The 57,671-nt window shown below is 32.2% G+C and carries 48 protein-coding genes, 1 other RNA gene and 2 pseudogenes (2 of these 51 running past the window's edge); 38 read left to right on the forward strand and 13 right to left on the reverse strand.

Annotation, left to right across the window (positions count from 1 at the left end):
- From EQG63_RS11025 to EQG63_RS11050, 6 genes are all read left to right on the forward strand, one after another.
- Nucleotides 1-3,913: the 3' portion of a translocation/assembly module TamB domain-containing protein gene (locus tag EQG63_RS11025; RefSeq protein ID WP_164974503.1), read on the forward strand. The gene continues 563 nt to the left of window position 1, outside the view; the window shows 3,913 of its 4,476 coding nt (coding positions 564-4,476); the start codon falls outside the window, past its left edge; its stop codon occupies nt 3,911-3,913.
- A 116-nt stretch (nt 3,914-4,029) separates the two neighbouring features.
- Complete coding sequence (gene pfkA, locus EQG63_RS11030; protein ID WP_129436434.1) at nt 4,030-5,016, forward strand: 6-phosphofructokinase; 987 nt, start codon at nt 4,030-4,032, stop codon at nt 5,014-5,016.
- Nucleotides 5,017-5,089: 73 nt separating this feature from the next.
- Entirely contained in the window at nt 5,090-6,097 is a 1,008-nt protein-coding gene (gene gap / locus EQG63_RS11035; protein WP_129436435.1) for a type I glyceraldehyde-3-phosphate dehydrogenase, read from the forward strand.
- 194 nt (nt 6,098-6,291) lie between these two features.
- Nucleotides 6,292-7,140 carry an N-acetylglucosamine kinase gene (locus EQG63_RS11040; RefSeq protein WP_129436436.1) on the forward strand — a complete coding sequence of 283 codons (849 nt, stop codon included), beginning with the start codon at nt 6,292-6,294 and terminating at the stop codon, nt 7,138-7,140.
- Nucleotides 7,140-7,508, forward strand: coding sequence for a methylglyoxal synthase (locus EQG63_RS11045; protein WP_129436437.1), 369 nt, complete (start codon nt 7,140-7,142; stop codon nt 7,506-7,508). The genes EQG63_RS11040 and EQG63_RS11045 overlap by 1 nt, the downstream gene beginning before the upstream one ends.
- A gap of 96 nt (nt 7,509-7,604) precedes the next feature.
- Nucleotides 7,605-8,183, forward strand: a complete 579-nt coding sequence (locus tag EQG63_RS11050; protein ID WP_129436438.1) for a hypothetical protein — start codon at nt 7,605-7,607, stop codon at nt 8,181-8,183.
- A 51-nt stretch (nt 8,184-8,234) separates the two neighbouring features.
- Here EQG63_RS11050 and EQG63_RS11055 read toward each other — a convergent pair whose 3' ends face one another.
- Nucleotides 8,235-8,885: a carboxypeptidase-like regulatory domain-containing protein gene (locus EQG63_RS11055; RefSeq protein ID WP_129436439.1), complete on the reverse strand. Its 651-nt coding sequence runs from the start codon at nt 8,883-8,885 to the stop codon at nt 8,235-8,237.
- Nucleotides 8,886-8,955: 70 nt separating this feature from the next.
- Nucleotides 8,956-9,993, reverse strand: coding sequence for a glutaminyl-peptide cyclotransferase (locus EQG63_RS11060; protein ID WP_129436440.1), 1,038 nt, complete (start codon nt 9,991-9,993; stop codon nt 8,956-8,958).
- Nucleotides 9,994-10,080: 87 nt separating this feature from the next.
- Between EQG63_RS11060 and ffs the strand changes: the two genes are divergently transcribed.
- The 5 genes from ffs to fsa all read left to right on the forward strand — a co-directional run bounded on the left by ffs (nt 10,081) and on the right by fsa (nt 13,362).
- Nucleotides 10,081-10,179, forward strand: an RNA gene (ffs, locus tag EQG63_RS11065) — signal recognition particle sRNA small type.
- A 105-nt stretch (nt 10,180-10,284) separates the two neighbouring features.
- Complete coding sequence (locus tag EQG63_RS11070; RefSeq protein WP_129436441.1) at nt 10,285-11,280, forward strand: enolase C-terminal domain-like protein; 996 nt, start codon at nt 10,285-10,287, stop codon at nt 11,278-11,280.
- A 71-nt stretch (nt 11,281-11,351) separates the two neighbouring features.
- Nucleotides 11,352-12,155 carry an SDR family oxidoreductase gene (locus EQG63_RS11075; protein ID WP_129436442.1) on the forward strand — a complete coding sequence of 268 codons (804 nt, stop codon included), beginning with the start codon at nt 11,352-11,354 and terminating at the stop codon, nt 12,153-12,155.
- Nucleotides 12,155-12,688, forward strand: coding sequence for a GNAT family N-acetyltransferase (locus tag EQG63_RS11080; RefSeq protein ID WP_129436443.1), 534 nt, complete (start codon nt 12,155-12,157; stop codon nt 12,686-12,688). The genes EQG63_RS11075 and EQG63_RS11080 overlap by 1 nt, the downstream gene beginning before the upstream one ends.
- A 17-nt stretch (nt 12,689-12,705) precedes the next feature.
- A complete protein-coding gene (fsa, locus tag EQG63_RS11085) occupies nt 12,706-13,362 on the forward strand; it encodes a fructose-6-phosphate aldolase (protein WP_129436444.1) in 657 nt (218 codons plus the stop codon).
- Between the two features lie 82 nt (nt 13,363-13,444).
- Here fsa and EQG63_RS11090 read toward each other — a convergent pair whose 3' ends face one another.
- Both EQG63_RS11090 and gcvT read right to left on the reverse strand, forming a co-directional pair.
- Nucleotides 13,445-14,155 carry a YebC/PmpR family DNA-binding transcriptional regulator gene (locus tag EQG63_RS11090; protein ID WP_129436445.1) on the reverse strand — a complete coding sequence of 237 codons (711 nt, stop codon included), beginning with the start codon at nt 14,153-14,155 and terminating at the stop codon, nt 13,445-13,447.
- 74 nt (nt 14,156-14,229) lie between these two features.
- Nucleotides 14,230-15,312, reverse strand: a complete 1,083-nt coding sequence (gene gcvT / locus EQG63_RS11095; RefSeq protein ID WP_129436446.1) for a glycine cleavage system aminomethyltransferase GcvT — start codon at nt 15,310-15,312, stop codon at nt 14,230-14,232.
- Between the two features lie 157 nt (nt 15,313-15,469).
- On the opposite strand from gcvT, the gene hutH reads away from it, so the two are divergent.
- Together hutH and EQG63_RS11105 are read left to right on the forward strand one after the other, a co-directional pair.
- Entirely contained in the window at nt 15,470-16,972 is a 1,503-nt protein-coding gene (gene hutH / locus EQG63_RS11100; protein ID WP_129436447.1) for a histidine ammonia-lyase, read from the forward strand.
- Nucleotides 16,972-17,451 carry a GyrI-like domain-containing protein gene (locus EQG63_RS11105; protein WP_129436448.1) on the forward strand — a complete coding sequence of 160 codons (480 nt, stop codon included), beginning with the start codon at nt 16,972-16,974 and terminating at the stop codon, nt 17,449-17,451. The genes hutH and EQG63_RS11105 overlap by 1 nt, the downstream gene beginning before the upstream one ends.
- 74 nt (nt 17,452-17,525) lie before the next feature.
- On the opposite strand, the gene EQG63_RS11110 is transcribed toward EQG63_RS11105, so the two are convergent.
- Nucleotides 17,526-19,196, reverse strand: a complete 1,671-nt coding sequence (locus EQG63_RS11110) for an RluA family pseudouridine synthase (protein ID WP_129436449.1) — start codon at nt 19,194-19,196, stop codon at nt 17,526-17,528.
- A 99-nt stretch (nt 19,197-19,295) separates the two neighbouring features.
- Nucleotides 19,296-21,464, reverse strand: coding sequence for a S9 family peptidase (locus EQG63_RS11115; protein ID WP_129436450.1), 2,169 nt, complete (start codon nt 21,462-21,464; stop codon nt 19,296-19,298).
- 168 nt (nt 21,465-21,632) lie between these two features.
- Here EQG63_RS11115 and EQG63_RS11120 point away from each other — a divergent pair, with 168 nt between their 5' ends.
- The 16 genes and pseudogenes from EQG63_RS11120 to EQG63_RS11200 all read left to right on the forward strand — a co-directional run bounded on the left by EQG63_RS11120 (nt 21,633) and on the right by EQG63_RS11200 (nt 42,004).
- Nucleotides 21,633-22,085: an Lrp/AsnC family transcriptional regulator gene (locus tag EQG63_RS11120; protein ID WP_129436451.1), complete on the forward strand. Its 453-nt coding sequence runs from the start codon at nt 21,633-21,635 to the stop codon at nt 22,083-22,085.
- An 82-nt stretch (nt 22,086-22,167) separates the two neighbouring features.
- Nucleotides 22,168-23,571, forward strand: a complete 1,404-nt coding sequence (gene lpdA, locus EQG63_RS11125; protein WP_129436452.1) for a dihydrolipoyl dehydrogenase — start codon at nt 22,168-22,170, stop codon at nt 23,569-23,571.
- A gap of 85 nt (nt 23,572-23,656) precedes the next feature.
- Nucleotides 23,657-24,949: an anthranilate synthase component I family protein gene (locus EQG63_RS11130; protein ID WP_129436453.1), complete on the forward strand. Its 1,293-nt coding sequence runs from the start codon at nt 23,657-23,659 to the stop codon at nt 24,947-24,949.
- A 17-nt stretch (nt 24,950-24,966) separates the two neighbouring features.
- The gene (tilS, locus tag EQG63_RS11135; RefSeq protein WP_129436454.1) at nt 24,967-26,274 is read left to right on the forward strand and encodes a tRNA lysidine(34) synthetase TilS; all 1,308 of its coding nucleotides are present in this window, start codon (nt 24,967-24,969) and stop codon (nt 26,272-26,274) included.
- Nucleotides 26,271-28,289 (forward strand): protein-disulfide reductase DsbD family protein, encoded by a 2,019-nt coding sequence (locus tag EQG63_RS11140; RefSeq protein ID WP_129436455.1) that lies wholly within the window; start codon nt 26,271-26,273, stop codon nt 28,287-28,289. Before tilS ends, EQG63_RS11140 begins: the two co-directional genes overlap by 4 nt.
- 84 nt (nt 28,290-28,373) lie before the next feature.
- A pseudogene (locus tag EQG63_RS11145) lies at nt 28,374-29,033 on the forward strand (magnesium chelatase domain-containing protein); the annotation flags it as partial.
- Nucleotides 29,034-29,323: 290 nt separating this feature from the next.
- A complete protein-coding gene (locus EQG63_RS11150; protein ID WP_129436456.1) occupies nt 29,324-29,809 on the forward strand; it encodes a T9SS type A sorting domain-containing protein in 486 nt (161 codons plus the stop codon).
- A gap of 11 nt (nt 29,810-29,820) precedes the next feature.
- Entirely contained in the window at nt 29,821-36,735 is a 6,915-nt protein-coding gene (locus EQG63_RS11155) for an RHS repeat-associated core domain-containing protein (protein ID WP_129436457.1), read from the forward strand.
- 6 nt (nt 36,736-36,741) lie between these two features.
- On the forward strand, nt 36,742-37,404 hold the full coding sequence (locus EQG63_RS11160; protein WP_129436458.1) for a hypothetical protein: 663 nt from the start codon (nt 36,742-36,744) through the stop codon (nt 37,402-37,404).
- A 21-nt stretch (nt 37,405-37,425) separates the two neighbouring features.
- Nucleotides 37,426-37,968 carry a hypothetical protein gene (locus EQG63_RS11165; protein WP_129436459.1) on the forward strand — a complete coding sequence of 181 codons (543 nt, stop codon included), beginning with the start codon at nt 37,426-37,428 and terminating at the stop codon, nt 37,966-37,968.
- A 314-nt stretch (nt 37,969-38,282) separates the two neighbouring features.
- Nucleotides 38,283-38,561, forward strand: a complete 279-nt coding sequence (locus EQG63_RS11170; protein ID WP_129436460.1) for a hypothetical protein — start codon at nt 38,283-38,285, stop codon at nt 38,559-38,561.
- Between the two features lie 48 nt (nt 38,562-38,609).
- Nucleotides 38,610-39,029, forward strand: a complete 420-nt coding sequence (locus tag EQG63_RS11175; protein ID WP_129436461.1) for a glycine-rich domain-containing protein — start codon at nt 38,610-38,612, stop codon at nt 39,027-39,029.
- Nucleotides 39,030-39,148: 119 nt separating this feature from the next.
- Nucleotides 39,149-39,910 (forward strand): DUF2971 domain-containing protein, encoded by a 762-nt coding sequence (locus EQG63_RS11180; RefSeq protein ID WP_129436462.1) that lies wholly within the window; start codon nt 39,149-39,151, stop codon nt 39,908-39,910.
- 3 nt (nt 39,911-39,913) lie between these two features.
- The gene (locus EQG63_RS11185; RefSeq protein ID WP_129436463.1) at nt 39,914-40,111 is read left to right on the forward strand and encodes a hypothetical protein; all 198 of its coding nucleotides are present in this window, start codon (nt 39,914-39,916) and stop codon (nt 40,109-40,111) included.
- Nucleotides 40,112-40,633: 522 nt separating this feature from the next.
- Entirely contained in the window at nt 40,634-41,686 is a 1,053-nt protein-coding gene (locus EQG63_RS11195) for a hypothetical protein (protein WP_129436464.1), read from the forward strand.
- An 84-nt stretch (nt 41,687-41,770) separates the two neighbouring features.
- A complete protein-coding gene (locus EQG63_RS11200; protein WP_129436465.1) occupies nt 41,771-42,004 on the forward strand; it encodes a hypothetical protein in 234 nt (77 codons plus the stop codon).
- Nucleotides 42,005-42,140: 136 nt separating this feature from the next.
- On the opposite strand, the gene EQG63_RS11205 is transcribed toward EQG63_RS11200, so the two are convergent.
- Entirely contained in the window at nt 42,141-42,866 is a 726-nt protein-coding gene (locus EQG63_RS11205; protein ID WP_129436466.1) for a hypothetical protein, read from the reverse strand.
- A 70-nt stretch (nt 42,867-42,936) separates the two neighbouring features.
- A complete protein-coding gene (locus EQG63_RS11210) occupies nt 42,937-43,968 on the reverse strand; it encodes a hypothetical protein (RefSeq protein ID WP_129436467.1) in 1,032 nt (343 codons plus the stop codon).
- Nucleotides 43,969-44,278: 310 nt separating this feature from the next.
- Between EQG63_RS11210 and EQG63_RS11215 the strand changes: the two genes are divergently transcribed.
- From EQG63_RS11215 to EQG63_RS11225, 3 genes are read left to right on the forward strand one after another with little or no spacing between them, the layout of a single operon-like run.
- Nucleotides 44,279-45,721, forward strand: a complete 1,443-nt coding sequence (locus tag EQG63_RS11215; RefSeq protein ID WP_129436468.1) for an SIR2 family protein — start codon at nt 44,279-44,281, stop codon at nt 45,719-45,721.
- Between the two features lie 3 nt (nt 45,722-45,724).
- The gene (locus EQG63_RS11220; protein ID WP_129436469.1) at nt 45,725-46,216 is read left to right on the forward strand and encodes a TIR domain-containing protein; all 492 of its coding nucleotides are present in this window, start codon (nt 45,725-45,727) and stop codon (nt 46,214-46,216) included.
- 11 nt (nt 46,217-46,227) lie between these two features.
- Nucleotides 46,228-46,815, forward strand: coding sequence for a TIR domain-containing protein (locus tag EQG63_RS11225; RefSeq protein WP_129436470.1), 588 nt, complete (start codon nt 46,228-46,230; stop codon nt 46,813-46,815).
- A gap of 71 nt (nt 46,816-46,886) precedes the next feature.
- On the opposite strand, the gene EQG63_RS11230 is transcribed toward EQG63_RS11225, so the two are convergent.
- Both EQG63_RS11230 and EQG63_RS11235 read right to left on the reverse strand, forming a co-directional pair.
- Complete coding sequence (locus EQG63_RS11230; RefSeq protein WP_129436471.1) at nt 46,887-47,714, reverse strand: helix-turn-helix domain-containing protein; 828 nt, start codon at nt 47,712-47,714, stop codon at nt 46,887-46,889.
- Nucleotides 47,715-48,525: 811 nt separating this feature from the next.
- Nucleotides 48,526-48,774 carry a helix-turn-helix domain-containing protein gene (locus EQG63_RS11235; protein WP_129436472.1) on the reverse strand — a complete coding sequence of 83 codons (249 nt, stop codon included), beginning with the start codon at nt 48,772-48,774 and terminating at the stop codon, nt 48,526-48,528.
- Nucleotides 48,775-48,891: 117 nt separating this feature from the next.
- On the opposite strand from EQG63_RS11235, the gene EQG63_RS11240 reads away from it, so the two are divergent.
- The 4 genes from EQG63_RS11240 to EQG63_RS11250 all read left to right on the forward strand — a co-directional run bounded on the left by EQG63_RS11240 (nt 48,892) and on the right by EQG63_RS11250 (nt 52,498).
- Nucleotides 48,892-49,929 carry a hypothetical protein gene (locus EQG63_RS11240; protein ID WP_129436473.1) on the forward strand — a complete coding sequence of 346 codons (1,038 nt, stop codon included), beginning with the start codon at nt 48,892-48,894 and terminating at the stop codon, nt 49,927-49,929.
- A 297-nt stretch (nt 49,930-50,226) separates the two neighbouring features.
- Nucleotides 50,227-50,373 carry a hypothetical protein gene (locus EQG63_RS12255; protein ID WP_164974505.1) on the forward strand — a complete coding sequence of 49 codons (147 nt, stop codon included), beginning with the start codon at nt 50,227-50,229 and terminating at the stop codon, nt 50,371-50,373.
- A 1,295-nt stretch (nt 50,374-51,668) separates the two neighbouring features.
- Nucleotides 51,669-52,280, forward strand: coding sequence for a recombinase family protein (locus EQG63_RS11245; protein ID WP_129436474.1), 612 nt, complete (start codon nt 51,669-51,671; stop codon nt 52,278-52,280).
- Nucleotides 52,277-52,498 (forward strand): hypothetical protein, encoded by a 222-nt coding sequence (locus EQG63_RS11250; protein ID WP_129436475.1) that lies wholly within the window; start codon nt 52,277-52,279, stop codon nt 52,496-52,498. The genes EQG63_RS11245 and EQG63_RS11250 overlap by 4 nt, the downstream gene beginning before the upstream one ends.
- A 20-nt stretch (nt 52,499-52,518) precedes the next feature.
- Here EQG63_RS11250 and EQG63_RS11255 read toward each other — a convergent pair whose 3' ends face one another.
- Complete coding sequence (locus tag EQG63_RS11255) at nt 52,519-53,346, reverse strand: hypothetical protein (protein WP_129436476.1); 828 nt, start codon at nt 53,344-53,346, stop codon at nt 52,519-52,521.
- Nucleotides 53,347-53,531: 185 nt separating this feature from the next.
- Between EQG63_RS11255 and EQG63_RS11260 the strand changes: the two genes are divergently transcribed.
- On the forward strand, nt 53,532-54,242 hold the full coding sequence (locus EQG63_RS11260; protein WP_129436477.1) for a hypothetical protein: 711 nt from the start codon (nt 53,532-53,534) through the stop codon (nt 54,240-54,242).
- Between the two features lie 34 nt (nt 54,243-54,276).
- Here the strand turns inward: EQG63_RS11260 and EQG63_RS11265 are convergent, their stop codons facing one another.
- A complete protein-coding gene (locus EQG63_RS11265; protein WP_129436478.1) occupies nt 54,277-54,726 on the reverse strand; it encodes a hypothetical protein in 450 nt (149 codons plus the stop codon).
- Between the two features lie 231 nt (nt 54,727-54,957).
- Nucleotides 54,958-56,757 (reverse strand): recombinase family protein, encoded by a 1,800-nt coding sequence (locus EQG63_RS11270; RefSeq protein ID WP_129436479.1) that lies wholly within the window; start codon nt 56,755-56,757, stop codon nt 54,958-54,960.
- A 37-nt stretch (nt 56,758-56,794) separates the two neighbouring features.
- On the opposite strand from EQG63_RS11270, the pseudogene EQG63_RS11275 reads away from it, so the two are divergent.
- Nucleotides 56,795-57,671: pseudogene (locus EQG63_RS11275) on the forward strand (YifB family Mg chelatase-like AAA ATPase); its annotated part runs 17 nt beyond the window's last position; the annotation flags it as partial.

The following is a 57,671-nucleotide window of genomic DNA, read 5'->3' on the forward strand; positions in this document are numbered from 1 at the left end:
TGAAATGTCTTTTGTAGACAATCGCGGTTTAGTAGTTGACAATCTGACTTCCGATTTTACTTACACTAAGAAGAACATACACCTTGCGAATTTAGACTTAATCACTCCTAATTCTAAACTTATAGGAGATGTCGAATTGCGTTATAAGCGTGAATATTTTTCCGATTTTAATAATAAAGTGCTTTTTGATGTTCGTATCGACCAAGCTTCTGTTTCGTCTACCGATTTGAAATTATTTTATGGCGAATTTGGAGAAGGACAGCAATTTGATGTAAAAGGAAAACTGATAGGTACCTTAAATAATTTTAAAACAAAAAAATTGATTCTGATCGATGAGAATAATTCAGAAATTAGAGGTGATTTTAATTTTAAAAATTTATTTAAAAAGGAAAAAAACACCTTTTATATGAAAGGTAAATTTTCTAAAATTTCCTCAACGTACAATGATTTAAACAAAATTTTGCCACGTGTATTAGGAGATAATTTGCCCACTACTTTTAAAAAATTTGGTCGTTTTACACTTTCTGGTGAAACAGAAGTCACGATGAAAACGGTCAAAGCCAATGTAGTACTCAATACCGCACTTGGGAATGTGCAATCCAATTTGAGTATGACCAATATTGATTATATCGACAATGCTACTTATAAAGGGAATGTGAAGTTGAATAATTTCAATTTGGGAAAATTCTTGACGCGAGAAGATGTAGGAATTGTAAACCTGGATTTAGATGTCGACGGAAAAGGTTTCAAAGAAAAATATCTTGATACCAAAATAAAAGGGAAAGTGAGAAGTGTGTACTACAATAGATACAATTATCAGAATATTGTAGTGGATGGTTCTATGAAAAAAGCGGTTTTTAATGGAAGTATTTCGGCTAACGATCCTAATTTAATCATGGAATTTGACGGAAATCTCGATCTTGGGAAACGTGAAAATAAATATGATTTTCATGCTAATGTCGAATATGCCAACCTTAAAAAACTAAACATCTACACCGCTGATGATATTTCGGTTTTTCGTGGTGATGTTATTATGAATCTTCAGGGGAATTCTATTGATAATTTGTACGGAGATGTATATATCAATCAAACTTCTTACGAGAACAGTAAGGATACTTATTTCTTCGATGATTTTATGGTGAAATCTACTTTTGATCAAGACAGAGTAAGAACGATTACCATCAATTCACCAGATATAATTGAAGGAAAAGTAGAAGGGAAATTCCAATTCAAACAATTACCGGATTTAATAGAAAACTCTCTCGGAAGTTTATACGCCAACTATTCTCCAAATAAGGTGAGTAAAGGACAATTCGTTAAATTCGATTTTAATGTGTACAGTAAACTAGTTGAAGTATTTTATCCCGAAATTTCTTTAGGGGAGAATACCTTTATGAAAGGCGAAATTGACTCTAATGATGGATTATTCCGATTCAATTTTAAATCACCGAATATAAAAGCTTACGGCAACGAAATAGACAACATTAATATCGATATCGATAATAAAAATCCGCTGTACAATGCTTATATCGAAATGGATAGTATTAAAACCAAATACTACAAAGTTTCCGATATGAGTTTAATTAATGTAACGGCAAACGATACTCTATTTTTCAGAACTGAATTTAAAGGAGGCAAAAAAGGGAAAGATTTTTACAATCTGAATTTATACCACACCATCAACGAAGAAAATAATAGTGTGGTGGGAATCAAAAAATCGGAAGTAAACTTTAAAGATTATTTGTGGTTTATTAATGAGAAGGAAGCCAAAGACAACAAGATTGTATTTAATAAAAAACTAACCGATTTTTCAGTCGAGAAGATATCCGTAACTCATGAAAACCAAGTCATGGAGCTCATGGGAGTTTTACGCGATTCTACCTATAAAGATTTACAACTTTCATTTAAAGATGTTCAACTCGACAAAATTACCCCTTCCGTAGATAGCTTAAAGTTTAAAGGGAAAGTAAATGGAATAGTCGATTTCAAACAGCGAAATGCTATTTACGAACCTTCTTCTTCGATCAGTATCGACAGCTTAAATGTAAATAATTTTGCACTTGGTAAGTTAAATATTGATGTGAAAGGCGATGATAGTTTTAAAAACTTCAAAGTCAATTCGGTACTAAAAAATGAAGGCTTAGAATCGTTTGCGGCCGACGGAAATATTTTCATTGAAGGGAAGAAAACCTTGCTGGATTTAGATTTACGCTTAGAAGATTTTAATATGGCCATTTTTGCTCCGTTTGGAGGTGAAGTATTGACCAATATTCGAGGTTTAGCCTCAGGTACAGCTAGTTTTGAAGGGGAACTTGAAAATCCTGATATTAACGGACGTGTCTATCTGAATAAAGCGGGAATTAAAATTCCATATTTAAATACGGATTATAACTTTGCGAATAATTCCATTGTCGATGTCACCGAAAATCAGTTTTCATTCAGAAATATCAAACTTATTGATTCCAAATTTAAGACAGAAGGAATCTTAAGCGGTGGAATCAGGCACAACAAATTTGCCGATTGGTTAATGGATTTAAATATCAATTCATCCCGAATTTTAGCACTAGATACTAAAGATTCTGATGATGCACTCTATTATGGTACGGCATTTATTAATGGTAATGCTTCTATTAAAGGTCCAATTAACGGCTTGGTGATTAATGTGAATGCTACTTCCGAAAAAGGAACGTCAATCAAAATTCCAATTAGTGATACCGAAGCCACTACTGAAAAGGATTATATTAAATTTATTAATTCAAAATCAGATACTTCAAAAGGAGTGTTAGGTAAAGAAAAAGGATACAATGGTATAGAACTTAATTTTGAGTTGGATATTACACCTGTTGCCGAGATTGAAGTAATTATTAATAAGAGTAATGGTCACGGTCTTAAAGGACGTGGAGTAGGTTCGCTTTTAATGGAAATCAATACTTTAGGAAAATTCAATATGTGGGGAGATTTCCAGGTGTATGAAGGGATATATAACTTTAAGTATGGTGGAATTATTGATAAAAAATTCGCGGTAAAAAAAGGAGGCTATATTTCTTGGGATGGAGATCCTTTGAATGCCACACTAAACATGGAAGCAATTTATAAAACCGAAGCCAATCCAGCGCCGCTATTAGACAATCCTAATTTCAATAAAAAAATTCCAACGGAAGTTGTCGTAAAATTGACTGATCGATTGAGTAATCCTACACCCGATATTACGATTGAGTTCCCAAATGCGAGTTCTATATTAAGGTCTGATATCGATTATAAACTGAGCGATAGCGATACCCGACAAAAACAGGCTTTTGCATTATTATCCTCGGGTACGTTTTTGAGTGATAAAGGGGTTTCCGATTTGGATTTGACCATGAATTTATTTGAAACCGCAGGAAGTTTATTTGAAGATATATTCTCGAGTGGCGATGGTAAATTTAAGTTGTCGCCGGTGTACACACAAGGAAACAGACGTAATTCCGATTTCCAAACAGAAAGTAGAGTAGGGGTTACACTTTCCACCGATTTGAGTGATAGAATTTCTGTTAATGGTAAGTTTGATGTACCTGTGGGTGGATTAAACGAATCGGTTATTGTTGGAAATATTGAAGTGCAACTTCGATTAAATGAAGATGGAACGTTAAAAGCTCGCTTTTTTAATCGTGAGAATGATATTAATTATCTTGGAGAAAGTGGAATTGGCTATACACAAGGGCTGGGAGTTTCCTATGAAGTCGATTTTAATACTTTCAAAGAATTGGTGAATAAAATTTTAAACTCTAAAAAAGCCAAAAAAGAAAAAGAATCGAAAGACGAAACACCCGATTCCGATTTTTCACCCGAATTCATCCAATTTACCGATCAGCGTCAAAAGAAATCTTCAGAAAAACCTAAAAATCCTGAGGAAAAAGCACCCGATTTGAACTAAATCCTAAAAACTTATTAACGAAAACGTTTGAATTTTAAAATCTCTCTTAGATTTTAACAAATGTTTCATTTTTAACAAAGTTTCTTTAGTAATTTTACATTATCAATTAAAAGTTAATGTCAAAAGCAATAAAAAAAATTGGAGTTTTAACCTCCGGTGGTGATTCTCCAGGGATGAATGCGGCCATTCGGTCGGTGGTTCGTACTTGTGCTTACCATAATATAGAATGTGTAGGAATTTACCGTGGGTACCAAGGAATGATTGAAGGTGATTTCAAAGAAATGGGACCTCGTTCGGTAAAGAATATCGTACATCTTGGTGGCACTATTTTAAAGTCGGCACGCTCTAAAGATTTTATGACCGCCGAAGGACGAAAAATAGCACACGAACACCTGAAAAATGCTGGAATTGATGCTTTAGTAGTGATTGGTGGTGACGGAACCTTTACTGGAGCTGAAATCTTTAATAATGAATTCAATTACCCAGTTATGGGGATTCCAGGAACCATCGATAATGATATTTTTGGAACTAGTCACACCTTGGGTTATGATACGGCCCTAAATACGGTAGTGGAATGTATCGATAAAATCCGTGATACGGCCAATTCACACAACCGACTTTTCTTTGTGGAAGTGATGGGACGTGATGCTGGTCATATTGCACTTAACGCAGGTATTGGAGCAGGAGCAGAAGAAATTCTGATTCCAGAAGAAGATCTAGGATTAGACCGCCTGTTAGAATCCCTCGAAAAAAGTAAAGCTTCTGGAAAATTATCAAGTATTGTCGTGGTTTCGGAAGGTGATAAAATTGGAAAAAATGTTTTCGAACTCAAAGAATACGTAGAAGAAAACCTTCCTGAATATGACGTGCGTGTTTCGGTTTTAGGACACATGCAACGTGGCGGTTCGCCATCTTGTTTCGACCGAGTTTTGGCCTCACGATTGGGCGTAAAAGCAGTCGAATCTTTATTAGAAGGAAAATCAAATTATATGGTGGGTTTGTTACAAGACAAAGTAGCTTTAACGCCACTAGAACAAGCTATCAAAGGAAGCTCTAAAATTGATGAAGAACTCCTAAGAGTTTCCGATATCATGACTACATAAGTCATAAAATAAATCAGAATATTAGAATACAAATAACAAAGAGCTTGCCGGGCAAGCTCACAATGACATGAATATGAAAGTAAGAATTGGAATTAATGGATTTGGTCGTATTGGTCGAATTGTTTTTAGAGAAACCCTAAACAGAGATAATGCAGAAGTAGTTGCGATTAACGATTTATTAGATGTTGAGCATTTGGCGTATTTGCTAAAATATGATTCAGTGCATGGTCGTTTCGCAGGAAAAGTGGAAGTAAAAGAAGGAAAATTATACGTAAACGATAAATACATCCGAGTAACGGCTGAAAGAGATCCTAAATTAATCAAATGGGATGATGCAGCTGTAGATGTTGATGTGGTGGCCGAATGTACTGGTATTTTTACTACGTTAGAAACGGCGCAAGCGCACATTGATGGTGGAGCAAAAAAAGTAGTAATCTCTGCGCCTTCTGCCGATGCACCAATGTTTGTAATGGGTGTAAATCACGATAAAGCAACGGCAAATGACAAAATTGTTTCTAATGCGTCATGTACAACAAACTGTTTGGCACCTTTAGCAAAAGTAATTCATGATAATTTCGGAATTGTAGAAGGATTAATGACAACCATTCACTCCACCACTGCAACACAGTTAACGGTTGATGGTCCATCCAAAAAAGATTTCCGTGGAGGTCGTTCAGCCTTAATTAATATCATTCCATCTCAAACTGGTGCTGCTAAAGCTGTTGGAAAAGTAATTCCGGAATTAAACGGAAAATTAACCGGAATGTCAATGCGTGTGCCTACTGCCGACGTTTCTGTAGTCGATTTAACTGTAAAACTGGCTAAAGAAACTACTTATGACGAAATCATGAACGTACTTAAAAATGCTTCCGAAACGACTATGAAGGGAATCGTTGGATTTACAGAAGATGATGTGGTTTCTCAAGATTTTATAGGCGATTCTCGTACTTCAATTGTAGATGCCAAAGCCGGAATAGGATTGAACTCGACGTTCTTTAAACTGGTTTCTTGGTACGATAACGAGTACGGATATTCCAGCAAATTAATCGATTTGGCGGTCCACGTTTCCAGCTTAAAATAAATGGTAAAACATATTAAATCCCGTTCAATTTCGGGATTTTTTTATTTATATTTGGAGCTATTCCTGCTGTCCGCTGTATCTGTCATTGCGAGTAACGAAGCGATCTTTTGGGATTGCGGCGTCAATTCTTCCTCGCAATGACAGGATGCCGCTACCATCAGGGCTATTAAACAAATAATTGAATACACCCGAAAATGAAATTACTCGTAGATAGCGGTTCTACCAAAGCCGATTGGATTGCCATAAACACTCAAGGAGAAACCATTTTTACATCTTCAACCTTAGGATTAAACCCAGAAATTTTAACCGAAGAGGAAATCATTTCTAGATTAAATCAATCCAAAGAAATTTCTGAAAATAGAGAAAAAGCAACGCATTTGTATTTTTACGGCGCAGGTTGTGGTACCGATAGAATGAAAAATCATTTGGCAATATTATTTAAAAAATATTTCACAAATGCACATGTAGAAGTCCACGAAGATACCTATGCCGCCGTTTATGCCACTTGTGCTTTAGGCGAAAAAGCAATCGTTAGTATTTTAGGTACCGGTTCTAATTGTAGTTACTTTGATGGTGAAAAATTAATTCAAAAAGTACAATCTTTGGGCTATATCGCCATGGATGATTGTTCTGGAAATCGTTTTGGAAGACACATGCTTCGCGCTTTTTATTTTAATAAAATGCCAAAAGCATTAGCTGAAGAATTTGCAACAGAATTTAATATGGATGCCGATGTAGTCAAGCAAAATCTATACAAAGAAGCCAATCCAAATGCATATCTCGCTTCATTTGCTAGTTTTTTAATCAAACATAAAGAAACCGAATTTTGTAAAACATTCATCGAAAAAGAAATCGAAACTTTTGTAGAAAACTATATCCAACAATTTGATGATTATAAAGAAGTACCGAGTCATTTTATTGGTTCTATCGCTTTTCATTTAAAGGATGATTTGGAGCGAATTTTAACGCAACATCAAATTAAATTAGGCAAAGTGTTTCAAAAACCTATTGAAGGTTTAATCGAATTTCATAAAAATCAATAATGGAAATAGCAATCATAGCCCACGATGGTAAAAAAGCTGATATGGTTCAGTTCTTAAATAAGAACATGGATATTTTACACCAAGAAAACATCAAAATCATTGCCACAGGAACAACGGGAGGAAAGGCCGAAGCAGCGGGTATTAAAGTAAAAAAATTACTCAGCGGACCTTTGGGTGGTGATGCCCAAATTGCCGCCCGAGTAGCTGAAGGTAAGTGTAAAATGGTCTTGTTTTTTAAAGATCCTATGAGCAGTCATCCACACGAACCGGATATCAATATGCTCATCAGAATTTGCGACGTTCATAACGTGCCAGTAGCGACAAACGAAGCTACGGCACAGCTTTTACTCAATGCCATCGCCATCTAAAGAATATTAAAATGTTAAATCTCTCTTCTGGCTTGATTTTTGTTTTTACAGCATAAATATTTTTGTATATTGCCTTAACCAAAATAACCTTAAATCATGAAAAAAATTGTATTACTATTAATAGTGTTATCTGTAAGTTTGACATACGGACAGAAGAAAAAGAAAAAAGTAACGGAAGCAAAAGCTCCAGCTGGTGCTTTAGCAAAAACGGGTGATGCCTCTGTTGTTTTTGATAAAAAAAAGGATTTATTTTTGGTTGTAGCTAAAGATAGTATGTTGTTGACTAAAAGTCGTTCTGATTTTAATCCGACGAACATGAAAATTGCACCTGTAAAAGTAAAAGCAAACACTTTTTATTGCGTAACATGGAATGAAACTCAAAAATCGGATACCAAGCTTAAAAAAGAAGTAGCAACAGTAACGGAAAGTCAAATTTGGAACCCGATGACTAAAACATTAATGATTGGGAATACTCAAAAAGCGGTAGATGTTACTGAAATTGAATTTCTTGACCGATTGAAAACTGCTTCGCAAACCGTTTATAAAAAACGTAGTGAAGGGTATTTGTTTTCGTTATTGCCAAATGGAGATTTTTCATTAAGCAACAAATCGGCTACTACAAAATATGCCTATAACGAAAAATCAGCTCGTTATGAGCCTGTAAAAAAGAAATAATTATCATTTAACAAAATAAAAAAAGGCGAGCTTAATAGCTCGCTTTTTTTATTAATCCCTTTTCATTGTTGTCCCCATAACTGGTGCAATTGATGTTAATTTTCCTTCCTTCAATTTTACATTGATTATTCTAGAATTTTTTACGATTCTTTCAGTCTCTTCCATTCCGATAAAAGAGAAAAGTAACAACTCTCCTTTTTTAGCTTTTATTTTAAAAAGACCTTGCTTATCAGTATACACGCCAGTTAATGTTCCTTTGGCTAGAATAAACACTCCTTCAATTGGATTAGAAGCTTCATCGCTAACTATTCCAGTGATTGTAATCTCTTTTTCTTGATTTTCAGGTTGGTAAGCTATTTTTCCAACCACAATATTTTTGTTAGTTGTTTGTTCTGTTTTTGGATTTTCTTGGGCTGATATTTTGGTGTCCCAAAGCGAAATGATTCCAAAGAATACAGTTGCTAACCAAACTGATTTTTTCTTTTTCGGATAAAATAATTCTCTATCAAGTTGTGAAGGTAAAAATCTGCCACAAATAGAATTACTTTTATTATAGGTCTCAATAATTTGTAAATCTGTGGCTCGAGTAAAATCGAAAACCTGCTTTTCACAAGAAAAACAAAATCTCCCTTTTTCTACTAATTTCATGCCATTCCAATCTCCATGGCAAGGTTCCGGTATCGATAAATGTAGTTTTTTCATAAGTTCTTAAAATAAAAAAAGGTCTATACATACATAGAGACCATTTTTTATAAAAAGGTTGGGAGTGAGACTATTTTATTTTTAGCTCAAACATTTTATCCCAGTTTTTTCCGGTCACAAAGATAGTTTTAGTAGCGGGGTTGTATGCAATTCCGTTTAATGTGTCTTCTTTGCTGGCACTAGTTTTAGCACGTAAGCCCGATAAGTCTACAACAGCTTCAATCGCTCCGGTATTTGGATTTACAATCATTATTGCATCTTTTTGCCAAACGTTTGCATAAATTTTACCATCGATCCATTCTAATTCATTGACACTGGTTACTTTACTTGAATTTGTATACACATTTATATTGTCAATCATTTTTTGATTTTCCGGATCCATTTTCCAAATCTTTTCCGTTCCATCCGATTGATAAATAAATTTTCCATCATTAGTCATTCCCCATCCTTCCACTTTTTTATCATAATTGAATGTTTTTTCCAATTTTAAAGTTTCCGCATTGTAGATAAATCCAGTATAATCTTGCCAAGTCAATTGAAAAACTTTACCATTAATAAAGGTAATTCCTTCTCCAAAATATTTAGCTTCCAAATTAACTTGTTGTATTACTTTCCCCGTTTTATAATCGGTTTTTCTTAAGTTAGATTCTCCATTATGTCCCGTACTTTCGTATAAAAAACCGTTATGAAATTCTAAACCTTCTGTAAAAGCCCCTTTATCGTGGGGATACGTATTTACAATAGAATAGCTTAATAATTTTGGTTCAACTGCCGAAACCATTTCAATACGAGTACCTGTTTCGAATTTTTCTCCTTCAAAATAAACGATAGCTTTTAAATTCTGATACCCTAATTTTTCATTGTCTAATTTGCTATTTAAAGCTGTATTTCCTTTCGATGTACCAATTTTTTTATCATTATTATAATACACAACTGAATCGATAGTAATCTCTTTTTTATTTGTTACGGTTAGCGAAATAGGATCTCCAGAATGATACATCATCTTAAATTGTGTCTCATCTATAGAAAATAAATTTTTTTTATCACCCTCACAGCTGGCTCCAAGTAGGATTAAAGAGGTGAATGCTAAGAAGTTATATTTTTTCATTTTAAAATTATTTGCAAATACAATATACGAAGGCTTTTATATAAACCAAAGCGTTTGCAAAAATACAAAAAGATTGTATATTTGCACCGGCAAGTCCTACACGACCAGCTCCTGCAGACTCCTCCAGGGTGGGAACGCAGCAAAGGTATGCGGTTGTAGCGGTGCGATGTAGGTCGCTTGCCATTTTTTAATTATTGCGAACCAAATTGTAGCAATCTTTTTTTTACAGAAACTTATGTTATTTATCTCCCAATTAGCGGAGATTTTTTATTTTTATGCCAAATCTCTCGTATGACTCTTTCTTGGCAAAAAGTTACCCTTACTCTTAAAGAAACATTTTCAATTTCCTACGGAAATTACTCGCATAGAGAAGCATTAATCGTAAGCTTGTCTTATAAAAATTTTGTTGGGTATGGCGAATGTACTTCGATTGATTATTACGGAATTAATCTAGAGGATTTAATTCAAAAACTAAAGCGCTGCAAGGATGCAATAGAAACGAATTCAATTGTATATCCAAACGAGTTTTATAAAATGGTTCTCAATTTAGATTTGGGATCATTTTTAACTTCTGCTTTAGATTGTGCCTATTGGGATTTGTTCGGAAAATTAGAAGGGAAAAGTTTTTTAGAGTTGAACGAAATAATAGTAAACTCAATTCCAGATTCTTCCATTACCATTAGTGTTGATTCAATAGAAAATCAAATTGAAAAAATTCAGAAATCGAGTTGGTCGAAATTCAAGGTAAAATGCAACGGATTTGATAAAAATTCGATTGAAAAACTTATAGAAATGCCTTTTGATATCGCTTTAGATTCGAATGGAAGTTATAATGAATCGGATTGTGATTGGCTTCAAAACCAAGAATTTGCTTCGAAATTTACCTATTTAGAGCAACCCATGAAACCCAATCAGTTTTCTGTTTTGTATCGCGATAAATTTGCCAATTGGATGGCAGATGAAGATTGCCAGAGTATCGAAAATTTACGTTCTTTACAATCCCATTACCGAAGTGTGAATATAAAATTAATGAAATGCGGTGGATTAACACCTGCTTTGGAATTAATTCAGGAAGCCAGAAAATTGGATTTTAAAATTATGATGGGATGTATGACCGAATCGTCTATTGGAATTTCGGCAGGATGTGCTTTATCACCTTTAGCGGATTATTGCGATTTGGATGGCGCGAATCTTATTGCCAACGATATTGCCAACGGAAGTAAAATAATAAATGGTAAAATAGAAATATCTGATAAACCCGGTTTGGGAATAAAAATTAAAAATTAATTTAAATTAATAAATAGGAATGAGATTGCTTTGCTTCGACAAGCTCAGCACAAGCTCTTTCACAAAGACATATGAGTAAAGTAGTAGTAATTACAGGTGGTTCATCAGGAATAGGAAAGAGCATAGGCGAGTTTTTACATGCCAAAGGTTTTACCGTTTATGGTACCAGTCGAAATCCGGAGAAAATTTCAAATTCTGTTTTTCCTTTAATAGCTTTGGATGTTCGAAATGTAGCTTCGATTGCAACTGCAATTGCGGAAGTAATTTCAAAATCGGGCAGAATAGATGTAGTAATAAACAATGCCGGTGTTGGGATTACGGGACCAATTGAAGAAATTCCCACGGAAGAAATCAAGAATAATTTTGAAACCAATTTGTTTGGTCCAATAGAAGTGATGAAAGCGGTTTTGCCCCAAATGCGTAGTCAAAAATCAGGATTAATCATTAATATTACTTCGATTGCTGGTTATATGGGATTGCCTTATAGAGGAATTTATTCAGCGTCAAAAGGAGCTTTAGAACTCGTTACGGAAGCCATGCGTATGGAAACCAAACAATTCGGAATTCACATTACCAATATTGCACCCGGTGATTTTGCTACGAATATTGCTGCTGGTCGTTATCATGCACCTGTTATAAAAGGATCGGCGTATGAGAATGTCTATGGAAGGACTTTAAATGAAATGAATGCACATGTCGATAGTGGTAGTAATCCGAACGAAATGGCAGAGGCGGTGTATAAAATTATTCAAACGCCCAATCCAAAAGTTCATTATAAAGTAGGGGCTTTTATGCAAAAGTTTTCAATTGTTTTGAAACGTATTTTGCCCGACACAGTCTATGAAAAAATGTTAATGAACCATTATAAATTGTAATGATAGCTTTCCCAAATAAATTTGTGTCACTCGAAACCGAGCGACTGCTTTTGAAAGAAATTTCAATGCAGGATCTTGATTTTTTATTTGAGATTCGAAACAACGAAGACAATAATAGATATATCGGTAGAAAAAAATCGTCTTTAGAACAAGTCCAACAGTTTATTACCGATAGAATTGAAGATTTTAAAGCAAAAAGAGGAATTGTTTGGATGATTTATGATAAAGAAAGCCAACAAAATATTGGCTCTGTTTGCTATTGGAATTTTAACTCGGAAGCTATTTCAGCTGAGATAGGTTATGAATTAGCGTCAGAATTCCAAGGGAAAGGATTTATGCAAGAAGCCTTATCAAAAGTTATTGATTTTGGATTTAATGAACTAAATTTGCAAACTATTGAAGCCTTTACCGATGAAAAGAATACAGCATCAATTAAAGCATTAGAAAAGTTTCACTTTATTCAAAACACAGCATTTGAGTCGGATGAAGTGGAAAGCCTAATAATGTTTACGTTAACCAGTACACAACTATAATTTTTAAATAATATCAGATGAAATTTTTTATTGACACAGCCAATTTAGAGCAAATCAAAGAAGCACAAGCCCTTGGAGTATTAGATGGAGTTACTACCAACCCATCGTTAATGGCTAAAGAAGGAATTACCGGAAAGAACAATATTTTAAAACATTACGTTGACATTTGTAATATTGTGGATGGTGATGTAAGTGCTGAAGTGAATGCCATGGATTTGGAAGGCATGATTAGAGAAGGAGAGGAATTGGCTGACTTACACGAGCAAATCGTGGTAAAATTACCAATGACTAAAGAAGGTATCAAAGCCTGTAAATATTTTTCAGATAGAGGAATTAAAACAAATGTAACCTTAATTTTCTCTGCTGGACAAGCGTTATTAGCGGCAAAAGCTGGAGCAACTTACTGTTCTCCTTTCTTAGGAAGATTAGACGATGTTTCTACAGATGGTTTAAATCTAATTCAAGAAATCCGTGATATTTATGATAACTACGGATTTGAAACTGAAATTCTTGCAGCCTCTGTACGTCACACCATGCACATTGTAAACTGTGCTAAAATTGGTGCCGATGTAATGACTGGACCTTTATCAGCGATTACTGGATTATTAAAACACCCATTAACGGATATTGGAATTGCGCAATTTATTGCCGATTTCGAAAAAGGAAATAAATAATTTTACTGGATTCAGTAAAAAAGAATACTAAAAAAGGCTTGAAAATTAATTCAAGCCTTTTTTAATTTTTACACCTAATTGATTATTCTTGCATCGTATGATACACGTTCATTACGTCATCATCTTCTTCAATTTTTTCTAATAATTTCTCGACATCTGCTACCTGGTCCGCTGTCAATTCTTTTGTGATTTGAGGAATTCTTTCAAAACCAGAAGATAAAATTTCGATGTTTCTATTTTCTAATTCTTTTTGAATTGAACCAAAACTTTCAAATGGAGCATACATTAAAATGCCGTCTTCGTCTGCGAAAATTTCTTCTACACCAAAATCGATCATTTCCAATTCTAATTCTTCCACATCTTGTCCTTCAGCAGGAATACGGAAGTTACAAGTATGGTCAAACATAAATTCTACCGAACCTTGGGTTCCCATTTGTCCGTTACATTTATTGAAGTAACTTCTGATGTTAGCAACAGTTCTATTATTGTTATCGGTAGCGGTTTCAATTAAAATCGCAATTCCGTGAGGAGCATAGCCTTCAAACAACACTTCTTTAAAGTTGGCTGTATCTTTATCGGATGCTTTTTTGATCGCGCGTTCTACGTTATCTTTCGGCATGTTAGCCGATTTTGCATTTTGAATAACCGCTCTCAAACGTGAGTTGGTCTCTGGATTTGGTCCGCCTTCTTTAACGGCCATTACAATATCTTTCCCTATTCTGGTAAACGTTTTTGCCATTGCTGACCAACGTTTCATTTTTCTCGCTTTTCTAAATTCGAACGCTCTTCCCATTTCTATTCTCTTAAATTCCGATATATTTCGGAACAAAATTAATTCTTAAAAATTAGTTGTAAAAAAAAATATGCTTATTTCTTATAAAAAGGCAATTTCACCACTTTAGCCGGAATGTCATTTTTACGAATTCTGATAAAAATTTCTGAATCTACTGCCGATAAACTGGTAGGGACATAGCCTAAACCAATTCCTTTGTTCATTGAAGGTGACATCGTTCCTGAAGTTACAATTCCGATTACATTTCCAGCACCATCCACAATTTCGTAATCGTGACGTGGAATACCTCTTTCTGTTAATTCGAAAGCGACTAATTTACGAGTAACACCTGCTTCTTTTTGTTTTTTCAAATTTTCAGAGTTCGTAAATTCTTTGTCGAATTTGGTAATCCAACCCAAACCAGCTTCCAATGGAGAAGTAGTATCATTAATATCATTTCCGTACAAACAGAATCCCATTTCCAAACGTAAGGTATCACGTGCGGCTAATCCAATTGGTTTGATTCCAAATGCAGCTCCTGCTTCAAATACTTTGTTCCAAATTAATTCAGCATCTTCATTTTTGAAATAGATTTCAAATCCACCTGAACCTGTATAACCCGTAGCGGAAACCGTTACATCTTTTACTCCCGCAAATTCTCCAATTTGGAACGAATAATACGGCATGTTAATCAAATCGATAGCCGTTAAGGATTGCATCGCTTCTGCAGCTTTTGGTCCTTGGATCGCTAGTAAAGAATAATTATCGGAAAGGTCTTGCATGTCCACTCCCAAGTCATTGTGTGATGAAATCCAATTCCAATCTTTTTCGATATTAGATGCGTTAACCACCAACATATAATGATTATCTGCAATTTTATACACGATTAAATCATCTACAATTCCGCCTTCATTGTTGGGTAAGCAAGAATATTGTGCTTTACCATCCACTAATTTAGAAGCATCATTTGACGTTACTTTCTGAATTAAGGCTAAGGCATTTTCTCCTTTTAAGAAGAATTCACCCATATGGGAAACATCAAAAACACCCACTCCGTTACGAACCGTTTCGTGTTCGGCGTTTACTCCTTCATATTGTACAGGCATATTATACCCTGCAAACGGAACCATTTTAGCTCCTAAACTTTCGTGAACGTGCGTTAATGCTGTATTTTTCATTATTATGTGTTAGTTTATTTTCGATCGCTAAAGTAATTATTTTTTGTGGAGTAAAAAAGTGGATTTTGTGATAAAAAAGTAAGGTAATATTATCTGAATTATTTCTTGTTTTTTTATCACATTTTACGGAATTTTGACACTCAATTAAACAACTAAAATGGATACTGTACATTATATAAGTTCTGATATTTTCTCATTAGAATTACTTCAAGAAATTGTTTCTCAAAATCAAAAAATAGCCTTATCGGAAGAAGCGCGAATCAACATCGAAAAATGCCGTGCGTATTTAGATAAAAAAATGGCATCGCATAGCGAACCAATCTATGGGATTAATACTGGATTCGGATCGTTGTGTAATGTTAAAATTTCGAACGAAAATCTGTCAAAACTTCAAGAAAATTTAATGAAATCTCACGCTTGTGGTACGGGTGATGAAGTACCTCATGAAGTCGTGAAGATTATGTTATTACTAAAAATAAAATCATTAAGCTACGGTCATTCGGGAGTGCAATTGCAAACAGTGGAACGTTTGGTCGATTTTTATAATAATGATGTTTTACCGGTAGTCTATACTTTAGGTTCACTAGGTGCTTCGGGCGATTTGGCACCTTTAGCACATTTGTGTTTGCCATTGATTGGAGAAGGGGAAGTGTATATGGATGGTTTCCGTCAACCGGCTTCAAAAGTGTTGGAAAAAATGGGTTGGAAGCCTATTATTCTTCAGTCGAAAGAAGGTTTGGCATTGCTTAACGGAACTCAGTTTATGGGTGCTTATGGTTGTTATACGCTGTTAAAAGCCATGAAGTATTCGTATTTAGCCGATGTTATCGGAGCGATTTCATTGGAAGGATTTGATGGTAGAATTGAGCCGTTTAATGAATTGATTCATATGGTTCGACCTCACAAAGGACAAATCGTAACCGCACAACGTTTTCAAGAATTATTAGACGGAAGTGAAATTATTGCCCAATCGAAACAACATGTACAAGATCCGTATTCCTTCCGTTGTATTCCACAAGTGCATGGTGCTTCAAAGGACACGATTGACTATGTAAAAAAAGTATTTAAGACCGAAATCAACTCAGTGACCGATAATCCTAATATTTTTGCAGAAGAAGATTTGATTATTTCGGGTGGAAATTTCCACGGACAACCCTTAGCTTTAACCTTAGACTTTTTAGGTTTGGCGTTGGCGGAATTGGGAAATATTTCAGAAAGAAGAACCTATCAATTAATTTCGGGATTACGTGATTTACCAGCTTTTTTAGTGAGCGATCCTGGATTAAATTCCGGATTTATGATTCCGCAATATACTGCCGCAAGTATTGTGAGTCAAAACAAACAATTGGCTACTCCAGCCAGTATTGATAGTATAGTATCGAGCAATGGTCAAGAAGACCACGTTTCTATGGGAGCGAATGCAGCGACAAAATGCTTGAAAATCATGGAAAACTTGGAGCGTATTTTAGCCATTGAATTGATGAATGCTTCGCAAGCAATTGAATTCAGAAGACCTTTAAAATCAAGTGATTTTATCGAGATGTTTTTGAAATCGTACAGAGACGAAGTTCCCTTGGTTAACGAAGACCGAATTTTACATTACGATATCGAAAAATCAATTTTGTTTTTGAATAGTTTTCAGATTGAATTTGAAGCATAATGGAATTTAGTATAGCTGAATTGCAACCTAAAAAACTTGTTGGTAAATCTTTATCGATGAGTTTTACAGATGATAAGACAGGAATGCTTTGGGGAAGTTTTGCTCCACAAATTAAAAATGTTGCTAATAGAGTAGGTGACGAGAAAATTTCATTGCAGTCTTATACTGATGATTTTATGATAGATCCCACAATTCCTTTTGTTAAGTGGGCAGCGATTGAAGTTTCTGATTTTAAAAATGTAATTCAAGGTATTGAAAAATTAGAAATTACCGGCGGATTGTATGCTGTTTTTCATTACAAAGGTAATGTATTAGGCGCTCCCAAATTTTTTAGTAAAATTTTTAAAGAGAGTATTCCAAATTCCAATTATCAATTAGACAATTCACGACCGCATTTTGAATTACTGCCAGCTGGTAAATATGATCCAATGGATGAAAATTCTGAAGAAAAAATTTATGTTCCAATAAAATTGAAATAACTATTAATATTAGTCTAAATTAAGATTTCAATGACTTTGAAGCTTTTATTTAGATCTAGAAGTTAAATTATTTTCTAAAATCCAGCTTTAACCTCAATTTTTATTTCTTTTTTACTCACAGGATGTGTAAAAGTGATTGATTTAGCATGCAAATGCAATCGGTTGGCTTTTGTACCATATAAGTCATCTCCAACTATTGGTGTATTCAGTCCAAGTGGGTGAGATGCGTGTACGCGTAATTGGTGGGTTCTTCCGGTAATGGGATAAAAATGGACTCTGGTTTTACTGTTTTCAATGGAAATTATCTCCCATTGGGTTTGCGCTGGTTTGCCGTATTCGTAGCATACTAATTGGCGTGGCCGATCGTCTAAATCGACTCGTAATGGCAAATCGATTGTATTTTCTTTTGAAGTAATAATTCCGTCTAATATCGCTTCATAACATTTTTTAACGGTTCTTTTGATGAATTGACGTTGCAAATTTAAATAAGCTGCTTCTGTTTTTGCAATAAGCATAATTCCCGAAGTCGACATGTCTAAACGGTGGACAATGATAGGGCCCGTAGCTTCTGGATATTTGGTTTTCATTCGCGCATACACTGAATCGGAAATCTGTTTGCCGGGAACCGATAAAAATTCGGCAGGTTTGTTGATAATTGCCATGCATTCGTCTTCGTACACAATTTCGATTTCTTTTCCTTCTGCGGGATTGAGTTCGAAAGGATTTTCGTCCATTGTTATGCCATTCAACATATGACCTAACAAAATCGGTTCGCATTTACTTTTACAAGAAGGATAAAATTGTTGGTGCTTTCGAACTTCCGATTTGGGCGATTGACCCCACCAAAACTCGGCCATACAAATTGGCTTTAAATCATGTTGAAATGCATAATGTAATAGTTTGGGAGCGGCACATTCACCAGCACCTGCGGGCGGATTATTGTCGAATATTTCACCCAAACTTTTCGACTCACCCCAACCATTTAAAAAAGCATATTCGGCAAATAAGCGTTGTTGTAAGTTGTTTGATTTTTGTTTGCGAAGTTCTTTTAATTCATTTAATTTCTCCTCATAAGCATCGACTTCTTTTTGGGCATCGGTAATTTTATAATTCCAATACGCCATCATTTTTTTGAGCAGAATTCCTTCTTGCTGACTTTGTTCTTTTAGTTCTTCAACAAACTTTTCAAAAGCAGTAGCATCCAATTCTTTTTCGGCATCCAATCGTTGTTGTTGACGGACTTTCTTTTGGATTTTGATATGGTTTTTATGACGTTGAATATCTTGTTCTGCTTCTGAAAGGATTTGATTCAGATTTTCTTTAGCAATATTAAATTCCGAATTGAATTCGGCTGTTTCAATTTTTCGATTTAACTGATTTATTATTTCTTCTTCATTTTTGTAAAAACTGGAAGGATGCAGCATGTCATATACCGTTGGGACAAAGTAGTCCAAATGATTTTGATCGGCTAATTTTCCAGAAAACGCCCACAAATAGCCCAATTCATTATTTTGATTTTGACAAACCAAAACGCCAAACATTTTCCCGATAATTAATCCGTTTTGACCTTCAATCAAACCAAAATTATGTTCAAAATTGGTTTGCTTTTCTAAATACTTTTGCAATTCTTTAGAAGCAATTACCGCCAAAGGATGGGGTTCGTAATAAAACGGAAAGGTGAATTTTTCAGGTAAATCAATTCCTGAAATAGTGGTTTTGAAGGTTTGAAATAAAGATTTTGGCATTTGGCAAAGTTAATACAAATAAAAAAGTTGACTTCGAGAACACTTCGACTATGCTCAGTGTGACACCTCAGTCAACTTTTAAATTTTATTTAAAAAGAATTATTTTTTCAAATGCACATCAAAATAATCAGCGATTTTAGCATACATGTGAATTCTATCTTTACCACCCACATTATGTTCGTGGTTAGGATATAAGAAATAATCTACTTGCTTTCCAGCTTTGATAGAAGCCTCAATAAAATTCATACTGTGTTGTTGTGCCACAACTGGATCTTGTGCTCCGTGAATAATTAGCAAGCGACCTTTTAAGTTTTTAACTTTATCTAATAAAGATGCTTTTGCATAGCCTTCTGGATTTTCTTGTGGCGTATCCATATAACGCTCTCCGTACATAATTTCGTAGTATTTCCAATCGATTACTGGTCCGCCAGCAACACCAACTTTAAACGTTTCCGCTTGTGAAGTCATTAAAGAAGTTGTCATAAATCCACCATAACTCCATCCGAAAACTCCAATTCGATCTTGATCTACGAATGATTTTGATTTTAAGAATTTAACGCCTTCCATTTGATCGGCCATTTCGTTAACTCCTAAATTTCTATGGGTTACATCACAGAATTTTTTTCCACGAGAATCACTTCCTCTATTGTCTAAAGTAAATACTACATAACCTTGTTGTGCCATATAATAATCAAAATAACCACCACCGCCTAACCAGCGATTGTTTACTAATTGAGCATGAGAACCTCCGTAAACATATACCATTACAGGATATTTTTTGGTAGCATCATAATTGGATGGATAAATAAGTCGCCCGTTTAAAGGTGTTTTTCCATCGGCAGAAGTTATCGTTACTAATTCCATTTTTGGCATGTCTATTTTACCTGTAAATGGATTTGCGGCTTTTACCAATTGAGAAGTTTTTTTCGATTTGATATCAATAATCGAAATTTCATTTGGAGTAGTCACATTGCTATATTGATCTAAAACCATTGTTCCATCAGAAGAAACAGAAGCCCTATGCATTCCTGAAACCGTTGTCAGTTGTGTTGTTGCCCCAGATTTAAGGTCAACTTGATACAATTGAAGGTCTAAACCATTGTTGGCAGTTCCTAAGTAATTGATTTTTGTATTTTTAGCATCAAAGCCTAAAAAGTCTTTTACCACTACATCTTTGTATCCTAAATTTTTCAATAATTTTCCATCAGTAGTATACAAATACATCTGATTGAAACCATTAAAATCGGTTTGGTAAATAAATTGAGTTGGATTATTTGGTACAAAAGTGATCGCATGTTGTGGTTCTACCCAAGTACTAGCTTTTTCTTCAAATAAAGTTTTTATAAAAGCACCAGTTTGAGCGTCGTATTTATTGAATTTTAAATGATTTTGTTCTCTGTTTAAAATTCCGATAAAAATATTTTTACCAGTTGGTTCCCAAGAAACCATCGTTAAATATTGTTCTTTTGGCTCCCCTGTTTGAATGGTTACTTTTTTACCTGTAGTAACATCAAAAACTACTAAAGTAACATTTTCACTAGTCATACCAGCCATTGGATACTTTATGTCTTTGTTTACAGCTTCACGTTCATTCCAATTGATGATTGGATAATTTCCAACCATGGTTTCGTCTTTACGGTAGTACGCCAATTGTGTTCCAGCTTCATTCCACCACATACCACGATCGATACCAAATTCTTGACGGTGTACATAGTCAGAACCATTTACAATTCCTTTATCAGAATCATTGGTTACATCAATTACGGTTCCTGTAGGTGTTGTAATTTTGATATTATTTTCTTTTAACCAGGAAACATTTCCATTGGGAGCAAATCTTGCTTGTTCTCCTTCAGAGGTATAAGAAGTTACATTGCTAATTTGTTTCGAAACGATATCGTAGGTAACTTTATAATTATTGTTTTTTCCTGCTACTTCAGTTTCAAATGTCGTTTCCGATTTCCATTCGATTGCAAATGGAAATGTTTTTAACGCAAATTCATCAGAAGTAATTTTCGATTTGACAGCATTTTCAAAATCAGTTTTAGTAACCAAAAGGGTTTCTTTCCAAGAATTGGCAGCCGATTTCGTCATTAAATTCGAATAATCTGGGCTTAAATAAGCAATCGATTTTGAATTTTTACGCCATTGTTGTGCCGTTTGTGTTTGAACTGCGAATTTCCTTCCACCTGTTACAGTTTCTTCAATAGTAAGCTTTTGTGCAAAAGCCATGCTTCCAACAAGCAGCAAACAAAATGTGTATTTTTTCATAAGTTAAAAATGGTGTTTCTAATATAGCTTTCAAATTTAATCATTTGAGATAAACCCCAAAGGAATTATTCGAATTTAGCATTCCGTTAACATTATTTATTTTCTGCTCAAACCGATAAAAATTCTATATTTGCGTTTAAAATTAAATAAATTCCGAAAATATATCAGATGGATGCAATAGATAAAAAACTTTTAAAACTACTTCAAACCGATAGTAAACAAACGACAAAAGAACTTTCTTCGAAGCTTAATTTATCGGTTACGGCGGTTTACGAACGTATTAAAAAACTAGAAAAAGACGGTACCATTAAAAAATATGTCGCTTTATTGGATAGAAATAAGGTGGAAAAAAGTTTTGTGGTTTTTTGTCACATTAAGTTAATCCAACATAAAAAGGATTTGATTTCTCAATTTGAAGACGAAGTGATAAAACTCAATGAAGTCTTAGAATGTTTTCACGTAAGTGGTGATTATGATTATATCTTAAAGATTTGCGTAGCCGATATGGAAGAATACCGTGAATTTATGGTGACCAAATTAACCGATTTAAAACATATTGGTAGTACACATTCCTCCTTTATGATTGGAGAAGTGAAAAATACAACCGTTTATGAAATTTGATACGACATTTGAATATTGCTTTTGCAATTAAATTTGTAATTTTGTACTCGAAATTTTTAAAAACACAACAAAAATAAACACTATGAGTTCATTTGACGTAGTTATTATAGGTTCAGGTCCTGGTGGATATGTAGCAGCGATTCGTTGCGCACAGTTAGGAATGAAAACTGCCATTATCGAAAAATATTCAACTTTAGGAGGTACATGTTTGAATGTAGGATGTATTCCTTCAAAAGCATTGTTAGCCTCTTCTCATCATTACGAAGAAATACAACATTTTGCAGATCACGGAATCGAAGTTTCGGGTGATGTAAAAGTGAATCTTAAAAAAATGATTGCTCGTAAACAAGCGGTAGTAGATCAAACTTCTGGTGGTGTAAAATTCTTAATGGATAAAAACAACATCACTGTTTTCAATGGAGTAGGTTCGTTTGAAAGCGCTACTTCTGTAAAAGTGATTAAAGAAGATGGTTCTTCAGAAATCATCGAATCAAAAAATATTATTATTGCTACAGGTTCTAAACCATCTAGCTTACCATTTATCAAATTAGACAAGGAAAGAATCATCACTTCTACTGAAGCTTTGAAATTGAAAGAAGTTCCAAAACACCTTGTAATTATTGGTGGTGGTGTTATCGGAATAGAATTAGGTCAAGTATATTTACGTTTAGGAGCACAAGTTTCTGTAGTAGAATTCATGGACAGAATCATCCCAGGAATGGACGCTGCATTGTCAAAAGAATTGACTAAAGTGTTGAAAAAACAAGGAATGAAATTCTATACGTCTCACAAAGTGCAATCAGTTGAAAGAGCTGGAGATGTTGTAACGGTAAAAGCAGAAAATGCTAAAGGAGAAATCATCACATTAGAAGGTGATTATTCATTAGTTTCTGTAGGTCGTCGTCCTTATACAGAAGGTTTAAATGCAGAAAAGGCAGGTGTAAAAGTTACGGATAGAGGTCAAATCGAAGTAAATGATCATTTACAAACTACAGCTTCAAATATATATGCTATTGGTGATGTGGTTCGTGGAGCAATGTTAGCACACAAAGCAGAAGAAGAAGGTGTAATGGTTGCCGAAATTTTAGCAGGGCAAAAACCTCATATCGATTATAATTTAATTCCTGGTGTTGTTTACACTTGGCCAGAAGTTGCCGCTGTTGGAAAAACAGAAGAGCAATTGAAAGCGGAAGGTGTAGCGTACAAAGCAGGAAGTTTCCCATTTAAAGCATTAGGAAGAGCTAGAGCAGGAGGAGACACTGACGGATTTGTAAAAATTTTAGCCGATGCCAAAACAGATGAAGTGTTAGGAGTTCACATGATTGGAGCAAGATGTGCTGATTTAATTGCAGAAGCAGTAACGGCTATGGAATTCAGAGCAAGTGCAGAAGATATTTCAAGAATGTCTCACGCACACCCAACATTTGCTGAAGCAATCAAAGAAGCGGCGTTAGCGGCGACTGCCAATAGAGCATTACACGTATAATTTAAAAGCAATTACGTTATAAATATAAAACCCCGTTCTTTCGAGCGGGTTTTTTATTGTAATTTTACTACAGAAAATTTAGGCATTGAGAACATCGGTAATTAAAAATATTGCAAATTCTTCTGACTTTAAAAATCAGCTACTGAATTGGTCACAACAATTTCGTGAAATAATCTATTTAGACAGTAACAGTTACCCTCAAAACTATTCCAGTTATGATGTGGTTTTGGCGGTAGACGCGTTTACCTCTGTTACAACGGATTATTACAATGCTTTCGAAGATTTGAAGCAATACCAACAGCAAACAAAAGATTGGCTGTTTGGTTATTTATCCTATGATTTGAAAAATGATGTGGAAAAATTAACGTCGGATAATTTGGATGGATTGCATTTTCCAGATTTGTTTTTCTTCCAACCCAAAAAAATATTTTTACTAAAAGGAACTGAAGTAGAAATCTGCTATTTGAATATGTGCGATGATGAACTGGAAGAAGATTTTGAAGAGATTGTAAAAAGTCAAGAGGGAAAAGATAAAAGTTATGAAAGTGTAACTATTGAACAACGCGTTTCAAAAGAGCATTATATTGAAAAAGTGAACCAAGTACTTTGGCACATTCACCGTGGTGATATTTATGAAGCCAATTTCTGTATGGAATTTTATGCAGAGAATGCCGAGATACATCCATTGGAAATCTATCAAAAACTCAATTCTATTTCCGAACCACCGTTTGCTACTTTCTTTAAAAATAATACCAATTATTTGCTTTCCGCTTCTCCTGAACGTTATTTACGTAAAGAAGGAACAAAAATCATCACCCAACCCATAAAAGGAACAGCACCAAGATTTACGGATATTATTTTAGATGAAAATGCTAAAATGGATTTGGCTCAAAATACAAAAGAACGTTCCGAAAATATCATGATTGTCGATTTGGTTCGCAACGATTTGTCGCATACCGCCACTAAAGGTTCGGTGCAAGTGGAAGAATTGTGCGAGATTTATAGGTTTAAGCAAGTCCATCAAATGATTTCAACAGTCGTTTCTGAAGTAGATTCTTCTACATCACCAATAGAGATTCTCAAAACTACTTTCCCCATGGGAAGCATGACAGGAGCACCCAAAATTTCGGCAATGCAAATTATTGAAGAATTAGAAGAAACCAAACGGGGTTTATACAGTGGTGCAGTCGGTTATTTTACCCCAACAGGTGATTTCGATTTTAATGTAGTCATTCGAAGTATTTTGTACAACTCAAAAGAGAAATACCTTTCATTTTCTGTGGGAAGTGCTATTACAGCTGCTTCTATTCCTAAAAACGAATATGAGGAATGTTTGTTGAAAGCGAGGGCGATGAGGGAGGTTTTGACTGATAATTAAAATTCTTACATTTGACAATGCTTTCAAAACTCAAAACGCATCTCGCTAATAATCTTTCCTTTTTACAAGGTAAAAAACTTCTATTAGCAGTAAGTGGTGGTTTGGACAGTATGGTTTTGACACATTTGTTTCAAAAATTAGATACTACTTTCGGAATTGCGCATTGCAATTTTCAATTAAGGGAGGCGGAAAGTTTTGGTGATCAGGAATTTGTACAAACTTATGCTGATGCCAATAAAATCCCATTTTATTTGACTTTATTTGATACTCAATCCTATGCTAACGATTATAAGTTGTCTACTCAAGTTGCGGCACGAGAACTGCGTTATCATTGGTTTTATGAATTGTTAGCAACTGAAGGATATGATTTTGTGCTAACTGCGCATCACGCCGATGACAATTTGGAAACTTTTTTGATTAACCTTTCTCGTGGGACAGGATTAGAAGGATTAACTGGAATTCCGAAACAAAATGAACAAATCATTCGACCACTTTTAATTTTTTCTCGTGAGGATATTGAAAGTTATGCCAAAGAAAACAACATTCAATGGCGAGAAGATTCCAGCAATGCTTCGGATAAGTATTTGCGAAATAAAATCAGACATCATTTGGTGCCGCTTTTCAAAGAATTGAATCCTAATTTTCTGGCTTCTTTTCAAAAAACACAAACGTATTTACAGGAAGCGCAATTATTGGTGGAGGATGCTACCGACATGGTTTTTCAACAAATTGCCACAGAAAAAGAAGATGGAATTTATTTCGATTTGCACAAACTTCTACAATTGGATAATTACAATTCGTATTTATTTCAATGGCTGAAAGAATTTGGTTTTACAGCTTGGGAAGATATTTATGATTTGGTAACGGCGCAATCCGGAAAATATGTTGTTTCCGAAGAATTCCGATTGCTAAAAGACCGTGATTTTCTTATTTTGTCTTCACTGGAAGAATTTGACCATCAAGAATTTTGGATTCAAGAGAATGAAAATCAATTAGATTTTCCAATAAAATTGAGATTGAGTGATGAAAGTCACATAAAAAATCCTGCTGATAAATGTATTTTTGTCGATAAAGAAAAGTTAAAATTTCCACTAAAAATTCGAAAATGGCAGGAAGGTGATTATTTTTACCCTTCGGGAATGCACGGAAAGAAAAAAGTGAGCAAATTCTTTAAAGATGAGAAGTTTTCATTAATCGATAAAGAAAATACTTGGTTGCTTTGTTCTGATGATCAAATTGTTTGGATTGTTAATCACCGTGCTGACCAACGCTATCTAGCAACAGAATTTACACAACACATTTTAAAAATAGAAGTACACAAATGAAAAAAATAGTACTATTAATTGCCTTATTCATTACTTTTTGGGGAGCTAATGCTCAAATATTAGATCCTGTAAAATGGAAAACGACTGTAGAAAAAAAATCGGAAACTGAATTTGTGTTGGTTTTTGATGCTACTATCGAACGCGAATGGCATATGTTTTCTCAATTTACCCCAGATGGAGCTTCGTTGCCTACCGTTTTTCAATTTAAAAATGCCAAAGGAAATTATTCTTTAGTAGGAAAAACTTCCGAAAGTCCTTATAAAAAAGTCTATAGCGATGTTTTTGAAGTAGATGAATATTTATTTGAAAACAAGGCACAATTCCGTCAAACGATAAAACTTACCAATCCAAAAGCGACTTCTGCCAAAGTATATGTAGAATATCAAGTGTGTAAAGAAGCTTGTATTCAGCAAGACAAAACTTTTGATTTGAAACTGCCTATCACCGCAATAACCAACGAATCAACACTAACTACAACAGAAATTGCAGCAAAAGATACAAGCGATTTCACAGTAATCCCATTAATTACAGAAGAAAACAAACCTGTAGTAAGCAATACGAATGCTGTAACTAAATTGGAAAGTAAACAAGAAGTTTCTAAAAGTCTTTGGACGATATTTTTCTTAGCCTTCTTTTCTGGTTTTGCTGCGCTTTTAACTCCGTGTGTGTTTCCTATGATTCCGATGACGGTGAGTTTTTTTACGAAACAAAGTAAAACCAAAGCAGCTGGAATCAGAAATGCTATTTTCTACGGAATATCCATTATTTTAATCTATGTTATTTTAGGTTCTTTAGTGACGGCTATTTTTGGTGCCGATGCTTTGAATGCTTTATCTACGAATGTTTGGTTTAATATTATATTTTTCCTTTTATTAGTATTTTTTGCTACTTCTTTTTTAGGGGCATTTGAAATTATGTTGCCGAATTCATGGGCAAATAAAGTAGACAAACAAGCCGATCGAGGAGGAGTTATTGGAATATTATTTATGGCCTTAGCCTTGGCTATTGTCTCTTTTTCATGTACTGGACCGATTGTTGGGACTTTATTAGTTGAAGCTGCTTCAAAAGGTGGAATTGCGCCAATTGTAGGGATGCTAGGTTTTTCTTTAGCCTTGGCTTTACCCTTTATGTTGTTTGCGATGTTTCCAGGATGGTTAAATTCATTGCCAAAATCTGGTGGATGGTTAAATACCGTAAAAGTAGTTTTAGGTTTTCTGGAATTGGCCTTAGCCTTTAAATTTTTATCAAATGCCGATTTGGTACTTCAAACACATTTATTAGAAAGAGAAGTGTTTCTAGCCATTTGGATAGCTGTTTTTGGGGCTTTAGCTCTTTATTTATTGGGAAAAATTACATTGCCACATGATAGTCCGTCTTCATTTATTTCTGTGGGACGATTGTTATTTGGATTATTAGTTTTATCATTTACCATCTATTTAATTCCTGGGCTATGGGGTGCACCACTGAAGCTTATTTCAGGTTTTCCTCCTCCCTTAACCTATAGTGAAAGTCCGAATGGAATTATAAGTTCTGGTAGTGCTTCTGCCAATACAACGGTGTATCCTGATGGGGCAAAAAGTGGTCCACATGGCATTATTGCTTTTACAGATTATGAAAAAGGAATGGCTTATGCAAAAGCTCAAAATAAACCAGTGTTATTAGATTTTACCGGTCATGCTTGTGTCAACTGTCGAAAAATGGAAGATTATGTATGGTCTAAACCCGAAATCCTTTCCATACTTAAAAATGAGTTGGTTTTGATATCCTTGTATGTGGATGATAAAAGAGAATTGCCAGCGAACGAACAATATGTTTCGAAAGAAACTGGAAAGGAAATTAAAACAATTGGAAATAAATGGAGTGATTTTCAAATTACGCATTATAAAGCCAATGCACAACCCTATTATATTGTTTTAGATACTAAAGCGAATAAACTAAACGAACCAGTTGGTTATACACCTGATTCGAATGAATACCAATCGTGGTTAACTTCTGGAATTGCAAAATTTAAATAACTTAAATCCCGAGAAATCGGGATTTTTTTATTCCACCAACTTTTCTATATTTGTACTATTATAAGCCATTAATTAGTACACGCCATGTTAGTAAAAGTCTTCGGTAGCGCCGTTTTCGGAGTAGCTGCTACCACCATTACTGTAGAAGTAAATATTGAAAAAGGAATTGGATACCACTTGGTCGGACTTCCTGACAGCACCATAAAAGAAAGTAGTTTTCGCATTGCTGCCGCTTTAAAAAACAACCATTACAATTTTCCCGGTAAAAAAATCATTGTAAATATGGCTCCAGCCGATTTACGAAAAGAAGGTTCTGCTTATGATTTAACTATTGCTATGGGAATTTTAGCCGCTTCGGGGCAAATTGATTTAGACGAGGTTGGCAACTATATTATGATGGGCGAATTGTCTCTTGATGGAAGTTTGCAACCCATTCGTGGGGCACTATCCATTGCTATCAAAGCCAAAGAAGAAGGATTTAAGGGCTTTTTTCTTCCCAAACAAAATGTGAATGAAGCTGCCATTGTTTCTGGACTAGATGTCTACGGAATTGAAAATGTCACCGAAATAATTGACTTTTTTAAAGGGAAAAGCGCTATTCAACCCACAATCATTAACACACGCGAAGAATTTTACAAAACATTGGATTTTCCAGAATTCGATTTTGCTGAAGTACGCGGTCAAGAATCTATCAAACGCTGTATGGAAATCGCTGCTGCGGGTGGACATAACGTAATTAAAATATTGTAAAGAAATACCACTATTAAATCAATGTTTATCAATAAGTTAAATTTTATAAGCGACTAAACTTATAATATTAAAACAGTATAAATCTTTATTGTTCAAAGTGGTTCTTACTTTACAGTTTTTCGTAATGAAATAAATGATTTAATGAAGTTATTTGTTTTTGACACATAAAAATCTAACTAAATTTAGTTAGATGAAATATCACCAAAATTGGTGATTGTTTGGTAACTAAAATTGTCGTACCCTTGCGCCTCAAAAATCCATAGACAAATTTAACCATATCAAAAATGAATAAAATTACATTTCTAGTTTTCAGTCTTTTACTGTTTACAGTTAACTCTCACTCTCAGACTAAAATAACCTTTGATTATGATTCAGCAGGAAATCAAATTGTAAGAAGAATTGTTTTTTCTAGACTTTCTGATAAAACAACTGACGAGACTACAAAAGAAGAGCAAAAAACAAATGAATTGGAAGAGCAAGAAAAAATCAATGACAATGATTTTCAAAAATTTAATGAAGAAGATGTTTTTTCGTATTATCCAAATCCAGTTAAGGAAAAATTGTTTTTAAAATGGGAATTAATAAACAACAATAAAGTTGAAAGTATTGATATATATACTCTTAATGGTAATTTATTAAAAAATTACGGCAGATTAAGCAATGAAAATTTCTATTCAATTGATTTTCAAAATTATCCCTTGGGCACTTATATTTTACTTATAAATTATAACAATGGAGATTCTAAATCTATAAAAATTGTAAAAAACTAACTTACCTACAAATGAAATTAAAATTACCCTTTGCATTTATTTTTTTAATAATAAATAGCATATACTCACAAAAAAACTTTCACGATACTCAAGGTAAATTAGAAATTTCCACTACAGGTCAAGCGATTTACAACATACCGATTGCCATGCCTGCCAGCTTGCAAGATGTTGCTCCTCAAATAAATCTTATTTATGCAAGTGGACAATTTGGGGGGATTGCTGGACAAGGCTGGAATATTAACAGTATTTCAACTATTAGTAGGATTGGAACTCGATTAGATATTGATGGTTTCATTGACGGTGTTGATTATGATGATAATGACAAACTAGCACTGGATGGCCAACGATTGCTTCTTGTTTCAGGAACGTACTGGGCTGATGGTTCTATTTATCAAACTGAAATTAAATCAAATTTTAGAATTGAATTAAATGGGACAGGTGAAAATATTCATTTTATCATCACAGCTCCAGATGGTGCAAAATCTTGGTACGGATTAAATGGTGCAAAAGATTTAAACGCTTATTATATTAGTCGTTTTGAAGATACTAATGGGAATTTTATAAACTATAAATACTTAGCAGTTAATACGTATAATTCATTATACATTGATGAAATCAACTTTAGTGCAAATACCAATGGATTAAACACACCATTAAATACCATAAAGTTTGGCTATAAAAATGCCTTGCGAAAGGAGAAGTCTTTCATTAAAGGACAACAAATCACTAAGACATTAATTTTAGATGAAATTAAAGTAGCTAGCGGAAATAGTTTGTTTCGAAAATATAAATTAACACACACGTATGACCAACAATTAGGATATGAAAAAGTAGCTAGCGTGCAGGAATTTAATGGAGCTTTGGAAGGAGCTAATCTAATTAAATTCGATTACAATAATACCGTTTCTACAAGTATTTTCACAGAGACCCAAACTCAATACAATACTCCTTTAACCCCTGATAATGGATTTGTTTCTGGTGACTTTGACGGAGATGGCTTTGTGGATTTATATAATAATGGTTACATATTTACAGAGATGTATCAAGGCGGTAATGGAAGTTCAAGAGCTATTAACGCAGAAGGTGTAAGGTCAATCATCCCCATCAACACACTTGGTTTAAACAATAAATTAAACCAGTTCCAATCCATTGCCAGTCTTGAAAATATACAAGAGGAACAAATAACTTTTAATGTCAGACAAATAAATAATGCTAGAACTGGATTAATAGGTGTTTATTCTAAAACAATTCAACTTCCAAACTATGGTACTTGTTATTCAAACTGTCCTTGGCAGACTTGTGACGGAAGCATTAGAAACCCAGGTATTAGCACAGGAAGATTCATAAACTCTTCAGGTAAATCTATTACTGGTGATTTTAATGGAGACGGTATTTCGGAAATTTTAATTATTAGATATCCAGAACACAGACAGTATGAGTTCACACCAGATTCTAATGCAAATAGAATTCCAGACCCAAGTGGGAATTGTAATGAAACATACACAATTGGTGATTTCCCACATATTGTTCGATTATTGGATATGAATCCTTTCAGTTCAGTAACATTAGGTACTAAAGGTTATACTGAAATTACAAATCAGCAATTGGGTTTAATTGGATTAAGGAAAGATGAAACCATCACTGCCGATTTCAATGGTGATGGGAAAACCGATGTTTTAGTTTTAAAAGCAGATAAAACCTACAGAGTAATTAGTTTTAAACAATTACTTGCCGCCCCATGGGTTGAAATGGAAGTCATTGGTTCTGGCACACTTTCTCATTATGAAAAAAACAAACCTTTGATGCTAGGAGATTTCAATGGAGATGGCAAAGTTGATTTAATAACCCCTGTAGCTTTACGAAGCCCGTATTGGACAATTTATAATTCAAATCCTAATCCTAATGGAGGTGAATTTTTCCAGTCAGAAACGCATTTTATTGAAGAATATTTGCCCGATACAGGACAACCGGGAGCTGGTGGTGGTGATTACAACCTACGTCAAATATTTAAAAATTATTATGTTGTAGATACTAACAAAGACGGTAAATCTGATATTGCTGTTTTTAGGTCGGAACGTATTAAAAAAGAATGGTGGCAATATCATAATTTTGATGTGAAATGGACGGTAAATACCTATGCAAATAATATTGGGAACAATAATGCTGCACTAACCTTCACACCTGATTATGCTTCAATCACCGACCATTATGATAGAAATCCGAACATCCCATTTGCAATTGTAGCAAATTTCAAACAAAGTGGTGCTAACAAAGAAATTATTGTTGCCAGAGGTGGTTTAAATACTGTTACATATGTAAATTTCACAAAAAATGTTGCACAAGATAATTTACTTAGAAAAGTAACCTCTAATGGAACAAACATAATTGATGAAATTTCATATTTACCGATGGATTCGGTCGAGACTGATTATGGCACATTTTATACTTCTTCAGACCAAGTAAATTACCCATTGGCTGATATCAAAAGAATTTCGACCAATAAATTAGTCTCACAATTGAAAAATACAACTAGTGGAATTACTAAGTATCAAGATTTTTCTTATAATGGTTTTATTGCTCATATGCACGGTTTAGGAGCTTTAGGCTTTCAAAAAGTAGCAAGAAGTAGTTGGTATCAAACCTCTGGTGATAAAAGAATTTGGAACGTTACAATAAATGACCCACTACTGAGAAATGCAGTAAAATCAAGTTATAGCATTTTAAATCCTACCAATACATTTAGCTTTGATACTTCTTTTAATAAAATAAACGAAACAAATTACACATATTCAAGTTCTTTAGATAACGGTGTTTATAATTTATTGATTGATAAAATTTCAACAAATGATTTATTAAGTAATGTATTAACAGAAAAAACGTTTACATATTCCCCGTTATTTAATTTAACTGAAAACCTAACTACCAAAAATTATTTATCAAGTGGTGGGTCAAGAATTCTACAAGGAACAACAACAGTTGATACAACTTATGATAATGACACTAATCCATCTTCTTATTTTATAGGAAAGCCAACTAGAGTTATAACAACGACTTCTGCTTATTCTGATATTTTTTCTACTGAAGAAAACTATATTTATAATGGCTATAAGCTTACAAGAACTAAAAAGAAAGGAAATACTGGGGATAATAAATTTCTTGTAGAAGACTTCGTGTATGATAGTTTAGGTAATATTTTGCAAAAAACATTAAGCACATCTGGAATTACTTCAACATTGGCTCCAAGAACCGTAGAATATACCTACGATACTTCTTCACGTTTTTTAAAAACCACAAAAGATATTGAAGGCTTAGTTAGCCGTAATTTAGCATACCACCCTATTTATGGAATGGTTACTGAATCTGAAAATCCATACGGTCAAAGGTCTAAATCGGAATATGATAATTGGGGAAAACCAACTAAAATAACCGATTACTTAGGAAAAAGTATTGTTTATACCTATTCTATGCAAGGTAATAATTATATAACCAAGCAAGTTGGTGATGACGGTAGCGAGAGTATTAAGATGACAGATGCTTTAGGACGAGTTATAAAAACGGGAGCTAAAAATATTGATAATTCTTGGTCTTATAAATCTGTTGAGTATGATTATTTAGGAAGAAAAATTAAAGAAAGTGAACCTTTTGATGGTGCTTCAGCATCACAATGGAATACAACAACTTATGATGATTACAGCAGAATCATAAGTAATACCTCTGCAACTGGATTAACCACAACCATTAATTATAACGAACTAACCACAACAGGAAGCGATGGGGTTAAAACAACCAGTTCTACCAAAAATGCAAACGGCCATGTAGTATCCGTAACTGATAATGGGGGTATGATTAACTATACCTATTTTGCCAATGGAAATCTAAAGTCATCCAATTTTGAGAATACCATTTTAACTATGGAATACGATGAGTTTGGCAGAAAATCAAAACTTACTGACCCATCAGCAGGTACTTATACATATGTGTATAATTACTACGGTGAAATGGTAAAAGAAACATCACCAAAAGGAACTACTACTTTTGAGTATGACGCTTTTGGAAAAGTAATTCAGAAAAAAATTGTTGGACATAATGATGCTGATGCAACAGATATCACAACCGTTTATTCTTATGATAACGATACAAAACAAATTATATCTTTAAGTGTTACAAATCCAATTGATGGAAATAGCAACTATAGATATACCTATGATGCAGATAAAAGGTTAATCAGTGTAGAAGAAAATCTTCCTGAATTTAGTTATAAAAAAACAATTGCATACGATGAGTATGGACGTGTTGAAAAAGAACAATACGATGCCACACATTTTGCAAGTAATAAATCAACTACAAAACGTGTTAAAAACACCTATAAAAACGGAGGGCATTGGCAAACTTTTGATGACCAATCCAGTTTATTATTATGGCAAACCAATACTGTAAATGTTAAAGGACAAGTTACTTACGTATCTTTAGGGAACGACCTAAAAGAGTACTTTTCTTATGATAATTATGGATTGCCTAATGGTCAATCTACGGTTCATACTACACCAGCCTCTAACCCTAATGAGGAAGATGTAAGCCAACAAATTATTTCTTTAAACTATAATTTTAATGCTCAAAGAGCATTACTCAATAATAGGTCGAGTTCATTATTTAATACGGAAGAAACTTTTACTTATGATAATCAGGAACGATTAATCAAATGGGAGTTTGCACCACAAACATTACACGATAACAACTTCACGACTAGCGTAGATGGATTTACATCTTCGGGATTGGCAACAATCTCAACAACAGTGGGTAAATTAAGAATTCAACAAGTAACAACAGCATCGGATGGCGCTCAAAAAAAGATACTTTCTAATGCAAAAGCAGGAACAAAATTAGAGTTGAGTGCTAATATTACAAAGCTTACCACAAACAAAATTGACATTAAAATTATTGAGAAAAACCCTACTGATAACACTGTAATTTCTCAAAGTGTTTTAGCTACTGTAAGTAATAATGGAGTAATTAGAACTAATTATACTTCTTTACAAAATGCCGATATTTATGTTGAGTTCCTTAAAAGTACAACAAGTAATGATATTGGTAATGCAAGTGCTTTTTTGATTGACGATTTTCTAGCTAAAAAACTAGATTCACATGAGCAACAGTATGATAATAAAGGAAGAATTACCCAAAACGAAGTAGGTACTTATAAATACAGTATTGCCAAACAATATCAAAATAACTCAGTGGTTTTAACTCAACAAGCCAAAGTACATTACACAAACTACCCTAGACAAGAGGTGAGCTATAATGCTTTTAAAAGCCCTATCGCTATATATGAAGAAGGACACAGAATAGTTTCTTTTAACTATAATACCTTTCAAAACAGGTCTAAAATGGAGATACAATCTAGGAATCCTGTAGAGCGAATGATACCTAGGATTAAACATTATTCGCACGATGGAGTCATAGAAATAAAACACGACCTTAATTCTGCTGATGTAGAATTCATAACCTATATAGGTGGCGATAGTTATTCTGCTCCAGTGGTCTATAAATCTAATGGAACGGAAAGCCAATTTTTATATTTGCATCGAGATTATTTAGGAAGTATTATAGCCATTTCAAACCAAACAGGACAAATAATTGAAAAAAGACACTTTGATGCTTGGGGTAACGTGTATAAAGTTGCCAATGGAGAAAATAGCGAATTAAGTAATCTTACCGTTTTAGATAGAGGTTACACTTCACACGAACATTTAATGGGGGTTGGTTTAATACACATGAACGGAAGGCTATATGACCCAATGTTACACCGTTTTTTACAACCTGACAATTACATTCAAGACCCTCACAATACCCAAAACTATAATAGGTATGGCTATGCTTTTAACAACCCATTAAAATACACTGACCCAAGTGGTGAAGAATTTTTTACTGCTATTGTAATTGGCGTAGGTATTGGTGTAGCAACTTATCTACTAAGTGCCATTGCCGTAGAAGCACCTATTACTTTTGATGCCATAGCACAAACTGTAATATTCTCTTGTATCAGCTCAGGAGCAACGTTTGGTATTGGAAGTGCAACTGCAAGTATAGGTAACTTCTTTGTGCGTTCGGCTGTACAAGCCGTAGCACATGGAACAGTACAAGGAGGATTAAGTGAAGTACAAGGTGGTAAATTTTGCACAGGTTTTTATGCAGGTGCTTTAAGTAGTGCCGCAGCAAGTGCTTGGAGTGGTGGTAATAATTACACATACAATCAAGATGGAAGTATTGCAACCTCTACAACAGCTTTTAATGGAATAGGTGGTAATTTTGCTCAAAGTAGTGCAGGTACAATTTTATTTGGTACATTAGCAGGAGGAGCTGGAGCATCTTTGAGTGGTGGAAACTTTTGGCAAGGAGCTGCTACTGGAGCAATTGTATCTGGTTTAAACCATGTTATGCATAAAGGTAAATGGATTAGGGATTTAAAAGAAAGATTTCACAACATTAATCCTGATGCTAAACCTGAGGAAAGTATTAATTCTGTAAATGAAGTTTTAAAAGATGTTGATGGATTAAGTAATACATATAAAATATCAGGAAGAACCCCTATTGATGTTACTGGTCAAGATAGTGGTGCTGTTTTAGCAGATACTGCTCCTGTTGATGGAAAACTTACAATAAAACTTTATAGTGGAGCATTTAAAAGTTATTTTAAGCTTGCTTCAACTTTATTTCATGAATTTTTTCATGCTTATCAATACAATGTCGGATTAGTAGATTACGCTCAAGAGAGATTTGGGGTCGGAGCTTATTATGATAGTTTTGGTATGCCTACAAAATCTCAAGCTTGGTTAGAAAGTAAAGCATATGATTTTCAAATGAGAATGGGAGACATGAGTTCTTCCGTTAAATCTCAATATAGTATGATGTTAAAACATTTAAAATAAAAAATTATGAAAAAAGCGTTTTTTCTTTTTTTAATTGGCTTCTTCTTTATTTCTTGTAATAATAAAGAAGAATTAGATTTAGAAATTATTAATAATATTGTTTTTGTGAGTAAAAGTAAAGATTCTTCCAGAAATAATATTATAACATATAAGCTTACGAATAAAAGTAACAAAACTTATTGTTTTTTACCGCTTGAAAATTCTCGATTAATTTATAAAATAAAATGCCTTAAACTTGATAATTCTGGTTTTGTTTTTGTAAATGAAAAGGATACGATTAAAAGAGATGTAAGGTTTATTAATTTTTCGGATTCAAGCTTTCAAAATAAATTATTTGAAATTATGGATGAAAAATCAAAAAAATTAGGATACAAGCTTAATGGATATACAAAAGACAATATAGATAAAAATAAATTCTTCATACATCCTAAAGAAACTATTTATTTTGAAAAATTAGTATCTCTACCTATACCTGATAGGTTCTCGTCAAAATTAATGTTCCGAATAGATAGAAAATATATGATGAGTGTTTTTGTATACAGTGATAGTACAAAATCTAAAGATTTTTTATCAAGACCAGATTTTAAAACTATAACAGAAAATGGGTATGAAATTTATCACGGTGTGATAAAGTCCAAAAATAAAGTGCCAATAAAATTTATTGATTAAGTTGGTTTGAGAATATAATTTATGAGTCATTTAAGATTAATCATTTCTGTTGCTTTTTACATATTTATTTCTTGTAAACAAAATGAAGAATCGTATAGTAAGTCTTATTTGATTAAAGATAGAGGTTTTTCTTTTTTTGATTCGTACATTTCAAAATATGATGTTCGATTAAAAAAGGTTATTAATGATGATTATAGTATTTTTATATATCAATCTGATTATATTGATACATTAAAAATTGAGAATCAGAAACTTTATTATAGAAATAAATTATTAAAAATAATCGATTCAAAAAATGTTAAATACAAAGATTCAATTATTCTTATTAATAAATGCTTTTTTGAAAACAAAGTTGGAAGGGGATATGAAATGAATCTTTTTATTAACAGAGATAAAGGATTACTTTTCACTGAGTCATTAGATTATGGATTAATGACAGAATATGACATTGAAAAATACCATGAAATTCATAAAAAAATAGCATTAAGACAATTAGGATTTAAAGATGGTAAATATGAATTACAATTTGCCAAAATGAATTATCCTGAGTTAAATAATAAGTAATAAATAATAAGATATAGTTTTTCTCAAAACAGCGTAAGCTTTTATTTACTTGTGTTGCAAGAGTTTTGTTAAACAAAAACATAAGAGAGAACTTAAATAATAATAAAACCTAACAACTGGATGATATAAATCTGGTCGTTAGGTTTTTTTAATTGTGGCCTCTCGTTAACTAATAATGATTGATATTCTGTTATTTGTCATTTATTTCAATAAATGACATCACTAATTTTAGTTAGATAAAAATCACTAAAATTAAGGATTGTTTAGAAAGGAAAAGAAAATTATATTCGTTTAAACATAAAAAAAATAAAAATATGGCAAATTTTGGAAAAGATTCTTTGAAGTACAACTATTCATGGACAACTACTGAAGGCGATAGTAAAAAAGTAATTGGTTATCCAGACAACGTATTGCTCAATAGAAATGAAGGATACGAAATGTTACATTTCATAAATAAATATATGACGTCTAGAAATCTAAATAACACATTATCTAATTTTAATATTATTGAAAATTCAATTAAGACATCTTTACCAACAAATTTAAGAAGTCATGCGCATATTAGACAATGGTTAGATAATAATCTTAATTAATTTGAATGCTTTTTATAGTATATCACTTTGTAATTTAATAAATAAAATATGGACAAACAGATTATTTTAAAAATAGAAGACAGTCTCGATTTGAGTAATATTGCTAGAAAAGCAGCCCAAAATAACGAATGGGATAACAATCAAACTTCTTATGCTATTGAATGGTATTTGAAGCACTTATATTTATGTGTGAAATATCCAAGTTTACCAATTGCAGCTATAAGTAAGTCGGCTGATGAAATGTGGCATCAGCATATTTTAGACACTAGGAAATATTCAACAGATTGCAATCAAATAGCTGGTAGATTTTTAAATCATACTCCTATTTATGGAAGACCGAGTGATTTTGAAATAGCCGCATACAGTAACACTTTAAATTTATATAAAATTGAATTTGGGATGGAACCAAGTGATAAAGGACAGACCTCGGGCGATTATTCATACAGAAATCCTGAGTCAGAAACATAAAAAACAGAATTCATTATCAACGAATTAGATAATGGATGAGCACACAAACAAGCATGTTTATCGTTTTCTTTTTAAAACTGTATATTTGAAAGAATAAAATTGAATTTGAAGAAAAATTAATGGATGAATTTATTATTGATGAAGAGTATGTTATAAAAAGAAATACCATTAATTTTGAATTATGGGATACATATAAACATGGGAAACTTTTGTCAAAAAGTGCTAAAAAATTATATCGGTTTTATCCACTAAACCTTTACAGTATAGATGGACTTTTTAGAAGTTATTTTTATCTTTCAAATCCAGGAGATTTCAATGACCCTTTTGATTGTAATGTAAATCTTATTGAAGATGTTGATGATTTGTCACATATGAAAACAGTAAAAAGAAACAACTTCAGTAATCTAGGAATTTGTTCCTTTTCAGAAACAATCAACAACCATTTGATGTGGGCACATTATACAAATAATTATTATGGTTTTGCACTTGAATTTGATGGGGACAAGATTGATATGAAACAACGGGAAGGTCATTTATTAAGACATACATTGACCAGGGTAATTTATCCACAAGAACCAATCAAAATAAAAAAAAATTATCCATTTGCTTCGCATTATGTATTGACAACAAAATTCAAACATTGGGAATATGAAAAAGAATGGAGAATTATAACAGAGTTGGGATATGAAGAAAGATGTTTGGAGTATTTCCCTGAATGTGTCAAAGCAATTTATATTGGTCACAAAATTGTAGATAATGATATAAATCTTTATAAATTATTGCTGGAGCTTCATAAAATGAAATTTCCTAATATTCCGCTGTATGTAGTCTATCCTCATCCAACAGATTTAAAATTAGAATTTGAGAAAGTATTGAATTAAAATATGGCTAAAGAACCGTTCGCAGCAAAACTAACTTCACTTTGGATTGGTGGATTTCTATTCTGGATTCTAAAAGGATTTAGCGGAAAATTAACTGACCAGATTGTACCAGAATATCAAAATAGAAATGTTTGGGTAGGATATTTAATTTCAATTATAGCTGTTTGTATAGCTGTATATTTTATTTTCTTTAAAGGATAGAAATTCGTTTCCAACGGTATTCGGGATACAGAGATGGGCGCAATATATCGTGTCCATCCTTTTCCTTTTGGTCAGAAAGCGTTAGAATTTGGATTTTTAAAATTTAAGTTATATATTAATTTTTCATCATAAAAATTTTATTATGACTTATAAATCAATTCAAGAACTTTACAAAGAAACTTTTAACAGAACTATCAAAACTTGTTGGATAGCTGATGTTAAAAGAGAATTAGGTCAAACAACTAGAAAATCATATAACAGGTTGGATGATAATACAGTAAAATACCCTTGTCCAAATGATGATGTGAGAAACTGGTTAATTCAATTACTCAGCTAATTAATTAGCTAAACTTAATACAATATCCAGTTAACTAAAGGCATTCGGGATACAGGGATGGGCGCAATAAGACGTGTCCATCCTTTGTTTTTCCACCAAATACCCAAACCAATCAATAAACAGGTATCAAAGTAGTATGAAATCAAATTTTAAAAACGTATTTTTGAGATTATACATTTAGAGTTATGAATGATGAATTTTTAAGAAAAATTGTGGCTTCGACTGCAGCATTCAATAAGATGAAAAGTATTACCGATTTAGCAGGGGTATTTACACCATTTTCAGGTGTTGATTTAGCTATTCAAAGAAGTTTATCAAACTTATCATATCAAGACCCTGTGATTGATGCTATTACTAAATCATCATTAGCTTTAAATGCTCAATATTTTGAGCCGACAAAATTTAATCCAGTAATGGCTGCATTTGGGTCTGTAACCCAAATGATGCATCAAATGCAATTTCAACAGCCAGTTTACAATCCAGTTAACTTATCAGTGGTTGATTTAATACGTGATTTTTCAAAATATAATGTAGAAGCTGTAAGCCCATTACTTGGTATTTCACAAATCACTTCAAAATTATTGAATGACATTAAATTTGATACTTTCAATTGGCGTGAAACTTATCCAGATTTATTTACAGAAGAACATCAGATTGAAGATTCAAGCGAATATTCTAAGTTCAATAAGAATTTAGATAAATTGATGGATTTATCCATTGTTGATGAAGATTCCACTTTAAGTGATGGAGTTGCTGTATCTGTTAATTTAGATACTTATGTTGATGATACATTTTCAGGACCATTATCCGAAGAAATTTTTGCAATTGCGAATCAAGCTATTGAAGAAGTAGCTCAAAAAAATATTGATTATGAAGCAATTTTTAATAAACTGTTATTGAAACTTGATAAAATCGTTCATAATCCATACACTGTTAATCTTGTTACTGGAATTGTATTAATTGTAATTAGTCATTATTATGAGGAATATAATGAAACAAACGAAACCAATATTAAAACTGAACACATTGCTCCGACTTATGAAATCATACTAACCGAACAATTAGTGAAAGTCAAGCAAACAGCACATGACAAATCTAAAACAATTGATATATTGCCAATTGGTGTAGAAGTTGAAGTTAATAAACGCTTTAAAAAGTGGGTTAAAATTATATATACTAAAAATTATGTTCCTCAAATTGGTTATTGTAGAAATGAAGAATTAAAAATATCTAAGTAATTTTTTATTTTAAGTTTTAACAATATTTATAGGGTTTTCAATTTAAAATTTTTGAATTTTGGATAAATAAATCCTTATAACAATATGACACATAAAGACAAATTAGAAGAGTTGTGCCAAGACTTTGCAAAAAAATTACAAGCCTATGTGAAAGGTGATGATTTAATTTCAAAAATTAATGGATTTGGGGATGTCTTAGAACTAGAACATTATCAAAAAGCTTATCAAGAATTCCAAAATGCATCAAATGATTACCACAATTTTGCTTTTTATATTATTAAAAACAAAATCGATTTAGATACAGAATTTCTGAATTAAAATTTAATTTCTGAATCTTAAAAATAGAAAACCTAACAACTGGATGATATAAATCTGGTCGTTAGGTTTTTTAAATTGTGGTTCCCAAAACTATAATGATTGATTTTTTTTGTTATTTCAATTCATTAATCGAATCTTATGATTCTGTTACTTTAACTCGAGGAAATAATATGAATATATTTGAACCATGCCTCTCCACATCATTAGTGCCCTCTTCCCTTTCGATTTGTTCAGTAAAGATAGCTTCTAGTTTTAATACAAACACCTTCAATTCCTCAATTAACTTATCTAAACAAACACTTAAATCTTCGAAATCATTCTTTTTACGTTCAACAGAACGTAACATGATATTCTCAATTTCTTTACCTGAAGATATACCAGGGGATAAATATGTATCAAAAGTATCATGATGTGTAAAAATACCTGCAGATAAAAGTATTAAATTGCATTCATCAGGGGATGATAAATTATGTCTCCACGAAAGTGAGCCATAAATAGGTAAGTTTTTTAACATAAAGACTTCTTCAACCCTTTCATCAAGATGTTGATTTGTATTCCTTATTTTCTTAGCTTTTTTGATTTCTATCAAATCTGAATTATCAATTTCTTTAAAGTGTCTAGTTATCAAGTTTAAAAAAACTGTCGAACTATTTATGATTGACCATGCGTCCAAAAAAAATTCAGAGTATATATATTTTTTGGTTTTTAAATTTTCTTCAATATTCAAGAGATTTAAATGAAGGCGCTCATAACTTATATTGCATATATCAACACTATAAGTAATAGCATTAAATGTAGATGCTTGTTTTGCATTTAATTTTTTTGGTGGTCTTCTTAAATAGGAGTCTTTGCTTATTATCATAGATTTATATAAGTTAAATTTTTCAGTTCTTATTCTTTTACAAATTTTTAAATTCTGAGTATTGAATGGATTATAAATCAAGAGCTAGCTTAATAAAATCTCCCGAATCTTTATCCATCATTACCATTCCTGCATCTTTAGGGTTTTCAAGTTTATATCTCCCTTTAGCAGTGCCATTGAGGGCATAATCATGACCATCAATTGTTACAATACACCAATGCTTATATCTACATTCAATAATAACTTCATTAGCAAAAAATGGCCAATCTCCTTCATATTCAGATTTTAAAATCTTTTTAAATTTTATATTTGGATTTAGTTTTCTTTCTAAATTGTTTTTTAGGGTTCTCTTATGCACTTTTTTTGGCGTCTCGTTGTACCTTGTTGTACTTTTCCGATAGTCTTTATTTCCAAAATCCTTTTCGTAAAGCATTCCAAATTCATGAAAAGAAGCCACTGATATTTGTTTTGCTTTTTCTCCAATGCAATTAAAAATGAATTGTCTTGATAATGCTGAAACAAATTGCTCAAAAATGATAATTATTATACTATTTAATTTATAATAAACTTCATGTTGAGTTTCTTGACTAAATAATTTTGACAATAATTTTTCATCATTTATTAAGTGCTTATTTTCAAAATTGTTCCATAATTCTTTAGTATTTAATGGGATTTTTTTGTTTTCTGTGACTAAATCAAAATTATAGTATCTTGACTTCTTGCCAAATTCTGATATTATAAAAAGTAACTCTTTTAATTCCGTATTATTCTTTAAAAACTCAACATCATTTTTGTATTGTGGTCGATTGAAGTCAAAATAATATTTATCGATGATTTCCCTCAACAACGATTCTAAATCATGTCCTAAATCTCTTATATATTCAAAAGTGGGGTATTTTTTATTTACATTTTGATAGGCAAGACAAATGTATGATTTCATAAATCTTTCAAACCCTTGCGAAAGGAGTTGGAAAGGTAAAAAATGAAAATTGTTATGTAAATTAATATTCTGGAGTTCACCAAAGCCAAGAGTTATTAACTTGTAAGAAGTTTCAACTTCTTCTAATAAGGCGAAATGTTTAATTATTTCTTTTTGGTCCATATTTTCTGAGTTTCCATAAAATTAACTGATATATGTTAAGATATAAGTAAAGCTTAATAAAAGTAATAATAATCTTTTGGGATATGTTGTCAATAAATCAAAAATCAGTAATAATACGTATTGTGTGAAATGTTGGATTTTATTTTTTTGTTACGGTTTTCCGTAATGAAATAATTGATTTATTGATGTTATTTGTTATTAAGAATCAAGGGGCATCACCTAATTTAGTTAGATGAAATATCCCTAAAATTAGGGATTGTTTGGTGTTTATTTATTTGTATATATTCCCAAAAATTTTAAAAATTAATAAATGAAATTTGACAACGAGATTGAAGTTTTTATAAATGACTTCGTTAAAGACTTAAATGAAGGTACTGCATCTATATTTGCTGGTGCAGGACTTTCGATTACCGCTGGCTTTGTAAACTGGAGTGAATTAATGACAGAAATAGCACAAGACTTAGGCTTGGATATAAACGCTGAAAAGGATTTGGTTTCAATTGCTCAATTTCATGTTAATGAAAACCAAAATCGTACTAAACTCAATAGAAAAATTTTAGAAGAGTTTACAGAACATGCAACTGAAACCGAAAATCATAAAATAATTGCTAAACTTCCAATTTCTTCAATATGGACAACAAATTATGACCAATTAATTGAAAAATCTTTTACCAACCAGAATAAAATCGTTGATATAAAGTATACAAATAGCCAATTACTTACAACGAAACCAAAAAGAGATATTGTAATTTATAAGATGCATGGTGATGTAAATCATCCAAACTCAGCAATATTAACTAAACAACAATACGAACAGTATCACCAAACTCACGAACCATTTATTAATGCTTTAACAGGTGAATTAACAACAAAAACATTTTTATTTATTGGGTTCAGTTTTACCGACCCAAACTTAGATTATGTATTGAGCAGACTCAATTTTAGATTTAGAGAAGAACAAAGACAGCATTATTGTTTTGTTAAAAAGCCTGTTTTAGGAGATTATCTGAATCCAGACCAAGCGACTTTCGATTATAATGTTAAAAAGCAATCTTTAGTTATTAATGATTTAAAAAGATATGGTATTAAATCGCTTAAAATTGACAATTATACCGATATAACCAGTATACTTTCGGAAATAGAAATGCGATACAAAAAGCGCACTATTTTTATTTCTGGAAGTGCTGAAACATATTCTCCATTTGATAAAAACGATGCTATAAGTTTTGTGCATTTGCTATCTAAAAGAATTATCGAGAACAATTATAGAATTGTTAATGGTTTTGGTTGGGGAATAGGAAGTTCAGTCATTAATGGTGCACTTGAAGCAATTTATTCTAATCCATTAAGATATTCTGAAAATCAATTAGTGTTAAAGCCTTTTCCTCAATTTGCCACTAGTGACAAAAGTTTACCAGAGCTTTGGAATGAATATCGTCAAAAAATGATTTCACAATGTGGAATCTCAATTTTTATTTTTGGAAATAAATTAGTTAATGATGAAATAGTTGATGCTGACGGAATAATGAAAGAATTTATTATTTCTAAAGAAAATGGAAATATTTGTATTCCTATCGGGATTACAGATTTTATGGCATTAAAAATTTACGAAATAATTATTGAAGACCCTTCAAAATATTTTGAAACACCTGATATTATTGTTCCTTTTTTAAAAAAATTAGCTGATAAAGCTACAAGTTTACCAGATGCAATAAAAACATTACTCGATTTATTAAACAAAATAAAAAATTAAATTATGGCAAGAAAAGTATTTACAAGTTTTCATTACGAACCTGATAATTGGAGAGCATCACAGGTTAGAAATATGGGTAAATTAGAAGGTAGTAGTGTTGTAACCACAAATAAATGGGAAGAAGTTACTAAAGGCGGGGATAAAGAAATAAAAAACTGGATTAATGATAATATGAGTGGAAAATCTTGTGTTGTTGTTTTTGTTGGTGAAAATACTGCCAATAGGAAATGGATTGACTATGAAATTAAAAAAGCTTGGGAAGAAGGGAGGGGCCTTTTTGGAATTTATATACACAACCTAAAAAATAGTAATGGTGAACAAGCAAATAAAGGTAGTAATCCCTTTGAGCACTTTACTCTTGATGGGAAAAAATTATCTTCTATTGTTAAATGTTATAATCCCCCATATTCAATTAGTACCAATGTTTACAATCATATAAAAGAAAACATAGAAGATTGGATTGAAGATGCTATAACCATTAGGAATTCATATTAATTTTTTTTGAAATGAGTATTTTAAGCAAATCAGAACTTATTGGATTTAGAAATTCAACTAGGACTTTTTCCAAGGGAATAAATGAAAGTTTGTCTGAATTTATAAATGAATCAAAAGTTAATAAAGTCACTGTTTTTTTGTCGCACAAACACGATGAACGCTCTGAATTGGATGCGGCAATTAGCTTCTTGAAGAGAAATGGCGTGAGTGTATACGTTGATTGGTTAGATGAAGGAATGCCAAAATATACCTCGGGTAAAACAGCTGAAAGAATTAAAAATAAAATAAAGGAAAATAAAAAATTTATTTTTTTAGCAACAGAAGGAGCTATCAATTCAAAATGGTGCAATTGGGAGCTTGGTTTTGGTGATGCACATAAATATATCGACAATATTGCAGTTTTTCCTGTTAGAGAAAATGGAACTACTTTCACAGGAAGTGAATATTTGCAAATTTATCCAAGAATTGAATATGTTGCTCCAAATTCTGTTTCAAGACAAATAGGCGGTTATTTTACAAGTGGATATTATGTTATCACTCCAGCTGATTCAAAAGGCATAAGTAGATATCACAAATTGGAAGATTGGTTGAATAGATAGAAGATAAAACCTACTCCAGCATTGGAATAGGTTTTATGTTTTATTTGTGTTAACGAATTCTTCAAAACTAATTAATCTCTTGGATTCTCATAATAATCACTCATTTGAGTTTCATAATCAACGGTGGCTTTTTTCTTGTTTTTAATTAATGAAATATGAGCCCATTTACTTCTTGGTGTTTGATTCTTAAAGTGGATATTGAAGTTTTCAAAAATTTCTTTTTTCAGCCATTGTTTAAATTCTTTTACTGATTTTTCACTGTTAGGTTTAATCAAATGCCTAATTGAATCGAATGTTTCATTATAGACTCTTATTAACTCTGTATCAATTAATTTTTTTACATTTTTTATTGAAGCAGTAGTTTCAATTTCTGAAACTAATTTACTGCTTAAATCGTCATTACTTAAATAAACATTTGCTGTTTTTTGTAAATATTCAGCTAATTCATAAGAAACCACAGGTTCTTGTATAGTAGGTTGCTCAATAGTTTCAGGAATTACTTTAATTGCTGGTTGATTGTTTGCTTTCGTTTCTTGTGTTTCAATTTTTGGAGCTTCCTTACCAAGATTTCCATATTCAGAAATTGTATAAAAGTAAATTGTTTTATTTGAATCCGCTTTTTTATTTTTTGGAATTGAAACATCGTTTTCAAGTCCCGTTTTTCTTAAATATCCAAACTCTTCAAGATTTGATATTGCGTTAAGATACGCTGATTGTCCTATCCCTAGGCGTTTCTTGTAAAGTTCTTGTGATAGCGTGAATTCGTCCGAATCTGATAAAATTGAAATCAGTAATAATCTTGCTGTTGTTGATAGCCTTGTATCATTTAATACTGATAAGTTGATAGTTGTAAATTTTCCGCTTTCATTTTTTTTGCGGATTACTTTTTTGTTTTTCATTCATAATAAAATTATTCTAGTGTTATTTTTTACGAGTTGCTGCCCGTACTAGAAGCTGGGCGGTACGCCTACCGTATGTCCCAGCACCGAGGATTTTTAAAACTTAACTGTTCAATAATAAATATCTTTTTTCAACTAAAAATTCATCATTTATTAATTTTACTTCAGAAATTGAATTATGTAAATATTAAATCCGATAAAAGATGTTGCAGTTGAATTGGTTCCGAAATTGTATTTTAGCAAACCTACTACGAAATACCTTTGCTGTCAAGTTATTTTTTTAAATAATTCATTGAAAATGAAGCAATTAAATTATTCGCCTATTCCGAGTTGAAATGTTTTATTTACACTAAAATTTATTTTTCAGACCATGTTAGAGTCTATTTCGGACTATATACTATAAGAGTAATATAAAACACTCCGTGAGGTGAGTGTGTTTTAATTTATATTTTGATTTGTGAGTATCTCCACTTATGTTCCGATACATCACATCTAAATAAATCAATGAGAATTTAAAAAAGAACAACATCAACACGAAGGAAAGTGGCGAAGCCAATCCATATTCAACTTGAAGAAATACACAACTCAACTACCCGAAGGGGTATTATGTTAATTTTTAAAATTTAAACAATCTCAACTGCCGAAGGCGAAGTCTCAATTGCCCTACGGGAAGTTACCCAGCCCATCAACCCCCTGCGGAACAAGACTTAGCCCATTTGCCAATGTACGAGTGAAAATGAACCTGTTTAAGACCATTCAAATGAAACTGACTAAGTTGTTGTGGAAATGAAAAAAATAGGTGTGATTGAGGTTAAACTTCTTTGAAGTCATCGAAGAATTCTGCTAGAGAAACATTCATTGCTTTGAGAATCTTTATAAGGGTATTCAACTGAATATTAGCACCCGCTTCATATTTTCCATATTGCGCTCTGCTTATATTCTTTTCGTATGCAAAAGTCTCAGAGTTTGCATATCCTGCTTCTTTTCTGAAATGCTTTAATCTATCTCCTATTTTTTTTAGATAAATCGACTCGCTAGTTTCAACCCTTTTCTCTGCCATTTTAAAACTCTTTTTATAGAGTAAATGAATAGAATGTCTTCAGGTTTGACAACTCCAAATAACACCACTCTTTATATGGAGATTTTTATATATTTGCTAGACAAAATTATTTTATTTATGAAAAATTATTTTTGGAGAACATCCACATTAATATTCTTATCTCTTCTTTTTGTGAACTGTAAAAACAATAACAATGAAAGCACTTCAACAGCCACAGAAACACTCCCAAACCCTAAAGAAAAAACTTTTGAAGAAGTTCCAGACGCTCCAGATTTAGGTGCGCCAGCTGCTGGGGGTGATGATGCGTCAGATAGTAATTTTGTTTTTGAAAATTTTGTAGGTGAAGTAATCTATAAAACAAATTATGTGGAAGAAAGATGTGGGGATGATTATTATGCTCTCAACGAAAATGATATAAATCCGATGAGATTTATTGTTTCAAAAAACGAAATGATAGTTAAGGGTCCATTGGTTGATTTAATGGTAAATGGTGAAGGTATTCCTGAAATGATTATTACCATAAATTCTTTGACAAAACATACTCGTGAAGAAGGGAAAGATGCCAGTTTATATGATGCCACATGTTCATTCAAAGTATTGGGTGGCAGTTATGCGAATACTAGAGCAATTCTTAAAATTTGGTCGGTTAATGATGAAATTGTATCCATGAGAATTTTTACCGATAGAAAAAAAAATTGCAGGTATAGTTTTATGACTAGCAAAACAAATGAATCCGAAGTTTCAAAAAGCCCAGTTTCAACCAACGTGAATGTTTCAACCAACGTGAATGTTTCAACCAACGTAAATGTTACGACCAAACCAAATCAAGAAAATAGAAAAGCTGAATTTCAAGGTGGCAAAGAAGCTTTTTATTCATACATAATGAAAAATTTAGATATTCCACAGAGTTTGAAAAATAGTAATGCTGTTTTTGAAGTTGAATTTAAAATTGATAAAGACGGTAATATCAAAGCAACGGGAATCAATTCATCATTACCAACCACGGGCAGAGATGAAAATGCAATGCTCAGAGATGGAAAAATATTATCTCATAATATCTACGAATTGTTTTCTAAGTTGCCGAAATGGAAGCCATCTTTTAATAACGGGAATTATATTGACTCCGAAGATTCCGTAAAAATTTATTTAAAGTAATTAAAGTACCTAAAACGTGGTTTTATTGTTCCTTTTTGTACCCCATTAGTTCCGTCATTAGCCAGTAAATACTAAAGGGTCAAACACCAAAAAATACCCCCTAGGTGCTAAAAACCCCTCTTCCCCCGTGTAAACATTGTGAAAAATCGGGAAATGTGTTTTTAACATTTTACCGCCCCGATAGGCGAATAATCGACTTACCTATTATTAGGTATTCAAATTGCCGTTTAAATTTTCTAGGAAAAAGTCAGAAATCGATTTTCGCTTTTTTAGTTGATATTTATAATTAAAGAAAATATGAAAATAATCCTTACACTTTCACAGCTAAAAAAATTACTGGAAACGGAAGACCCGAAATATCCAATTACATTTGAAGTGGCGAATTTTACGGATGAAGAACTTATAGAGTTTTCACAATTGTTTCAACCAAAAAATTATGATTGATTATTTGAATAAGGTTTTGTTAAACACTTTACTAGATAGTACACTTGTTGTAAGAGTTGTGAACAAAGTGTTTATAATTAAACATTAAATTTAATGAAACAAATTTTGTTATATAACAAAATTCTAATAAGTTTGTACCGTGCACTAGAGTAATTAAAAAGGGTGGTACTTATAAAGCACCACCTTTTAATTCTAAATGTTAAACAATACCATCACAAAAATTGTAACATCAATCAAGATGTTTAAGTGAAGGTTTAATACTAATTTGTTTTTCTTTTTCTTTTTACTCACCGTAATTAGTTTTAGAAATTAATAAATAGGTTAATCTTAAGTTTTAAGTGCTGTAACACTTAAAACTATTTAGTTCTACTAGGTAGAAACAAAAAACATTAACCGATAATCATATCGATTATTACACATCATTAAAAGACTATTTATCTTTGCGGGTTAGTAGTCTTTTTTGTTTTGTCACTGAACAACCAGAAAATTTGCATTTCTGATTTTTGACTGTCAAATTTAGTTTCATTTCTTGGGTTTTTAAATTCCCTTATAACTAAACCAACAATACATTACAAATTACTGAATTTGATACTGAAAATGAAAGACATTGTTATTCACAATTGCCTTGAGTTTTTAACAAATAAATTTTTTTATGTTTTTCAAAATCAAGACTTAATTGCTTGACTATTAGCTTTTTAAAATCACATATTTCTGTAAAGCCGCTAAAACAAAGGGTTTGTAATATTTTTCTATTTGTAAAGCAAAAATTGTTCTTAATTCTTACTTCTGACAATTTAGCCAAAATATTAAATTTAATTCTGTCAGCTAGTCCTTAATGGCGTATTTACTGCCATTCTGTAATATTTTGATTTCTGCCAGTACTGCCAAATTGAAATTAATACAATAAAAAACAGGTTGAAACAAGTTGAAATCAAAGCCAGCACCCATAAATTTTACCCCTAAAAAAAGCCAATCCCAAAACCGCCTGTTCCATCGAATAAATCAATCATTGGCAGGGTGAACTTCCATCAATTAATTCAAATGATTTTTTAGGGTCTTCCAAAGATAAAATGCTTTATTGAATTACACAAAAGGATAAAATTTCTTGTATATAAAGTTGGAGCGAATTAATCAACGTGTATAAAAATAAAGTGGTATCATTTAGTACACTTCAATGTCAACAAACAGGTTAAAAATTATTTTAAGAATGTACTAAAAATAAACTATACTTTATTTGTGTACGTTAAAACATATTTATATCTTTGACTTGTTCAATTAAAGGAAACAATTCAATTATGAAAGCACGATATGTGAGGGTCTCAACCCAAAGCCAGAATCCAGCTAGACAATTAGCTAAACAACACCCAGATGAAAAGTTATTCATTGATGTTTGCAGCGGTGCAATAGCATTTAATCATAGACCAGAAGGTATTGAATTATTGAATGCTGTTTATAATGGTGAAATAAATTATATAAGTGTTTCAAGTGTTGATAGACTTGGTAGAAACGCAGAACATATATTAACAGTCATTAATTATCTTAACGCAAAGAAAGTAGTTCTAAAGATTGATAATTTAGGTATTGAAAGCTTTCTACCAAATGGTAAAGAAAATCAAGTATTTAAACTTATAACTACTGTAATGTCAAATATTTCTGAAATGGAACGTGAAGCTATACGTGAAAGACAACAAGAAGGTATTGCAATAGCCAAAGCACAAGGTAAATTTAGCGGTAAGAGAAACAAACCAAGTGCAAGTGATGACGAAGTATTATCAAAGTATAAAGATGTTGTAAAAGAGCTTAAATTAGGTCATAACAGTTTACGTAAAGTTGCTACACTAGGTGGTGTTTCGTTGGGTACAGTTCAGAAAGTTAAAGCTATATTAGACAAACAAAAACAATTATGAAAACTGAAGACGGTAAACAATTAAGACCTTGTATAGTTTCTTGGGCAAAAGTTGCTTTAAAGATTAATGAGAACGCAAACAATTCAAATAAATGTACACCCGAATATTGGGAAAAGGTTATTGATATAATCCTAGCACAAAAAAAATTTAAAGACAAAAAAATTAACCGACAAATAGCTATTGATAGTTATCATTTGGTAAATAATAAAAAAGGGTAACTTAATGTTACCCTTATGTTTTAATCATTTTCTTTATTCACACCCTCAGTTTTAAATAGGCTATATCCAAAACCTATACCTAACCAAGCCTTATCCCGATACACCCAATACTTGTTAGGTTCTCCATATAAGAAATCAATTCCCGAAAACAAACCAAATTGAAATCTTTCAATTTCAAAAACAACACCAAGATGTGGTGAAAATGAAGCAGCTGATGTATTTGAATTTATTTTACCTTTCGTAGTTAAACTATCAACTTGTACTGATGCAACGGTGAAACCAGTCAAAAAGTTAACAGCTTTCTTTTTTTCTTCACCAAAGGAATATTTGCCACCAACAGACAACCCTAAACTAACATTACCCTCAAATCTAAAATAACGTGGGTTATCACCTTCACCTTTATTACCAAATCTAAGCTTTACTGGTATAGTAGGAATACCAACCGTAAAACTCCAATTATCAAGATTAAGTTGGGTGATTTTATCAAATTCAGTAATTGGTATTAAAAAATATATGTCCTTTGCTGGAATTGCTGCTGTTACAATATTATTATTAGCATCCTTTACAGCTGGTACTTCTTTTGATGTCACAAATATATCATTAAGTTCTTCCCTTGATTTAAAATTTGGGACACTTACAACATAACCATTTGTTGATATTGCATCAACTATAATAACAAAAGTTCTTTCTAAAGGATATGATGCCGTCTTTGCATTTGCACCAACTGCGTCACATTCTTGGGCAGCAAAATTTTGAGTTAGAATAAATGATTTCCCAAGGTATTTTGCTTCTTGTCCAAAGATGGACGATACAAATAATAATACACAAATAATAATTAATTGTTTCATAGTGATTGATTTAGTTATAGTTAGCTATTTTATTTTCAATAAATTTAATTTATAAATAAATTTCCTACAATAGCTAAATCTGGTGATATTTGAGTAGTTAATTTTAGTTAGATAAAAAATGGTAACATACGGGTTGTCCTGTATTATTTTAATAATTAAGTTTATATTTAAACAAATTTGATAAAATGGATAGATTTAAGAAAGCTGTAAAATTTCTACAAGATAATTTTAATTTAATAATATTAATTCCAACTGTTTTAGGTGGATTTTGGCAATTGATTGAACTATTAAGAATTGACACTTCGTTTGTTAGATTCTTTTCAATAACACAAGTAATATCTGATGGTTTAATTTTAATGTTTCTTTTAATTTGTTCTTATTTAATTTATATATACATCTTTAAAATTCACGATATAAAATCAAGTGATAATGAAGTAAAAATACCATATGACTATTTATTATTTAAATATATTATATTGTTTATATTTATAATAATGTTAAGTATTTGGTTTTGGACTATTGAGTCCAAAAAAATAACTACTTCAAGTTTCTTCTTTGTATTCAGTTTCTTTGTTTTATGTATAAAAGTATTTAGAGATATTGTTTTACAACATTTTGGTAAAGATGGTTATCGATATTTGAATGCTACTGCTTTTATACTAGTTTTTTTATGTATTCATTATAATGATTTGTTTTTTAAAAATTTCCATAAAATGTATTTTTTACCATTTAATCTTAAAAACACAAAATACATTGAATGCTATATTGGAAAAAATAAAAATGAATTTGAATTATTGTATTTCAATGATAAATATATTTTCGTTCAGATAAAGAAAACAAAAGAAATTGAAATTATTAATTTTGATGAAATGTTTAAAAAAGATAATTGTAAATAAATGAAAAGGGTAACGTAATGTTACCCTTTATTAATTATTCAAATACATCGTATTCAATCCATTCACCATTTTTATACACTTCAGCTTTAATCCATCTTTCAATTCCAATTGGATATAATGAGCCAAACCATTCAGATTGTTTCCCACCCATTTCAATACCAGCTTTCACCATTGATTCAGCATAGGTTAAATCCATTTTTGCTAAGTGTTTAATTTTATTCCAAGGAATTAAACCAATTGGTTCAACTTGAATTCTAGCACAACCATATTTTTCAAGTTGTTCATCGAAAGTTAATTTATGATAATTACCCAATTCATCTGATTCATACTTAGTAGCAGTATTTTCCCATTGTGGGTTTGATGAAACCCAAGCACAAGCTTTTTCATTTTTACCACCAACACTTGCAACAGCAAGTTTTATTTTTTCACTTTCAATTATTTCTTCAAGTTTAAATTCTGTTGTGTAATGGTAATACTTCTTCATTGTTTCAAATTTAGATTATATTTTATTTTTAAATTAATATTTTGATGTTGATTTTGACACAATATTATAGGAAAAAAAATTAATAAATGCCTTACCAAATTAAACAATATGGTTAGCTTGTTTGAATTAAATAATTCGATAACTAACCAATTGAAAATAAGGACATCTCAGAATTTTGATGTTGAGGTTAAAGAGTATATTTTAACATAACTTTAACACTATTTTTAAATATCAATCAATTGCTATTTTGGCATAATTTAATGATTCACTGATTCTGTTATCATTATCATTTGAATCGATTTCTCTTAGCACCATCGGTATCATTTGTGTTGTTACCAGTTCATAATACATTGCATAATCTGAACTTGGTGTTTGTGCTTTAAAATAATAACCTTTGATATTTCTTGTAACTCGTTTATCCAGTATGATATAGGCAAGTTCAAATTTGATAGGCATAGTATCAGAAAAGTAATCAGTATACTCTTTTCTGATGCTGAAATCTTTTATTACCACTTGCAGCACGGTGTATTGTATGTTGTGTTGAAATATATTAATTTCTTGCACAATTGAATTGATATAATTTTTCAGTAACTCTTTTGATGATTCAATTGCTGAAAGGTTATCATTTATAACTGATTCAACATTATCTTGTTTATCATAAATTAATAATTTCTTTGATTCAATCAATGATTTTTCTTGTTGTATTTTATTTAATTCTGATTCAAGTTTTTCAATTGTTTTACCAGTTTTTTCAATCAGTGGAATAATGCTTTGACTGGATAACCTACCAACTGAATTAAGTATAGCTACATTTTCACTAATTGATGTTTGAATTTCAGTTTCTCTATTGATAAGATTTATCAAATGGTTATCTAATTCAAGTAAATATTCATCTGGATTGATTTCATTTATCTTTTTTGATAACGCTGGTAAATCAGCTTTAATCAATGACCAAATAGCACTATCAATTAAATTCATTGATATAGATTTACCAACACTAGCACAAGTTACTGTATCACCACGGCTTGTACATCTATAACTATTTTTATTCCCAGTTGTTGAAAGTCTATAATTACCCTGCATTTTTCGACCACAAGAAGGGCAATTTAATAGTTTGCTTAATATGGTAATGTGTTTAGTTTCTTTGTCACCTTGCGTTATATTTGATTTAAGTTTTTCTTGAACTTTATTAAATAATTCACTTTCAATTATAACTGGATATTTTATCTTGTTGGCTGAAGTTAGATATTCAGATTCATTTGAAACAATTCCAAACTTTGGATTTTTTCGTTTGTTGTTGGTTGTTTTGCTGCCAGTATAACCTTGTTCTTTTAGCAGCTTGTTTACGTTACGTTTACTATGTGTATATGGGTGAAAACCTTGCTTAACGCATTCAATACTAATAGCTTTTATTGATGGATTCTTTTTGTTATTTAAGCCGTTTAAATACCAGTTGTATATGGTTCTGACAATTGCAGCTTGTTCATCATTTACAATAAGTGTATTTTTATTATTTTCAAGTTTTAATCTATCATAACCAAATAAAAGTTTACCAGAAATTGATACACCCATTTGCATCAATTCTTTTCGTTTACGTACGAAACGTTCTAACTTTTGTTTAACTTCGCTTTCGGCAAACATCCCAAATAATGTAAAAGCCATTTCAGCATTATTTGTTATTTTTCCATATTCATCAAGAAGTTTAAAATCTATATCTTTAATGAAGATTTGAATTCGCTTATTTATACAATGTTCTTTTATGGTATGTAGAATACTTTGTCTTCTTGCAATTCTTGATATTTCAGTTGTTAGAATTGTATTGTACTCTGGATTGGCATCAATGAATTTAAACATTTCATTTGTTCCAACTTTTTGTGATAGGTCAGCAAATGCCGTTTCTTTTGTTTCAATGACGTGAAATTCAGTATATCCCAACGATTTACCGTATTGTTTTAAATCGTAGATTTGAGCTTGATAATCTTGTTCAAGTGTTGATACCCTAACCAGTAATATAGCGTGTTGCATTTCCATTTAACAAAGATAAAAAGAAACGGTGGTATTTGTGCGCTATAATATCATTTTAGTAGGGCCACCGGGAGCGGGAAAAACGATGTTAGCCAAACGAATGCCCAGTATTTTACCACCGATGACACTTAAAGAAGCGTTGGAAACGACCAAAATTCACAGTGTGGCTGGTAAAGTAAAAGATTCTGGACTCATGAACCAACGTCCCTTTCGTGCACCACATCATTCGGCATCAGCAGTTTCGTTAGTGGGAGGAGGTAGTTATCCGCAACCAGGCGAAATTTCATTAGCACATAATGGCGTTTTGTTTTTAGATGAATTGCCCGAATTTAAGAGAGAAGTGTTGGAAGTCATGCGTCAACCCTTAGAAGATAGAGAAGTGACGATTGCTAGAGCAAAATTCACGATTACTTACCCATCTTCCTTTATGTTGGTGGCGAGTATGAATCCGAGTCCGAGTGGCTATTTTAACGATCAAAATTCTTCTAGTAGTTCTTCTCCCAATGAGATGCAACGCTATTTGAGTAAAATCTCGGGTCCGTTATTAGACAGGATAGATATACATATCGAAGTGACTCCTGTCCCTTTTGAAAAATTATCGGAAACCAGAAATGGAGAAAGTAGTGTAGCAATTAGAAAAAGAGTAACGGCAGCTAGAGAAATTCAGTCAATGCGATTTGAAAAATTTGACAGTATTCATTACAATGCACAAATGACGACCAAACAAATTCGAGAGTATTGCAAACTAGATGAAACGTCTTTACAATTATTGAAAACCGCAATGGAGCGATTAAATCTTTCTGCTCGTGCTTATGACAGAATTCTAAAAGTATCGAGAACTATTGCCGATTTAGAAGCTTCGGATCAGATTTGCTCTACTCATATTGCCGAGGCGATTCAGTATAGAAGTCTCGATAGAG

The organism is Flavobacterium amnicola (assembly GCF_004122165.1).
Lineage (GTDB): Bacteria > Bacteroidota > Bacteroidia > Flavobacteriales > Flavobacteriaceae > Flavobacterium > Flavobacterium amnicola.

Coding starts and splice junctions, on each gene's coding strand:
- pfkA (WP_129436434.1), top strand. CDS start 4,030: ATGTCAAAAGCAATAAAAAAAATTGGAGTTTTAACCTCCGGTGGTGAT.
- gap (WP_129436435.1), top strand. CDS start 5,090: ATGAAAGTAAGAATTGGAATTAATGGATTTGGTCGTATTGGTCGAATT.
- EQG63_RS11040 (WP_129436436.1), top strand. CDS start 6,292: ATGAAATTACTCGTAGATAGCGGTTCTACCAAAGCCGATTGGATTGCC.
- EQG63_RS11045 (WP_129436437.1), top strand. CDS start 7,140: ATGGAAATAGCAATCATAGCCCACGATGGTAAAAAAGCTGATATGGTT.
- EQG63_RS11050 (WP_129436438.1), top strand. CDS start 7,605: ATGAAAAAAATTGTATTACTATTAATAGTGTTATCTGTAAGTTTGACA.
- EQG63_RS11055 (WP_129436439.1), bottom strand. CDS start 8,885: ATGAAAAAACTACATTTATCGATACCGGAACCTTGCCATGGAGATTGG.
- EQG63_RS11060 (WP_129436440.1), bottom strand. CDS start 9,993: ATGAAAAAATATAACTTCTTAGCATTCACCTCTTTAATCCTACTTGGA.
- EQG63_RS11070 (WP_129436441.1), top strand. CDS start 10,285: ATGACTCTTTCTTGGCAAAAAGTTACCCTTACTCTTAAAGAAACATTT.
- EQG63_RS11075 (WP_129436442.1), top strand. CDS start 11,352: ATGAGTAAAGTAGTAGTAATTACAGGTGGTTCATCAGGAATAGGAAAG.
- EQG63_RS11080 (WP_129436443.1), top strand. CDS start 12,155: ATGATAGCTTTCCCAAATAAATTTGTGTCACTCGAAACCGAGCGACTG.
- fsa (WP_129436444.1), top strand. CDS start 12,706: ATGAAATTTTTTATTGACACAGCCAATTTAGAGCAAATCAAAGAAGCA.
- EQG63_RS11090 (WP_129436445.1), bottom strand. CDS start 14,155: ATGGGAAGAGCGTTCGAATTTAGAAAAGCGAGAAAAATGAAACGTTGG.
- gcvT (WP_129436446.1), bottom strand. CDS start 15,312: ATGAAAAATACAGCATTAACGCACGTTCACGAAAGTTTAGGAGCTAAA.
- hutH (WP_129436447.1), top strand. CDS start 15,470: ATGGATACTGTACATTATATAAGTTCTGATATTTTCTCATTAGAATTA.
- EQG63_RS11105 (WP_129436448.1), top strand. CDS start 16,972: ATGGAATTTAGTATAGCTGAATTGCAACCTAAAAAACTTGTTGGTAAA.
- EQG63_RS11110 (WP_129436449.1), bottom strand. CDS start 19,196: ATGCCAAAATCTTTATTTCAAACCTTCAAAACCACTATTTCAGGAATT.
- EQG63_RS11115 (WP_129436450.1), bottom strand. CDS start 21,464: ATGAAAAAATACACATTTTGTTTGCTGCTTGTTGGAAGCATGGCTTTT.
- EQG63_RS11120 (WP_129436451.1), top strand. CDS start 21,633: ATGGATGCAATAGATAAAAAACTTTTAAAACTACTTCAAACCGATAGT.
- lpdA (WP_129436452.1), top strand. CDS start 22,168: ATGAGTTCATTTGACGTAGTTATTATAGGTTCAGGTCCTGGTGGATAT.
- tilS (WP_129436454.1), top strand. CDS start 24,967: ATGCTTTCAAAACTCAAAACGCATCTCGCTAATAATCTTTCCTTTTTA.
- EQG63_RS11140 (WP_129436455.1), top strand. CDS start 26,271: ATGAAAAAAATAGTACTATTAATTGCCTTATTCATTACTTTTTGGGGA.
- EQG63_RS11150 (WP_129436456.1), top strand. CDS start 29,324: ATGAATAAAATTACATTTCTAGTTTTCAGTCTTTTACTGTTTACAGTT.
- EQG63_RS11155 (WP_129436457.1), top strand. CDS start 29,821: ATGAAATTAAAATTACCCTTTGCATTTATTTTTTTAATAATAAATAGC.
- EQG63_RS11160 (WP_129436458.1), top strand. CDS start 36,742: ATGAAAAAAGCGTTTTTTCTTTTTTTAATTGGCTTCTTCTTTATTTCT.
- EQG63_RS11165 (WP_129436459.1), top strand. CDS start 37,426: ATGAGTCATTTAAGATTAATCATTTCTGTTGCTTTTTACATATTTATT.
- EQG63_RS11170 (WP_129436460.1), top strand. CDS start 38,283: ATGGCAAATTTTGGAAAAGATTCTTTGAAGTACAACTATTCATGGACA.
- EQG63_RS11175 (WP_129436461.1), top strand. CDS start 38,610: ATGGACAAACAGATTATTTTAAAAATAGAAGACAGTCTCGATTTGAGT.
- EQG63_RS11180 (WP_129436462.1), top strand. CDS start 39,149: ATGGATGAATTTATTATTGATGAAGAGTATGTTATAAAAAGAAATACC.
- EQG63_RS11185 (WP_129436463.1), top strand. CDS start 39,914: ATGGCTAAAGAACCGTTCGCAGCAAAACTAACTTCACTTTGGATTGGT.
- EQG63_RS11195 (WP_129436464.1), top strand. CDS start 40,634: ATGAATGATGAATTTTTAAGAAAAATTGTGGCTTCGACTGCAGCATTC.
- EQG63_RS11200 (WP_129436465.1), top strand. CDS start 41,771: ATGACACATAAAGACAAATTAGAAGAGTTGTGCCAAGACTTTGCAAAA.
- EQG63_RS11205 (WP_129436466.1), bottom strand. CDS start 42,866: ATGATAATAAGCAAAGACTCCTATTTAAGAAGACCACCAAAAAAATTA.
- EQG63_RS11210 (WP_129436467.1), bottom strand. CDS start 43,968: ATGGACCAAAAAGAAATAATTAAACATTTCGCCTTATTAGAAGAAGTT.
- EQG63_RS11215 (WP_129436468.1), top strand. CDS start 44,279: ATGAAATTTGACAACGAGATTGAAGTTTTTATAAATGACTTCGTTAAA.
- EQG63_RS11220 (WP_129436469.1), top strand. CDS start 45,725: ATGGCAAGAAAAGTATTTACAAGTTTTCATTACGAACCTGATAATTGG.
- EQG63_RS11225 (WP_129436470.1), top strand. CDS start 46,228: ATGAGTATTTTAAGCAAATCAGAACTTATTGGATTTAGAAATTCAACT.
- EQG63_RS11230 (WP_129436471.1), bottom strand. CDS start 47,714: ATGAAAAACAAAAAAGTAATCCGCAAAAAAAATGAAAGCGGAAAATTT.
- EQG63_RS11235 (WP_129436472.1), bottom strand. CDS start 48,774: ATGGCAGAGAAAAGGGTTGAAACTAGCGAGTCGATTTATCTAAAAAAA.
- EQG63_RS11240 (WP_129436473.1), top strand. CDS start 48,892: ATGAAAAATTATTTTTGGAGAACATCCACATTAATATTCTTATCTCTT.
- EQG63_RS12255 (WP_164974505.1), top strand. CDS start 50,227: ATGAAAATAATCCTTACACTTTCACAGCTAAAAAAATTACTGGAAACG.
- EQG63_RS11245 (WP_129436474.1), top strand. CDS start 51,669: ATGAAAGCACGATATGTGAGGGTCTCAACCCAAAGCCAGAATCCAGCT.
- EQG63_RS11250 (WP_129436475.1), top strand. CDS start 52,277: ATGAAAACTGAAGACGGTAAACAATTAAGACCTTGTATAGTTTCTTGG.
- EQG63_RS11255 (WP_129436476.1), bottom strand. CDS start 53,346: ATGAAACAATTAATTATTATTTGTGTATTATTATTTGTATCGTCCATC.
- EQG63_RS11260 (WP_129436477.1), top strand. CDS start 53,532: ATGGATAGATTTAAGAAAGCTGTAAAATTTCTACAAGATAATTTTAAT.
- EQG63_RS11265 (WP_129436478.1), bottom strand. CDS start 54,726: ATGAAGAAGTATTACCATTACACAACAGAATTTAAACTTGAAGAAATA.
- EQG63_RS11270 (WP_129436479.1), bottom strand. CDS start 56,757: ATGGAAATGCAACACGCTATATTACTGGTTAGGGTATCAACACTTGAA.